52 protein-coding genes (2 of these 52 only partly in view) are annotated in these 56455 nt (G+C 71.9%); 19 read left to right on the plus strand and 33 right to left on the minus strand.

Translation table 11 applies throughout. The features are described from left to right. Window positions 1-327: the final stretch of an SGNH/GDSL hydrolase family protein gene (locus BLW76_RS37685; protein WP_091316594.1), read on the plus strand. The gene continues 519 nt to the left of window position 1, outside the view; 327 of the gene's 846 nt are visible here — the last part of the coding sequence; its start codon lies beyond the left edge, outside the window; the stop codon is at window positions 325-327. Here the strand turns inward: BLW76_RS37685 and BLW76_RS37690 are convergent. The 5 genes from BLW76_RS37690 to BLW76_RS37710 are packed head-to-tail and all read right to left on the minus strand — an operon-like array spanning window position 317 to window position 6173. Next, window positions 317-838 carry a pyridoxamine 5'-phosphate oxidase family protein gene (locus BLW76_RS37690; RefSeq protein ID WP_091316596.1) on the minus strand — a complete coding sequence of 174 codons (522 nt, stop codon included), beginning with the start codon at window positions 836-838 and terminating at the stop codon, window positions 317-319. The two genes, BLW76_RS37685 and BLW76_RS37690, sit on opposite strands and share 11 nt — an antisense overlap. A gap of 2 nt (window positions 839-840) precedes the next feature. Next, complete coding sequence (locus BLW76_RS37695; protein WP_091316598.1) at window positions 841-1824, minus strand: LLM class F420-dependent oxidoreductase; 984 nt, start codon at window positions 1822-1824, stop codon at window positions 841-843. Further along, window positions 1821-3008, minus strand: coding sequence for an acetyl-CoA acetyltransferase (locus tag BLW76_RS37700; RefSeq protein WP_091316599.1), 1188 nt, complete (start codon window positions 3006-3008; stop codon window positions 1821-1823). The genes BLW76_RS37695 and BLW76_RS37700 overlap by 4 nt, the downstream gene beginning before the upstream one ends. Window positions 3009-3012: 4 nt before the next feature. Then, window positions 3013-4704, minus strand: coding sequence for a class I adenylate-forming enzyme family protein (locus BLW76_RS37705; RefSeq protein ID WP_091316601.1), 1692 nt, complete (start codon window positions 4702-4704; stop codon window positions 3013-3015). Beyond that, complete coding sequence (locus BLW76_RS37710) at window positions 4701-6173, minus strand: carotenoid oxygenase family protein (protein WP_091316603.1); 1473 nt, start codon at window positions 6171-6173, stop codon at window positions 4701-4703. Before BLW76_RS37710 ends, BLW76_RS37705 begins: the two co-directional genes overlap by 4 nt. A 125-nt stretch (window positions 6174-6298) precedes the next feature. On the opposite strand from BLW76_RS37710, the gene BLW76_RS37715 reads away from it, so the two are divergent. Together BLW76_RS37715 and BLW76_RS37720 are read left to right on the plus strand one after the other, a co-directional pair. Continuing rightward, window positions 6299-7255: a winged helix-turn-helix transcriptional regulator gene (locus BLW76_RS37715; RefSeq protein WP_091316604.1), complete on the plus strand. Its 957-nt coding sequence runs from the start codon at window positions 6299-6301 to the stop codon at window positions 7253-7255. Window positions 7256-7326: 71 nt separating this feature from the next. Continuing rightward, window positions 7327-7512, plus strand: a complete 186-nt coding sequence (locus BLW76_RS37720; protein ID WP_004559232.1) for a DUF5302 domain-containing protein — start codon at window positions 7327-7329, stop codon at window positions 7510-7512. A 42-nt stretch (window positions 7513-7554) separates the two neighbouring features. Here the strand turns inward: BLW76_RS37720 and BLW76_RS37725 are convergent, their stop codons facing one another. Continuing rightward, the gene (locus BLW76_RS37725) at window positions 7555-8487 is read right to left on the minus strand and encodes an MBL fold metallo-hydrolase (RefSeq protein WP_091316606.1); all 933 of its coding nucleotides are present in this window, start codon (window positions 8485-8487) and stop codon (window positions 7555-7557) included. A gap of 84 nt (window positions 8488-8571) precedes the next feature. Here BLW76_RS37725 and BLW76_RS37730 point away from each other — a divergent pair, with 84 nt between their 5' ends. After that, complete coding sequence (locus tag BLW76_RS37730) at window positions 8572-9516, plus strand: LysR substrate-binding domain-containing protein (protein ID WP_091316608.1); 945 nt, start codon at window positions 8572-8574, stop codon at window positions 9514-9516. Here BLW76_RS37730 and BLW76_RS37735 read toward each other — a convergent pair. The 5 genes from BLW76_RS37735 to BLW76_RS37755 all read right to left on the minus strand — a co-directional run bounded on the left by BLW76_RS37735 (window position 9501) and on the right by BLW76_RS37755 (window position 14368). Beyond that, window positions 9501-10301 (minus strand): serine hydrolase, encoded by an 801-nt coding sequence (locus BLW76_RS37735; protein WP_091316610.1) that lies wholly within the window; start codon window positions 10299-10301, stop codon window positions 9501-9503. The two genes, BLW76_RS37730 and BLW76_RS37735, sit on opposite strands and share 16 nt — an antisense overlap. Further along, on the minus strand, window positions 10298-11371 hold the full coding sequence (locus BLW76_RS37740) for a Glu/Leu/Phe/Val dehydrogenase dimerization domain-containing protein (RefSeq protein ID WP_091316611.1): 1074 nt from the start codon (window positions 11369-11371) through the stop codon (window positions 10298-10300). Before BLW76_RS37740 ends, BLW76_RS37735 begins: the two co-directional genes overlap by 4 nt. 203 nt (window positions 11372-11574) lie before the next feature. Next, on the minus strand, window positions 11575-12765 hold the full coding sequence (locus BLW76_RS37745) for a kynureninase (protein WP_091316613.1): 1191 nt from the start codon (window positions 12763-12765) through the stop codon (window positions 11575-11577). Continuing rightward, window positions 12762-13556, minus strand: a complete 795-nt coding sequence (locus BLW76_RS37750) for a tryptophan 2,3-dioxygenase (RefSeq protein WP_091316615.1) — start codon at window positions 13554-13556, stop codon at window positions 12762-12764. Before BLW76_RS37750 ends, BLW76_RS37745 begins: the two co-directional genes overlap by 4 nt. Further along, complete coding sequence (locus BLW76_RS37755; RefSeq protein ID WP_091316616.1) at window positions 13553-14368, minus strand: PaaX family transcriptional regulator; 816 nt, start codon at window positions 14366-14368, stop codon at window positions 13553-13555. Before BLW76_RS37755 ends, BLW76_RS37750 begins: the two co-directional genes overlap by 4 nt. 48 nt (window positions 14369-14416) lie before the next feature. Here BLW76_RS37755 and BLW76_RS37760 point away from each other — a divergent pair, with 48 nt between their 5' ends. From BLW76_RS37760 to BLW76_RS37775, 4 genes are read left to right on the plus strand one after another with little or no spacing between them, the layout of a single operon-like run. Further along, a complete protein-coding gene (locus BLW76_RS37760; RefSeq protein ID WP_091316618.1) occupies window positions 14417-15169 on the plus strand; it encodes a creatininase family protein in 753 nt (250 codons plus the stop codon). Continuing rightward, window positions 15162-16676, plus strand: a complete 1515-nt coding sequence (locus BLW76_RS37765) for a benzoate-CoA ligase family protein (RefSeq protein ID WP_091316620.1) — start codon at window positions 15162-15164, stop codon at window positions 16674-16676. The genes BLW76_RS37760 and BLW76_RS37765 overlap by 8 nt, the downstream gene beginning before the upstream one ends. Then, window positions 16673-17365: an SDR family NAD(P)-dependent oxidoreductase gene (locus BLW76_RS37770; protein WP_091316622.1), complete on the plus strand. Its 693-nt coding sequence runs from the start codon at window positions 16673-16675 to the stop codon at window positions 17363-17365. The genes BLW76_RS37765 and BLW76_RS37770 overlap by 4 nt, the downstream gene beginning before the upstream one ends. After that, a complete protein-coding gene (locus tag BLW76_RS37775; protein ID WP_091316624.1) occupies window positions 17362-18189 on the plus strand; it encodes an enoyl-CoA hydratase family protein in 828 nt (275 codons plus the stop codon). Before BLW76_RS37770 ends, BLW76_RS37775 begins: the two co-directional genes overlap by 4 nt. Window positions 18190-18193: 4 nt before the next feature. On the opposite strand, the gene BLW76_RS37780 is transcribed toward BLW76_RS37775, so the two are convergent. Genes BLW76_RS37780 through BLW76_RS37795 form a run of 4 tightly spaced genes read right to left on the minus strand, consistent with a single transcriptional unit; the run spans window position 18194 to window position 21580 of the window. Further along, window positions 18194-19108 (minus strand): SMP-30/gluconolactonase/LRE family protein, encoded by a 915-nt coding sequence (locus BLW76_RS37780; protein ID WP_091316625.1) that lies wholly within the window; start codon window positions 19106-19108, stop codon window positions 18194-18196. Between the two features lie 8 nt (window positions 19109-19116). Continuing rightward, complete coding sequence (locus BLW76_RS37785; protein ID WP_091316627.1) at window positions 19117-19773, minus strand: histidine phosphatase family protein; 657 nt, start codon at window positions 19771-19773, stop codon at window positions 19117-19119. Further along, a complete protein-coding gene (locus tag BLW76_RS37790) occupies window positions 19773-20831 on the minus strand; it encodes a phosphotransferase family protein (RefSeq protein ID WP_091316629.1) in 1059 nt (352 codons plus the stop codon). The genes BLW76_RS37785 and BLW76_RS37790 overlap by 1 nt, the downstream gene beginning before the upstream one ends. Then, entirely contained in the window at window positions 20828-21580 is a 753-nt protein-coding gene (locus tag BLW76_RS37795) for an SDR family oxidoreductase (protein ID WP_091316631.1), read from the minus strand. The genes BLW76_RS37790 and BLW76_RS37795 overlap by 4 nt, the downstream gene beginning before the upstream one ends. Window positions 21581-21974: 394 nt before the next feature. On the opposite strand from BLW76_RS37795, the gene BLW76_RS37800 reads away from it, so the two are divergent. Then, the gene (locus tag BLW76_RS37800) at window positions 21975-22889 is read left to right on the plus strand and encodes a hypothetical protein (protein ID WP_091316632.1); all 915 of its coding nucleotides are present in this window, start codon (window positions 21975-21977) and stop codon (window positions 22887-22889) included. A 15-nt stretch (window positions 22890-22904) separates the two neighbouring features. Here BLW76_RS37800 and BLW76_RS37805 read toward each other — a convergent pair whose 3' ends face one another. After that, complete coding sequence (locus BLW76_RS37805; RefSeq protein ID WP_091316634.1) at window positions 22905-24539, minus strand: acyl-CoA synthetase; 1635 nt, start codon at window positions 24537-24539, stop codon at window positions 22905-22907. A 205-nt stretch (window positions 24540-24744) separates the two neighbouring features. Here BLW76_RS37805 and BLW76_RS37810 point away from each other — a divergent pair, with 205 nt between their 5' ends. Next, entirely contained in the window at window positions 24745-26433 is a 1689-nt protein-coding gene (locus BLW76_RS37810) for a bifunctional 3'-5' exonuclease/DNA polymerase (RefSeq protein ID WP_091316635.1), read from the plus strand. Window positions 26434-26477: 44 nt separating this feature from the next. Here BLW76_RS37810 and BLW76_RS37815 read toward each other — a convergent pair whose 3' ends face one another. The 4 genes from BLW76_RS37815 to BLW76_RS37830 all read right to left on the minus strand — a co-directional run bounded on the left by BLW76_RS37815 (window position 26478) and on the right by BLW76_RS37830 (window position 33818). After that, a complete protein-coding gene (locus tag BLW76_RS37815; protein ID WP_091316636.1) occupies window positions 26478-28181 on the minus strand; it encodes a sialidase family protein in 1704 nt (567 codons plus the stop codon). Between the two features lie 97 nt (window positions 28182-28278). Further along, window positions 28279-32163 carry an ATP-dependent RNA helicase HrpA gene (gene hrpA, locus BLW76_RS37820; RefSeq protein ID WP_091316638.1) on the minus strand — a complete coding sequence of 1295 codons (3885 nt, stop codon included), beginning with the start codon at window positions 32161-32163 and terminating at the stop codon, window positions 28279-28281. A 238-nt stretch (window positions 32164-32401) separates the two neighbouring features. Further along, window positions 32402-32542 carry a hypothetical protein gene (locus tag BLW76_RS49000; protein WP_167384870.1) on the minus strand — a complete coding sequence of 47 codons (141 nt, stop codon included), beginning with the start codon at window positions 32540-32542 and terminating at the stop codon, window positions 32402-32404. Window positions 32543-32654: 112 nt separating this feature from the next. Beyond that, window positions 32655-33818, minus strand: a complete 1164-nt coding sequence (locus BLW76_RS37830; protein WP_091316640.1) for a lactate 2-monooxygenase — start codon at window positions 33816-33818, stop codon at window positions 32655-32657. A gap of 111 nt (window positions 33819-33929) precedes the next feature. On the opposite strand from BLW76_RS37830, the gene BLW76_RS37835 reads away from it, so the two are divergent. Then, window positions 33930-35108 (plus strand): saccharopine dehydrogenase family protein, encoded by a 1179-nt coding sequence (locus tag BLW76_RS37835; protein WP_091316642.1) that lies wholly within the window; start codon window positions 33930-33932, stop codon window positions 35106-35108. A gap of 15 nt (window positions 35109-35123) precedes the next feature. Here the strand turns inward: BLW76_RS37835 and BLW76_RS37840 are convergent, their stop codons facing one another. Together BLW76_RS37840 and BLW76_RS37845 are read right to left on the minus strand one after the other, a co-directional pair. Beyond that, window positions 35124-35954: an SDR family oxidoreductase gene (locus BLW76_RS37840; RefSeq protein WP_091316643.1), complete on the minus strand. Its 831-nt coding sequence runs from the start codon at window positions 35952-35954 to the stop codon at window positions 35124-35126. After that, window positions 35935-37413 (minus strand): flavin-containing monooxygenase, encoded by a 1479-nt coding sequence (locus BLW76_RS37845; RefSeq protein WP_091316645.1) that lies wholly within the window; start codon window positions 37411-37413, stop codon window positions 35935-35937. Before BLW76_RS37845 ends, BLW76_RS37840 begins: the two co-directional genes overlap by 20 nt. A 67-nt stretch (window positions 37414-37480) precedes the next feature. Here BLW76_RS37845 and BLW76_RS37850 point away from each other — a divergent pair, with 67 nt between their 5' ends. Continuing rightward, a complete protein-coding gene (locus BLW76_RS37850; RefSeq protein ID WP_091316647.1) occupies window positions 37481-38071 on the plus strand; it encodes a TetR/AcrR family transcriptional regulator in 591 nt (196 codons plus the stop codon). 153 nt (window positions 38072-38224) lie between these two features. Continuing rightward, window positions 38225-39064, plus strand: coding sequence for a chitosanase (locus BLW76_RS37855; protein ID WP_091316648.1), 840 nt, complete (start codon window positions 38225-38227; stop codon window positions 39062-39064). A gap of 40 nt (window positions 39065-39104) precedes the next feature. Here BLW76_RS37855 and BLW76_RS37860 read toward each other — a convergent pair whose 3' ends face one another. Genes BLW76_RS37860 through BLW76_RS37875 form a run of 4 tightly spaced genes read right to left on the minus strand, consistent with a single transcriptional unit; the run spans window position 39105 to window position 42151 of the window. Then, window positions 39105-39986 carry a hypothetical protein gene (locus BLW76_RS37860; RefSeq protein WP_143060759.1) on the minus strand — a complete coding sequence of 294 codons (882 nt, stop codon included), beginning with the start codon at window positions 39984-39986 and terminating at the stop codon, window positions 39105-39107. A 15-nt stretch (window positions 39987-40001) separates the two neighbouring features. Beyond that, entirely contained in the window at window positions 40002-40988 is a 987-nt protein-coding gene (locus BLW76_RS37865; RefSeq protein ID WP_091316653.1) for a PHP domain-containing protein, read from the minus strand. Window positions 40989-40997: 9 nt separating this feature from the next. Continuing rightward, window positions 40998-41501, minus strand: a complete 504-nt coding sequence (locus BLW76_RS37870) for a metallophosphoesterase family protein (protein WP_091316655.1) — start codon at window positions 41499-41501, stop codon at window positions 40998-41000. After that, entirely contained in the window at window positions 41498-42151 is a 654-nt protein-coding gene (locus BLW76_RS37875; RefSeq protein ID WP_091316656.1) for a GntR family transcriptional regulator, read from the minus strand. The genes BLW76_RS37870 and BLW76_RS37875 overlap by 4 nt, the downstream gene beginning before the upstream one ends. A gap of 76 nt (window positions 42152-42227) precedes the next feature. Here BLW76_RS37875 and araD point away from each other — a divergent pair, with 76 nt between their 5' ends. From araD to BLW76_RS37890, 3 genes are all read left to right on the plus strand, one after another. Beyond that, the gene (gene araD / locus BLW76_RS37880; protein ID WP_091316657.1) at window positions 42228-43940 is read left to right on the plus strand and encodes an L-arabinonate dehydratase; all 1713 of its coding nucleotides are present in this window, start codon (window positions 42228-42230) and stop codon (window positions 43938-43940) included. A gap of 128 nt (window positions 43941-44068) precedes the next feature. Continuing rightward, a complete protein-coding gene (locus BLW76_RS37885) occupies window positions 44069-45853 on the plus strand; it encodes a VanW family protein (protein WP_091316659.1) in 1785 nt (594 codons plus the stop codon). A gap of 51 nt (window positions 45854-45904) precedes the next feature. Beyond that, on the plus strand, window positions 45905-47104 hold the full coding sequence (locus tag BLW76_RS37890; protein WP_091316661.1) for an MFS transporter: 1200 nt from the start codon (window positions 45905-45907) through the stop codon (window positions 47102-47104). A gap of 461 nt (window positions 47105-47565) precedes the next feature. On the opposite strand, the gene BLW76_RS37895 is transcribed toward BLW76_RS37890, so the two are convergent. Beyond that, window positions 47566-47874, minus strand: coding sequence for a hypothetical protein (locus tag BLW76_RS37895; protein WP_091316662.1), 309 nt, complete (start codon window positions 47872-47874; stop codon window positions 47566-47568). A gap of 210 nt (window positions 47875-48084) precedes the next feature. Between BLW76_RS37895 and BLW76_RS37900 the strand changes: the two genes are divergently transcribed. Next, on the plus strand, window positions 48085-49359 hold the full coding sequence (locus BLW76_RS37900; RefSeq protein ID WP_091316664.1) for a diguanylate cyclase: 1275 nt from the start codon (window positions 48085-48087) through the stop codon (window positions 49357-49359). Window positions 49360-49363: 4 nt separating this feature from the next. Here the strand turns inward: BLW76_RS37900 and BLW76_RS37905 are convergent, their stop codons facing one another. Further along, on the minus strand, window positions 49364-50716 hold the full coding sequence (locus BLW76_RS37905; RefSeq protein WP_091316666.1) for a TrpB-like pyridoxal phosphate-dependent enzyme: 1353 nt from the start codon (window positions 50714-50716) through the stop codon (window positions 49364-49366). A gap of 66 nt (window positions 50717-50782) precedes the next feature. Between BLW76_RS37905 and BLW76_RS37910 the strand changes: the two genes are divergently transcribed. Further along, on the plus strand, window positions 50783-51457 hold the full coding sequence (locus BLW76_RS37910; RefSeq protein WP_091316668.1) for a dienelactone hydrolase family protein: 675 nt from the start codon (window positions 50783-50785) through the stop codon (window positions 51455-51457). On the opposite strand, the gene BLW76_RS37915 is transcribed toward BLW76_RS37910, so the two are convergent. The 4 genes from BLW76_RS37915 to BLW76_RS37930 form a co-directional block, all read right to left on the minus strand. After that, complete coding sequence (locus BLW76_RS37915; protein WP_244170497.1) at window positions 51458-52033, minus strand: sigma factor; 576 nt, start codon at window positions 52031-52033, stop codon at window positions 51458-51460. 43 nt (window positions 52034-52076) lie between these two features. After that, on the minus strand, window positions 52077-52832 hold the full coding sequence (locus BLW76_RS37920) for a PCRF domain-containing protein (RefSeq protein ID WP_167384871.1): 756 nt from the start codon (window positions 52830-52832) through the stop codon (window positions 52077-52079). 7 nt (window positions 52833-52839) lie between these two features. Continuing rightward, window positions 52840-53766 (minus strand): class I SAM-dependent methyltransferase, encoded by a 927-nt coding sequence (locus tag BLW76_RS37925; RefSeq protein ID WP_244170498.1) that lies wholly within the window; start codon window positions 53764-53766, stop codon window positions 52840-52842. A 385-nt stretch (window positions 53767-54151) separates the two neighbouring features. Continuing rightward, window positions 54152-54463, minus strand: coding sequence for a hypothetical protein (locus BLW76_RS37930; RefSeq protein ID WP_091316672.1), 312 nt, complete (start codon window positions 54461-54463; stop codon window positions 54152-54154). Window positions 54464-54694: 231 nt separating this feature from the next. On the opposite strand from BLW76_RS37930, the gene BLW76_RS37935 reads away from it, so the two are divergent. After that, the gene (locus BLW76_RS37935) at window positions 54695-56032 is read left to right on the plus strand and encodes a ferredoxin reductase family protein (RefSeq protein ID WP_244170499.1); all 1338 of its coding nucleotides are present in this window, start codon (window positions 54695-54697) and stop codon (window positions 56030-56032) included. Window positions 56033-56076: 44 nt separating this feature from the next. Here BLW76_RS37935 and BLW76_RS37940 read toward each other — a convergent pair whose 3' ends face one another. After that, window positions 56077-56455, minus strand: the end of a protein-coding gene (locus BLW76_RS37940) for a glycoside hydrolase family 3 N-terminal domain-containing protein (protein WP_091316675.1). Its footprint extends 2069 nt past the window's final position; the window shows 379 of its 2448 coding nt (coding positions 2070-2448); its start codon lies beyond the right edge, outside the window — the gene reads right to left on this strand; its stop codon occupies window positions 56077-56079.

Here is a 56455-nt window from a genome sequence, read left to right on the forward strand (position 1 = left end):
CCGAACGCGGACGTCTACGTGGCCGGTTATGGCACGTACCTGCCGCGCAACGGCTGCTGGCCGATCGCGCCACTGACCCCGCGCGACGCGAACTACATCCAGGGCAGCATCGACCGGACCAACGCCGCGCTCGCCCGGCAGGCCGCCGCGCACGACGCGCACTACGTCGACGTCCGGACCGCTTCGATCGGGCACGACGTCTGCAAGCTGCCCGGCGTGAAGTGGTTCGAGAGCGTGATCCCGACGGCGATCGCGGCACCGCTGCACCCCAACGCCGACGGCATGGTCGCGATCGGCGGGCTGGTCGCCTCGGCGATCAGCGGCTGAAGTCCCAGCGGGTGGCGCCGTGCGGCTCCGCGGTGGCGACGCCGATGGCCCGGTCCAGCGTGAGCCGGTACAGGTGCCACGGCGCCGGCCCGGCGCTCGCCGCCATGAACGGGGCGTCGAACCCGCCGTCCAGGATCGTCGCGGGCCAGCCGCCCTCGCGGTAGACGGCCGCCACCCGCGCCAGCGTCGCCGGGTCGTCGATCTGCCGGGCCTCGCCTTCCATCGTGAGGTCGAGGCCGCGCAGCCGCACCGACACCGTGCACGCCGGGTTCGCCGCCAGGTTGCGGGCCCGGCGCGTGCCGGGTCCGCTCACGAAGTACAGGGCGTCGCCGACCCAGATGGCCCCGACGCCGGCGGCGTGCGGCCGCCCGTCGGGGCGGACGGTCCCGACGAAGAACGTCAGGTCCTCCGTGGGGGTCTGGGTGGCGAGGAGGTCGCGCGCCCTGCTCCACGGCAGCGCCGCCGCGGTCCCGGTTCCGTCGAGGTTCTTGGTTTCGTGAGCTTCAGTCATGCTTACGCGTCGAACGGGACGGCCGCGGATCGACACGCGGCGAGAGTTTTCGCGCCCCCGGGATCGTCGTCGCTGGTCGCGGGCACGATCGCCAGCTCATCGACGCCCGCGGCCGCGTACGAGCCGATCTTCGCCGCGATCTCGGCGCGGGACCCGACCAGCCCCACCGCGGCGATCGCCTCGGCGGGCACCGCGGCCAGGAGCTCACGCGGGTGCGGCCGGGTGAGCGCGAAGTCGATCAGGTCGCCGAAGCCTTCCGCGCGGAACATGTCCGCGTAGCCCGGCGCCGCGAGGTAGCCGACCACTCCCCGGCGGAGCTGCGCCAGCTCGGCCGGGCCCGGGTCGGCCGCCGCGACCACCCACGCGGCCACCGGCGGCGGGGTGGTGCCCCTGGCCGCAGCGGCTTCCCGCAGGCCGCGCACCAGCGTCGCCGCGGCCGCGGGACTGACCAGGTTGACCACCATCCGGTCGGCGTGCCGAGCCGCGACGGCGAGCGCGCGCGGCTCGAACGCGGCGATCGTCACGGGCGACTTCGGCGCGGGGAGCCGCAGCCGGTACCCCTGCGAGCCGACGACGGAGCCGTCCACAGTGGACTTCTCGCCGCTCAGCAGCTGCCGCACCGCCACCGCCGACTCGGCCAGCGCGGTCGCCGCCCGCTCGCGCGACCGGCCGTGCCAGCCGCGCACGACGACGTCGCTGGACGTCCCCAAGGCCACCCCGGTCGCCCGGCCCGTCAACGCGGCCACGGAGGCGACGCCCATGGCGATCGTGGCCGGGTCCCGCACGGTCACCGCCAGCGGGCCGAAGGTGAGGGAAAGACGCGAAGCCGCCGCGCCGATCGCGGTGCCGAGGGCGAAGGCGTCCCACGTCGCCATCTCGCCGATCCACAGTTCGGGGTAGCCCTCGGCCTCGGCCGCGCGGGCCGTCTCCAGCGCTTCCTCCGGCGGCCGGTCCTGCCAGAGCCCCAGCGACACCGACAGCCTCATGCGGTGACCACCATCGTGACCACCGTGGTGAACGAGCCGCCGACGTTCAGCGTCAACGCCGTCCGCGCGCCCCCGACCTGCGTCTCGCCCGCCGTGCCCGAGACCTGCCGGGCCGCGTCGCGCAGCATGCGGACGCCGGTCGCGCCGACCGGGTGGCCGAGGCCGATCAGGCCGCCACCCGGGTTGACCCCGGCCGCGTCGAGACCGCCGTCGTCGATGAACCGGCCGCCGCCGCCCGGCGGGGCCACGCCGAGGTGCTCCAGGGCGACCAGGCCGGTGATGGTGAAGCAGTCGTGCAGTTCGACGACGTCGAGCGCGTCCGGCCCGGGCACGCCCGCCCGCCGGTAGGCGTCGGTGACGGCGCCGCGCAGGTGCGGGAACAGGTACTCGCCGTCGGGGGCGATCTTCGGCGCGAGGCCGATGTGCGCGGTGCGGTGCCCGAAGCCCGCGATGCGCGGGAACCCGCCGCCGAGCCGTTCGGCGAACGCGGGCGAGGCCAGCACGACCGCCGCGGCGCCGTCGGTGATCCGGCCGCAGTCCTGCTTGCGCAGGCTCCCCTCGATCACCGGGTTCAGCTCGTCGTCCGGCCCGAAGGCACCGGCCGGGAACCGCCAGTCGCGGGCCTGGGCCAGGGGGTTCAGCGCCGCGCGGTCGAAGGCGTGCGACGCGAACCGCCCGAGGGGGCCGGGATCGAGTCCATACCGTGCGTCGTACGCGGAGGCGACGTCCGCGAACAGCGCGGGCCACGGGAACTTCGCGGCGACGGCTTCGTGCCCGGCCCAGGCGGCGGACCCGAGGTGCTCGGCCGCGCGCTGCCCGTCGACGTTGCGCATCAGCTCGACACCGACGACCAGCGCCACGTCGTAGCGGCCCGCTTCGAGGTCCGCGCACGCGGCGAGGACGGCGGTGCTGCCCGACGCGCACGCGGCTTCGTGCCGGGTCGACGGCACGCCGTCCAGCTCCGGGACGGCCGCCACCAGCAGCCCGCCGAGCTGGGCCTGGCCGGTGAACAGCTCCGCCGCGAGGTTCCCGACGTGCGCGACTTCGACGTCTTCGGCCGAAACACCGGCGTCGGTGAGCGCGGCGGGCACGACCTCGGCGAACAGCTCGAGCAGCCCGCGCCCTTCCTTGGTGAAGTTGCGCGCGAAGTCGGTCTGCGCCCCGCCCAGCACAAACACCGTCATGACGTCACTCCAGGCTCTCCCGCAGCTGCCGCTTGAGGATCTTCCCGACCGGGTTGCGGGGCAGGGCGTCGGCGTATTCGAGCCGCTCCGGCAGCTTGAACGCGGCCACCTGCTTCTCGCGCAGGTACGCGACCAGCTCGTCGAGCGACGGCTTGCGCGAGCCCGGCACGACGACCGCGCACACCCGCTCCCCCATGACGTCGTCGGGCACGCCGACCACGCCGACGTCGGCGACGTCCGGGTGCCCGGCCAGCAGGCCTTCGACCTCGGCGGGCGAGATGTTCATGCCGCCGCGGATCACGAGGTCCTTCATCCGGTCGACGTACCGCAGGAACTCCCCGCGCTCGCCGTCGATCTCGAAGACGTCGCCGGTGCGGAAGTGCCCGTCGGCGTCGAACGACGACGTGTCGAGCGGCTCGCCCAGCTCCGTGAGGTACCCGGCGAACACCGTCGGCCCGGCGATGTGCAGCTCGCCGGGGCGCCCGGGTTCGGTCACGTGCTCGCCGGTGACCGGATCGTGCAGCCGCACCGACGTCCAGTCGGCCACCGGGGTCGACCAGCTGACGTCCGCGGCGTAGTTGGGGAAGTAGGTCGCGCGCTGGTCCGGGTCCGGGATGTCCGCCGGACCCGACAGCAGCGCGGTGCCTTCGTTGGAGCCGAAGAAGTTGATGATGTCGATGCCGTACCGCTGCGCCCAGGTGCGCACCAGCCACGGCGAGAGCGGCGCCGAGCCGGAGCCGATCTTGCGCAGCGCCGAGATGTCCACTCCGGACAGGATCTTTTCGTTGTGCAGCAGCATGATCAGCAACGCGGGCGGCGCGAGCGTGTAGGTCACCCGCTCGGCCGCGAGCTGGCCCAGGAACACCGGCAGGTCGAACGGGTGGTGCGGGACGAACACGGCGCCGGTCAGCAGCCACGGCAGGAACATGCCGCCGATGCCGGCCATGTTCGTCATCGGGAACGGCGAGAGCAGGACGTCGTCGCGGGTCATCCCGGCCGCTTGGACGCAGCCGCGCGCGGTCGCGAGCCAGTCGCCGTGGCAGCGCGGCACCGCTTTCGGCTCGGCTTCGGTGCCGGACGTCCAGCAGATCGTGACGCAGTCGTTGACGTCGGCTTCGGTCAGCGCGGAGTCCACAGTAGATCGCTCCGCTTCGGACAGTGGTGCTTCGGGCCAGGCCAGGGCATCGGCCGGTTCGTCGTCCCCCTTGGCGACGACGAACCGGACCGACGGCGCCGCAGCGCCTACTAGCCCAAGGGCCGCCCCGGCGAGCTCGTGCTCGCCGTATCTGGATGCGGTCACCACCCCGACGGCACCGGTGCGCCGGCACATCGGGCCGAGTTCGTGTTCCCGGTAGGACACCGGGAACGGGGTGACGATCGCGCCGATCCGCACGATCGCGAGGAACGCCTGCACCAGGGCCGAGCAGTTCGGCAGCTGCACGGCCACGACGTCACCTGCCCGCACCCCTCTGGCGAGCAGGAACGCGGCCAGGACGTCGACGCGTTCGTCGAGCCGGTTCCAGGTCCACCGCACCGGGTCGCGTCCGACCAGTGCGGTGGTGTTCGGTGGATCGACCAGCGCGAGACCCTCCGGGTCGGCACTGACCCGCTCCTTCACGAGCTGGTCGATCGTCTCCGCACTCCACCATCCCCACGTCCGGAAGTCCCGGGCGCGACCCTCTCGATGGCATCTCATGAACGGAGGTTTTCCAGCTGGTCCGCCCGGACCCAGGTCGCGTGAAAACCGAGCGGGACACGCTGGGGAAGCAGGACCCTGGCCACGGGTCCGGCAGCGAGATCGGCGGCGTCGAAGATGTCCAGTTCGGAGCGCCCCTCGCGCTCGTCCTGCACGAACGTCACCAGATAACCGTCCGCCGAATCGGCGGCTGCTCCTTCGCGGGGTGCGAACGGAGCCTCACTGCCCCACCGGCCGGGACCGAACCGGTATTCGGTCTTCGTGCCGGCAAGATTGTCGTGGCGCACCAGCCCGTCGAACTTCAGCGTCGAGGAGGGCGAGATGTGCACCGCGTAGGAGTACCGGTTCCGCCGGCCGACGCCGCGGGCGTCGACGGTCGGGAACTCGGTGTTGTCGTCGTCGAGCGGCGTCTCGTGGCACGCGCCGGTCCGCAGGTCGAAGCGGTAACGGTGCAGCTGGGCGTCGAGCCGCAGGTAGGAGAGCATCTTCGCGAGCGGCGTGTGCGCGTCGGCGCGCGGCTGCGGGCGCTGCACGCGGCAGACGTCGAGGACGACCTCGTCGCCCTGCTCCCAGGCGTTGACGACGTGGTAGATGTAGCACGGGCTCGCTTCGAACCACCGGATCTGGCTACCGTCTCCGTAGCGTGGCAGGATGCCGAAGCGGCTCGGCAGCGAGCGGTCGAAGTGCAGCTTGTGGCGGCCCTGCTTCGCCGCCGCCAGGTCCTGGACCAGCGGCAGGTCCATCAGCACCGCGTAGTGCTCGGTGATGGCCATGTCGTGCGGCAGGCGCGGGCCGGGCAGCTCGATGTCGGTGGTGCGCACGACGGTGCCGTCCGCGCTGATCACGCCGTAGCGCAGGTACGGCGGGCGCGCGCCGTAGTCGAACCAGAACAGCTCGCCGGTGGTCTCGTCGACCTTGGGGTGGGCCATCATGTCGCCGGCCAGCGTGCCGAGGAAGTCTTCGGCGCCGAGGGTCTCCAGCGACAGCGGGTCGACCGCGTACGGCGAGCCGCACAGGTACCAGGTGGCGAGGATCCGGCCGCGGTGGAACACGACGTCGGTGTTGGCGTTGTCCTTGAGGCCCAGGCCGTGGCTGTTGCCGAAGGGGTTGTCCTTCGGGTTCTCCATGACGCCGGTCCAGAGCGCCTTGCCGGCGGCGGACTCGGCTTCGAAGGCCTTCGTGCGGACCCAGCGGTTGCGGTAGCGGGCCTTGCCGTTCTCCAGGTGGACCGCGTGGATCATGCCGTCGCCGTCGAACCAGTGGTAGCGGCCTTCCGGGGCGAACCGCGGGTTCGGGCCGTTGCGCAGGTAGACGCCGTTGAGGTCTTTCGGGATCTCGCCGATGACCTGCAGGTCTTCGGCGTCGATCTCGGTGCCGACCGGGGCGTAGACGCCGAGCAGGTAGGGGTTCGCCTCGGCCGCGTCCGCCGTCCGGGCCACCATCAGCGGCTGTTCGGAGGTGCTGGTCATCGGGCTGCTCCCTGGCTGCCGGGGCTGATGGAGACGAGACTATGATTTGTGTACCCAGGTGTCAATAGGCTTCTTTTGGTGTAGTCAGGTGTACGCTGAGGCCGTCAGGTAACGAGGGGGAACGGGTGACCGAAGCGCCTGCACACCGCATCCGGCCGGCGGGAGATCCGCTCCGCCGGGCGCTCGAGCTGGTCGGCGACCAGTGGACGCTGCTCATCCTGCAGAGCCTGTTCCTGCGCTTCCGGCGCTACGAAGAGCTGCGCCTGCGGCTGGGGATTTCGCCGACGGCGTTGTCGGGACGGCTGCGGGACATGGTGGACGCGGGCATGCTCACCCGCGTGCCGTACCGGGACGCGCGCCGCACGCGGCACGAGTACCGGCTGACCGAGCGCGGCCTCGAGCTGTGGCCGCTGCTGATCTCGATCTGGGCGTGGGAGCGCGAGTGGGTCGAGGGCCGTCGCGCGGTGCTCCCGACGCTGATCCACCTCGACTGCGAGCTGGCTACATCAGCGCCGCTCGGGTGCGCCGCCTGCGGCCGCCGGGTCGACGCGCGCGACGTCCGCGCGGAACGGCTGGACAGCACCGGCGTCGCGGCGGCGACGGCGTCCAAGCGCTTCCGCCGCAAGGACGCCGACTCGCTGGCCGGCGACCCGCTGATGTTCTTCCCGGACACGATGGAGCTGCTCGGCGACCGGTGGTCGACCGGCCTGCTCGTCTCGGCGCTGCTCGGCTGCCGCCACTTCTCGGAGTTCGAGCGCGAGCTGGGGATCGGCCCGAGCGTGCTGTCGGCGCGGCTGAGCAAGCTGGTCGAGGTCGGCGTCCTGCGCACCGGCACGGCGAAGACCCGCACGGACGCCCGCGACTACCGCATGACGGCGAAGGGCCTGGCGTTCTTCCCGGCGCTGGCGTTCATCGCGGAGTGGTCGCGCGGCTTCGAGGTGGCCGGCCAGGAGCCGGACATCACGCTGCACCACGTCGAGTGCGGGCAGCGCCTGCGCCCGATGCTGCTGTGCGACCACTGCGGCCGGCCGTTGACCCGGACGTCGGTGCAGTTCGGCGGCGTGCCGTCCCCCCAACGCTGAAATCGACTCGCCAAGCGGCTGCGCGACTGCCAGGCTGGAGCGGTCACACGTCGTCGTTTTCGGAGGTAGGCATGAGTGAACCGAACCCGTCGCCCAGCGGCGAGGAGGACGACGTCAAGCGCAAGTTCCGCGAAGCACTCGAGCGCAAGCAGGCGCACGCGCGCTCGGGCGCGTCGCACGAGAACGGCGGCGGAAAGAACCAGCACGCCCACGGCCCGGCGGCGAACAAGCGGACCTTCCGCCGCAAGAGCGGCTGAGCACGAGGGCCCCCACCGCGCGCGGTGGGGGCCCTCGCCGGTTCAGGGCGTGAACTCGCCGAGGTGGTCGAGCACCACGAACTCGCTGCCCGGGCTCGCCGCCGCCACCGCCTTCCGCAGGGTTTCCAGGCCTCCGGCGTCCTTCACCTGGCCCAACGGCAGGTCGAAGTCGTCCCAGTGCGTCGCCGCCACGTAGCGCGGGTTGCCCACCGTGCGCAGCAGCCGGGGGACGTACTCGCGGACCTTCGCCCCGCCCGGCGGCAGCAGCACCACGTCCGGGCGCAGCCCCGCCAGCTCGGACTCGACGTAGTTCGAGCCCCCGAAGTCCAGCACGCTCGCCCCGCCACCGGACACCGCGTAGGCCAGCGTGCCGCCCTCCAGCAGGTCCGCGATCACCCGCGGCCGGTCGCGGCGGGACAGCGGCCTCGTTCCCGGGTAGGCCACCTGGGCCCGGTCGCCGGTCGCCGAATGCAGCGAGCGCAGCACGCGGATCGCGTAGCCGTCGAACGCCAGGTCCTCGCCGCCGGTGGCGATCGCCAGCTGGTCCTCCGGGGCACCCAGTGCCGCCATGAGACTCAAATGCGTCTCGGTCCCGAGCACCGTGGCTCCGGTGCGCCGGGCCAGGTACGGGACGTCGGTCAGGTGGTCGTAGTGGCCGTGGGTCACCAGGATGTGGTCCGCGCGGAGGAACCCGCGGTCGAGGTAGCCGTCGATCAGCGCGCGGTTCACCGAGAGCGGCGTGCGCGGGTCGGCGCCCTCCGGGGTGTAGGTCCCCGTCTTGAACCGGGTCAGCCACGGGTCGATGAGAACCGTCTTCGCCCCGATGCGGATTTCCCAGCTGTTGTTGCCCCACCAGCGGAGTGTCATGCCCGAAGTCCTCGGCGCGGCCTGTGCCGTGGCCGGCACGCCCGCCAGGATCGCCGCGGCCGCCGCGCCCGCGCCGAACAGCCCGCGCCTGCTGAATCCGTTGTCCATAACGGACACCCGACCACGACTCGCCCGCCGTTGTCCAAGATCGTCACGACGGCGTTTTGATAGCCGAACGGCTATCGTCGCTGCGTGGACCACCTTCGTTCGCTGCGGTACTTCCTCGTCGTCGCTGACGAACTGCACTTCGGCCGGGCCGCCGACCGGCTCGGGATCGCGCAGCCGCCGTTGAGCCAGCGCGTCAAGCGGCTCGAAGCCGAGCTGGGCGCGAAGCTGTTCGAGCGCGGCCGCCGCGTCACGCTCACCGAAGCGGGCGAAGTGCTGCGTGCCGAGGCGCGCGACGTCCTGTCCCGGTGGGACCGCATGACGGCGCTCGTCGCGAAGGCCGAGCGCGGCGAGCTGGACAGCCTGCGCGCGGGCGTGCCGCCGGACCTGCCCGGCCGGGTGCTGGCCGCAATCCTGACGAAGTTCGCCGACGAGTGCCCGTCCGTGCGGCTGGACCTGCAGGAGCTCACCACGGCCGAGCAGGCCCGGCTGCTCGCCGACCGGTCCCTGGACGCGGGGCTCCTGCAGCTGCCGGTGGACGCGGTCGGGCTCGAGCTCGGCCCGGTCGTCGACACTCCGCTGGGCGTGCTGCTCCCCCGCGATTCCCCGCTCGCCCGCCGCACGGGGCTGGCGCTGGCCGACCTGGCCGGCGAAGGTCTGGTCCACGCCCCGCGCGCGGCCGCGCCCGGAAGTTACGACGCGCTGGTGCGCACGTGCTGGGACCACGGCTTCCGCCCGGCCGCGATCCGGCACGCGCGGAATCCCGAGTTCGTGCTCGGCCTGGTCCTGGCGGGACACGGCGTGGCGTTCGAACCCCGCGCCCGCAAGGAACCGCGAGTGGTGTGGCGGCCGCTCGACGGCGAGGTGCTCCGGGCCCGGATGGCGTTCGCCTGGCCCTCGACGAGCCCGCACCCCCAGGCGGCAAAGCTGGCCGAGCTCGCAGCGACGGTCCTCGGCGACGACGGGGTTTCGCGGCTGGTGCCGCCGCCGGAGGGCCCGCGACCGTGGGACGAGTTCTACGAACGGAGCTGATCGACCGCCGCCCGGGCGGCCTGGCCGATCGCGCGGTCGATGTCCGGCCTGCGCAACGTCTCCGCGCCGCCGACCGTGAACACCGCCACCGCGTACTCCGCCCCATCCGGGTACCGCGCCACGCCGATCTCGTTGCGGATTCCCGGCATCGTGCCCGTCTTGCCCGCCACCGCCACCTCCGGCGGGAAGCCCGCCGTCAACCGGTGCCAGCTCACCTGGGCCGTCATCCACTCGCGGACCGGTGCGCCCGCCTCGTCCGCCCAGAGCGCCGCCAGCAGGGCCGTCATCTCGCGGGGCGTGGTCGCCGATGTCCGCAATGGATCCAGCGCCCGCAACGGGACCCCGGCGGCCGTGTCCTCGATGATCGTGCGCAGCACGTCCCGTGGCGCGCCGATGACCGACGTCCGCGTCAGGCCCAGCTCCGCCAGCAGCGACCGGACGTTGTCCACGCCGACGCGGTCGAACAGCAGGTCCGCCGCCGTGTTGTCGGACACCGACAGTGCCAGCAGGGCCGCGTCGCGCAGGCTGTAGGAGACGTCGTCCGCGAAGCCCGCCGAACCGGTGCCGCCCAGGCGGTCCGCCGCCGACGCGTGCACCCGGTCCGTCGGGTCCAGCAAGCCGGCCGCCACCTGGCGCGCGAACTCGAACGCCAACGGCACCTTCACCACGGACGCCAGCACCACCGGCGCATCCGCGTCGCACCCCAGGGATTCGGCCGAACCGAGACGGCGGGCGTGCAGGAAACCCCGCACGCCCACCGCTTCGAAGAACGCAGCGAGACTCACCCGGTCATGATGGACCGCAGCCGCCCGACCTCCGTCATCCGGCGCTCGGCGAGGCGGTCGGCCGCCGTCGCCGGGGGCACGCCGTCGGTGTCGGCCAGCGCGAACACCGCCTTCGTCGTGTCGTAGATCGCCGTCGTCTTGCGCTTGGCGCGCTCGAAGTCGAAGCCGTGGCGCTCGTCGTCGACCTGGATCACGCCGCCCGCGTTGACCAGGTAGTCCGGCGCGTACAGGACGCCGCGGTCGGCGAGCTGCTTGTCGATGCCCGCGTGGGCGAGCTGGTTGTTCGCCGCGCCGCAGACGATCTTCGCGCCGAGCACCGGCACCGTCTCGTCGTTCAGGACGCCGCCCAGCGCGCACGGCGCGAAGACGTCGAGCTCGGTGCGCAGCAGGGTGTCCACATCGGACGCGACCTGGACGGAGGGGTAGACCTCGAGGGTGCGCGAGACAGCCGGCGCGTAGACGTCGGTGATCGTCACCTGCGCCCCCGCCGCCACGAGGTGGCCGACGAGGATGTGGCCGACCTTGCCGACCCCCGCCACGCCGACGCGCTTGCCGGCCAGGTCCGGGCTGCCCCAGAGGTGCTCGGCCGAGGCGCGCATGCCCTGGTACACGCCGAACGCGGTGAGCACGGACGAGTCGCCGGCACCGCCGTCCTCCGGCGAGCGGCCGGTGACGTACCGGCACTCGCGGGCCACGACGTCCATGTCCTGCACGTACGTGCCCACGTCGCACGCCGTGATGTAGCGGCCGCCCAGGGACTGCACGAAGCGCCCGTACGCGCGCAGCAGCGCTTCGGACTTGATCGTCTTGGGGTCGCCGATGATGACGGCCTTGCCGCCGCCGAGGTCGAGCCCGGCGAGGGCGTTCTTGTACGCCATGCCCTTGGACAGCGCGAGGACGTCGTCAAGCGCTTCGGATTCGGTGGCGTAGGGGTGGAAGCGCGTCCCGCCCAGAGCGGGGCCGAGCGCGGTGGAGTAGATGCCGATGATGGCCTTGAGGCCACTGGCCTGGTCGTGGCAGTACACGACCTGTTCGTGCCCGGTGCCCCGGGCGAACACTCCTTCGGTCACGGTGGTGACTCCTTTGTCATCCGCGCCCGGTTTCGTGGCCGGGACGCGCTTCACGGGTTGGCGGGTGCCCGGTGCGGAGGTCGTCCGCTCGGGTGCCCGGGACCAACCTAGATCCCCGATGATCGCGAGACCAGTGGAGGTCCCGCCATACGGACCGGTAATTCCAAGAAGGGCACTTTCACGTGAAAGTGCCCTTCTCTCTCTCAGCGGAGCACCTTGCCGAGGGTGCCCATCGCCGTCTCCAGCTGCGTATCGGAGAGGTACGGCGCCGGCCCGAAGCGCAGGTACTGCCCCCGGCTGTCGGTGCGGACGCCGTGTGCGGCCAGCGCCGCCTGCAGCCCGGGCGCGTCGGCGCAGCGCAGCGAGAGGAACCCGCCGAGCATCCCGAGCGGCGTCTCGCGGTCGCGGGTGACGACGTCTTCGGGCAACGCGAGCTCGTCGAACACCGACGCCAGCAGCCCCACCTGGTGCTGGGACACCTCGCGCAGGAACTCCGGCGTGAGCCCGTGCTCGGCGAAGAACCGCTGGACCCGGACGCCGCGGTAGTGGCTGGCCGGGTCATAGGTGGCGCCGGCGAACCGGTCGCCGCCGATGGCGTAGGGCACCTGGCCGGGGTGGCGCTCGTCGGCCAGCGCGCCGAACTCGGCGTACCAGCCGGTGATCACCGGGCGCAGCTCCTGGGCGTGCGCGGGCAGCCGCAGGAAGCAGTTGCCCTCGCCGAGCTGCAGGTACTTGTAGCCGCCGCCGAGCACCCAGGCGTTGGTGAGCCCGAGGTCGTGCAGCGCGAACGGGACGACGCCGAGCGCGTGGTAGGCGTCGACGACGAGCTCGATCGACCGGCCGCGGCAGACGTCGGCGAGGTGCGCCAGCCCCGGCACCAGCCTGGAGGTCTCGAACAGCACCGCGGACACGAGCACGGCGGCGGTGTTGCCGTCGACCTCGCCGGCGACGCGCTCGGCGAGCGTCGTCACCGGTTCCAGGGGCACCCGCACCACCTCGACGCCCTCTTCTTCGAGGCGGGCGAGCTGACGGCGGAGGGTGTGGAACTCGCCGTCGGTGGTGACCAGGCGGGGCCGCCGCGGCAGCTCCATCGCCGACAGGAAGCGCAGCACCAGGTCGTGCGTGCTGGCGCCGAGCGCGTACTCGCCGTGCGGGTCGCCGAGCAGCAGGCGGAAGCCCGCGCGCAGCTGGTCGGCCTTGGCGAAGGCGCGCTCCCACTTCCCGTCGACGTCACGGGCGGCGTCCGCGAAGGACTCCAGGAGTCCCTCCTCGGCGACGTCCGGCCAGGCCTGGTGCGAGTGCCCGGAAAGCAGGAGGCGGTCGGCCACCGCGAACCGGGTGTAGTGCGCGGCGAGGCTGTTGGCGTCCGCGCGCAGGTCGTCCAAAGTGGTCACAGTCGGCTCCGTACGGCCCAGAGATCCGGGAACATCGGCTGGAAAAGCGTGGTACGCAGGTAGGTCGCGCCGGATGATCCTCCCGTCCCGGTCTTGTCGCCGATGGTGCGTTCGACCATCTTCACGTGCCGGTAGCGCCACTCCTGCATCCCTTCGTCGAGATCCACCAGACATTCGGCGACGACCGAGGGTCCCCCGTCGTCGCTGTACACGTCCAGCAATATCGCCTGCAGGGCCGGGGACGGCTCCACCGGTCGAGTGACGTCTCGGTCACACTCCACGGCATAGCCAGAAACCTTGAGGTACGCGAGAAAAGAGTCGAACAAGGACGGTCGCGCCATCGCTTCGGCAATGCGTTTCCGCTGCTCGCCGTCCTCGGGGTAGTGCGCGAACACGCGCTCGTCGCGCCGCCCCAGCACCGCCTCCAGCTCGCGGAACTGGGCCGACTGGAAGCCGCTCGAAGCGTCCAAACGGGCGCGGAAACTGGTGAACTGGCTGGGCGTCATGGTTTCCAGCACGTCGATCTGCGCGACCGCGACCTTGAGGATGGTGAGGATCCGGCGCAGCGTGCGGATGGAGTGCGCGGTGTTGCCCTTTTCCAGGTTGGCCTGGAGGAAGGCGGCTTCGTGCAGGATCTGCTTGAACCACAGCTCGTACACCTGGTGGATCACGATGAACAGGAGCTCGTCGTGCTCGTCGGACCGCAGGCGCTGGGCGTTCAGCACTTCGTCGAGCCCGAGGTACGAGGTGTAGCTCAGGGCTTCCTGGGTCGCGGGGCTGGGTTCGGTCATCCTCGGGTCACCTCGTCGAAGTGGCGTTGCGCGGGGCGCGCGAGCGCGGTGTACAGATCGTGGAACAGCTCGACCGCCGCCGCCCGGCGGTCCGGGGCGGGCACCAGGTCGGCGGGCAGTTCCGGGTCGAGCGACGGGAACATCCGGAAGGTGTGCACCAGCCGGGTGCGCACCTCGAACGCCTCGGCGTCCGGCGGCTCCCGGCCGGCGTACCCGCCGAACTGGCCGACGAACGCGGCGTACCGCGCGGCCAGGTCGTCGAGGTCCCACGCCCGGCCGGCGAACCGGCGGACGTCGAGCGCGGCCGACGGGCGGCCGAGCAGCAGCCCGGCGTGCTCGGTGACGTCGAGTTCGCCGAGCAGGGCGACGACCTCGGCCTCACGGTCGTGCGGGGCGATCCAGGTGCCGTCCTGGTAGGGCCCGAACCCGAGGAACCGCAGCCGCCGGACCAGGCGTTCCCTGGCCTGGCGGCGGCTCTCGGGGATGCTCTGCCACAGCACGGTCCACTCGCCCGCGGCGCGCTCGCGGCGGCCGAGCGAGAAGATCCGCCGGTCGCCGTCGGCGAGCAGCGCGATGGTGCGCCGGGTCAGCGAGTAGTGCACGGTGCGGCCTTCGCGGTGGCGCTGCAGCAGGCCGCGGCGCACCAGGCGGGTGAGCGCGATCCGGGCCGCGCCGTCGGAGAAGCCCAGCTCGGCGAGCACCGCGACCAGGCCGCCCGACCACACCCGGCGGGTCTCGCGCGGGTGCACGTAGCTGCCCAGCAACGTCACGACCAGCTCCTGGGGGCCGGCTTCGAAGGCGTCGGTGGGCATGGGCGCAACTCTATACACCTCAGGTCGCTGCGGTGTAGCTTGATTTGCGTGACGTACTTCGCGGACCTCACCTCGCGGCAGGTCGCTGCGCTCGCTTCGGCCGAGCGCGTCCCGGTGCTGCTGCTCCCGCTGGGGGCGATCGAGCCGCACGGTCCGCACGCGCCGCTGGGCACGGACCCGCTCATTTCGCGCGGGATGTGCGAGCGCGCGGCCTCTCGCCTGGCCGCCGACGACGACGTCCACGTCCTGGTGCTGCCCGAGGTCCCCTACGGCGTGACGCGGTTCGCGGCCGGGTTCGCCGGCGGCATCCACATCGGCGAGGAGACGCTGCACTCGCTGCTCGTCGACATCGGCGCGGCCCTGATCGGCCAGCGGCTCCGGCGCATCCTGCTGGTCAACAACCACTTCGAACCCGCGCACCTGGTCACGCTGCGGCGCGCGGTGGAGACGTTGAACTTCGCCTACGACGGTCGCGTCGCCCTGCTCGACCTGGTCCGGCGGCGGCACGCGCAGCGGCTGACGAGTGAGTTCCGGTCCGGCGAGTGCCACGCCGGGCGCTACGAGACGTCGCTGGTGCTCGCCGACCGGCCCGAGCTGGTCGACCAGGCCCTGATGCGGACGCTGCCGCACGTGCCCGTGAGTTTGGCCGCCGCGCCTTCCGACGGGGGATTCCTCGCGATGGGCATGTCCGACGCGTACTGCGGGGCGCCCGCCGAGGCGACCGCGGCCGAAGGTGAACAGACGTTCTCGACGTTGACCGACCTGCTGGTGGAAGCGATCCGGGAGCTGGCCCGTGAGTGAGCCGTTCAACCTCGCCACGTACTTCCTCGACCGGCACGTGGCCGCGGGACGGGGTGACCGGACCGCCCTGTACGTCGGCGACCGTGCGATCAGCTACGCGTCGCTGGCGGCGCTGGCGAACCGTGTCGGGAACGTGCTGCTCGACGCCGGTGTCCGTCGTGGGCAGCGGGTGCTGCTGGCGCTGAGCGACGGCGAGGAGTTCGTCGCGGCCTGGTACGGCGCCCAGAAGATCGGCGCGGTCACCGCCGAGGTCTACCCGTTCCTGCAGCCCAAGGACTACGCGTACTACCTCGGCTACACCGAGGCCGTGGCGGTGGTCGCGGACGCTGTCACGTTGCCCGCACTGCGCGAAGCGGGCGCCACCGGGTTGTTCGTCACCGGCGTGCCCTCCGACGAGCTGCGCCCCGGCGAGCGTCCATTCCGGACACTCGTCGACGCGGCACCGGATGTTTTGTCGGCGGCACCGACCACTGTGGACGACGTCGGGATCTGGAAGTTCACCACCGGCAGCACGGGCGCGCCCAAGGCGTGCGTGCACCCGCTGCGCAGTCCTCTCGAAAGCTTCCGGCGGTACGCCGTCCAGGTGCTCGGCCTGCGGGAGGACGACAAAGTCCTGGCCGTGCCGAAGCTGTTCTTCGGCTACGCGCGCGACCTGGTCGCGCTGTTCCCGTTCGGCGTCGGAGCCGCGGGGATCGCGTTTCCCGAGCGCAGCACCGCGGATCTGATGTTCGAGCTGATCGCGAAGCACCGGCCGAGCGTGCTGGTCAACGTGCCGACGATGATGAGCGCGATGGTCGCCCACCCGGCCGCGGCCGAGCAGGACCTGAGCTGCCTGCGGATGACGACGTCGGCGGGCGAGGCGCTGCCCTCGGAGCTGCACCGGAAGTGGGACGCGACCTTCGGGGTGCCGGTGGTCGACGGGATCGGCTCGTCCGAGGCGTACCACATCTACCTGTCGAACCGGCCGGGCGCGGCCCGCGTCGGCACGCTCGGCACGCCGGTCCCCGGCTACACGGCCGAGGTCGTCGACGAGCTCGGGGAACCGTTGCCGGACGGGGAAATCGGGCCGCTGCGCGTGACCGGGCCGACGATCGCGCGGGAGTACTTCGGCGATCCGGAGAAGTCGGCACGGACGTTCGACGGCGACACGCTGACGTCGGGCGACCTGTTCAGCCGCTCCCCCGACGGCTCCTTCCGCCACCACGGCCGCGCGGACGCGCTGCTCAAGGTCGGCGGGGTCTTCGTCGCGCCCGGCGAGATCGAGGACTGCCTGCTCGGCCACGCCGCCGTGGTGGACTGCGCGGTGGTCGGCCACGAGGTCGACGGCCTGGTCGTGCCGCGCGCGTACGTCGTGGTGCGGAGTCCCGTGTCGGCGGAAGAGCTTCAGCGACACGCGAAAGCCCACCTGGCCAAGCACAAGTACCCCCGCGAGGTGGTTTTCGTGACGGAACTCCCCCGCATGGCCAACGGAAAGCTCGACCGGCGCGCCCTGGCGGCCCGCCCGTGAGCCGCCTTGTCGTGGTCACCGGCGGCACGCGCGGCATCGGCGCGGCGATCACGGACCGCTTCCGCGCCGCGGGCGACACCGTGCTGGCGCCGGGCCGGGCGGACTGCGACGTCACCTCCGAGGAGGCCGTGGCCGCGTATTTCGCCGCGGTGGGCCCGGTCGACGTGCTGGTCAACAACGCCGGGATCTCGTCGAGCGCCCCGGTGACCCGGACTTCGCTGGCCGACTGGCGCGCGCAGTTCGAGGTGAACGCGACAGGGGCGTTCCTCTGCACGCGCGCGGTCCTGGACGGCATGCGCGCGCGCGACAGCGGACGGATCGTCACGGTCGCGTCGACGGCCTCGCACGTCGGCTACCGCTACACGGCGGGGTACACGGCGTCGAAGCACGCGGCGGTGGGGTTCATGCGCGCGGTGGCGGCGGAGCTGGCCGGCACCGGCGTCACGGCAAACGCGGTGTGCCCGGCGTTCGTCCGCACGGACATGACGGCGACCTCGGTGGAGCGGATCGTCTCGCGGTCGGGGCGGTCCACTTCGGAGGCGGAAGCGGCACTGGCGGCGGCGTCCCCGCTCGGCCGGCTGCTGGAGCCGTCCGAAGTGGCGTTCGCGGTGTCCTTCCTGGCGGCCCCGGAAGCGGCCGCGATCAACGGCCAGACCCTCGTACTCGACGGCGGAGGAATCCAGTCATGAGCCCGTTCCGTGCCACTGCCCCGCTGACGCGCGACTGGGAGCACTTCGGCTTCGCGGTGGCCGACGGGGTGGCGACGGTGACGTTCACGCGCCCTTCGAAGCTCAACGCGCTGACCTTCGACGTCTACGCGGACCTGCGGGACCTGGTGATCGAGCTCCCCCAGCACGCGGACGTCCGGGTCCTGGTGATCACCGGCGAAGGCCGGGGGTTCTGTTCGGGCGGCGACGTCGAGGAGATCATCGGCGAGCTGCAGAAGTTCGAGACGGCGGAGCTGCTGGAGTTCACCCGCATGACGGGCGCGGTGGTGAAGGCCCTGCGCGAGTGCCCGATCCCGGTGATCGCGGCGGTCAACGGAGTCGCGGCGGGAGCGGGCTCGGTGATCGCGCTGGCGAGCGACTTCCGGTTGCTGGCGGAGTCGGCGAAGTTCGCGTTCCTGTTCACGAAGGTGGGCTTGGCGGGCGCGGACATGGGATCGGCTTATCTCTTGCCGCGGCTGGTCGGCTTGGGTCGCGCGACGGAGTTGTTGATGCTTGGGGACAAGGTGTCGGCTGCGCGGGCCTCGGAGATCGGGCTGGCTTCGCAGGTGGTGCCCGACGCAGATCTCCCGGAGGTGGCATCGGCACTGGCCCGGCGCCTGGCCGACGGCCCGGCACTGGCCTACGCGACGACGAAGGTGCTGCTGACCCGAGAGCTGGACATGGACCTGGGCAGCGCGATCGAGCTGGAGGCGATCACGCAGGCGTTGCTGATGACGGCGAAGGACCACAAGGAGTTTTACGCGGCGTGGACCGCGGGGCGGGAGCCGCGCTGGACGGGGCGCTGAGGGCTCAGCGCACGGGCGTCACGGCGATCGCCGACTCCTCCAGCGACCCGAAGTACAGCTTCCCCTGCCACTCGCGGACGCCCACCAGCATGTGGAAGCCGTCGATCTCGCCACGCAGCTCCCGCACCACCCGGCCGTCTGGTGCGACGCCCAGGACGCCCACCTCGCGGCCCGGGCTCGGCTGCAGCGATGTCGGCAGCCGCCGGACAGCCGCCCGGAGGAACGGCGGCAGCCGGCGCACCACGTCCAGCGCCGCCACCTTCGGTGACGCCTGCGTGATCCAGATCAGGCCGTCCGTGCCCGTCGAAATGTTGTCCGGGAAGCCCCACAAGCCGTCGACGAACACATCGGACCGGCCGTCGGGCAGCCACACCCGTGACACCCGGCAGGCGCCCGTCTCCGCCACCGCCACGAACGACTCGTCCGGGGCCAGTGCGACGCCGTTCGCGAACTGGAGGCCGTCCAGCAGCAGGTCGATCGTGCCGTCCGGGGTCCGGCGCAGCAGGCGGCCGCCCGCTGTCTGCTCGATCAGGTCGTCGCGCCAGTTGTCGATGCCGAAGCGGCGGGAGGAATCCGTGAAGTAGACCGTCCCGTCGGACGCCACCGCCGCGTTGTTGCAGAACACGAAGTCCAGGCCCAATGCGGAAGTGGCCAGCACCGAAGGAGAACCGCCGGTCAGCGGGACCACCAGCAGTCCGGCGCGGGCGTCGCAGATCAGCAGCTCGTCGTCGCCGTACAGCTCCAGCCCGAGGGGGCGGCCACCCGTGTCCGCGATGACGTCGACGCGCTGCCCGTCGGGTGACAGGCGCAGGATCCGGCCGTCGTCGACACCCGTGTAGACGCGGCCCTCCGCGTCCACGACGACGTCCTCCGGGCCGTGGCCGTTCACCGGGTACAGCGTGACCTCGCCGAACTGCATCAGGGCTCCTATCGGTAGGTGAGCAGCGACGCCGCGTCCGCCTCGAAGTGCGGGTGCTCGTTGAACGACAGCAGCGTGACGCCGCCGCGGCCGGACACCAGCTTGGTGATCCCGCCGTTGACCGTTACGCGGTTGAGCTTGAGCAGCCCGGCCTCGGGCGTCCCCATGAGCAGGCCGCAGATTGTCGCGATCACGCCGCCCGAGGTGAACACCACCGCGTGCTCGCCCTTGCCCAGGGACGCGACCAAGTCCGAAAGAGCGTCGCGGCACCGCGCGAGGAACGCGGGCCACGTCTCGGCGCACGGCCCACCGGCACCGGCCGACGTCCACGCCGTCAGGGCCGCGTCCAGGACGCCCTGGTAGGCCCGCGAATCCTCCTGCGGCGCGCCGCCGGCGTGGTGGAGCGCGATGTCGACGTGGTCGTACTCGTTCCAGCGCGGGTCTTCGACCACCGGGACGTCGCTGCCGAGCACCTTCAGCGCCGTGGCCGCGGTGTCGCGCTGCCGGGCCAGCGAACCCGACCGGACCTGGCTGAACACCACCCCGCGCCGCAGCAGTTCCGCACCGACCACAGTGGACTGTTCGAAGCCGCGCGGGGACAGCGCGTCGTAGTCGGCCGCGCCGAACGACGCCTGGCCGTGCCGGACGAGGTAGATCGCGCCCACTACACACACCCCTTCGCGATGATCTCCCGGCAGCGCCAGTCGAGGTAGCCGACGAACTGCCAGAAGTCCTTGAACGCCGGGTTGCGGGTGCCGCCGTCGCGGTAGCGCCGGTACAGCTGCTGCAGCACCGCCGCCAGCCGGAACAGGCCGTAGACCTCGTAGAACCGCCAGTCGCCGACCGCGAGCCCGGTCCGCTCGGCGTACCGCGCGACGAACTCCTCGCGGGTGAACATGCCGGGCAGGTGGGTCGGCTGGCGGCGGCTGGTGTGCATGACGTCGTCGTCGCCGGCCTGGACCCAGTAGGCGAGCATGCTGCCCAGCTCCATCAGCGGGTCGCCGAGCGTGGCCATCTCCCAGTCGAGGACGCCGGTGATGTTCAGCGTCGACGGGCCGTCCAGCACCAGGTTGTCGAGCCGGTAGTCGTTGTGGATCAGGCAGATCCCGACCTCGGCCGGCTGGTTCGCGGCCAGCCACGCGCGCACCTCGGCGAAGTCGCCGACGTTGTCCGTCCGCGCCGCGACGTACCGCTCCGACCAGCCGCGGATCTGCCGCTCGACGTAGCCCGCGCCCTTGCCGAGGTCGGCGAGCCCGGCCTTTTCGACGTCGACGGCGTGCAGGTCGACCAGCCGGTCGACGACCTTGCCGGACAGCTCGCGCGCCTGGTCCGGGCTCAGCGTCATGCCCGGCGGGAGGTCGCCGCGCAGGATCAGGCCGTCGAGCTTCTCCATGACGTAGAAGTCGCCGCCGAGCACGGCCGGGTCGTCGCCGAAGGCCACCATCCGCGGCACGTACGGGAACACCGGCTTCAGCGCGTGCTGCACGCGGTACTCGCGCCGCATGTCGTGCGCCGACGCCGCCTTGTGCCCGGCGGGCGGGCGGCGCAGGATCAGCTCGCGGTCCGGGTAGGTCAGCAGGTACGTCAGGTTGGACGCGCCGCCGGGGAACTGCCGGACGTGCGGCGGTGCGGCCCCGAGGCCCTCGACCTTCGCGCTCAGCCAGGCGTGCACCGCGCCCGCGTCGAAGGCGTCCTCCGCGCGGACCTCGACCGGGGCGTTCACGCGAACTTACCCAGCAGCCCGGCCGGCACCACGCGCATGACGACGCTCAGCGGCACCCACGGCCACGCCGGGACGTAGGCACGGGCGCGCTCGGCCTCGATCGCCTTGGCCAGCGCGCGGGCGCCGGTTTCGGCCTTGGCCAGGAACGGGTTCCGGCCGATCCGGTCGTTCATCTCCGACTCGATGTAGCCGGGCAGGACGTCGGTGACGGCGATGCCCTGGCGCTTGAGCTCGATCCGGGTGCCCTCGACGAACGCCGAGATCCCGGCCTTCGAAGCGGCGTACGCGGTGAGCTTGCCCGGAAACGGGCGCAGCGCGCTGAACGAGGAGATGACGGCGAGGTGGCCGGCGCCCTGCTCGCGGAAGATCCCGGCGGCGGCCTCGATCTGCGCCGCGGCCGCGACGAAGTTGACCTCGAGGGTCTGCCGGTTGGCGTCGAACCGGCCGGTGCCGACCCGCTGCCCCTTCCCGAGCCCGGCGTTCACGATCACCCGGTCGAGGGACCCGAGCTCGGCGCGGAACTCCTCGAAGACGGTGAAGACGCGGTCGTGGTCGGTGACGTCGAGGGTGCGCGTGACGACCGTGATCCCCGGATGCGCCGCGGTCAGCTCGGCGGCCAGTTTCTCGAGCCGTTCGGTGCGCCGCGCGCACAGTGCGAGGTTGCGCCCCTTCGCCGCGAACTGGCGGGCCATGCCCTCGCCCAACCCGCTGCTGGCGCCGGTGATCAGGATGTTCTTGCGGACGGCCATGGGTGGAGCTTACTCGCTGGTAACAAGACCGGTGGCCCGGCGCTGGGGGCGTCGCCGGGCCACCGGTCATCGCGCGGCCACACCGGCCGGTCGCACAACTCGGCCGGGTGAACCGGAGCCGGAACCGCTCGCGCGGCCGGTCGCACCTGCGCCCGGGTGGGCCGTGAGGGGGAGGCGGTGCCACCGGCGCAGGCAAGTCATACAAGCGCGTCGGCCCAGGCCGGGGCAATGGTTCACAGTTGCCAGTACTAGCCCGTTCGCCCGAGCGGCCGTCCCGGCGGCACGGCCGAAGAGGGGCGCGGGAAGCGCCGGGAAAACTGCTACGGTGCTCCGTGTCGGGGATCGTCGGGGGACGGCATGGGGCGGGTCGGGGTTTCAGCGATGGCGAGCAGCGGTGGGTGACGACCAGGAGAGCGGGCGCACCGAATTCGCGATCCAGTTGCGCGCGGCGATCGCCACGAGCGGGCTGTCGCTCGACCGGATCCAGGCGCGGCTGCGGGCCCGCGGCGTCGTCGTCAGCGTGACCGCGCTCAGCTATTGGCAGTCGGGCAAGCGGCAACCGGAGCGGCAGAGCTCGCTTTCGGCCGTCCGCACGCTCGAAGAGATCCTCGACGTCCCCGCCGGCGCCCTGCTCGGGTTGCTGCCGCCGCCGCGGCCCCGCGGCGGTGCCGGGAGGCGCCAAGCCGGCGGCGAGCCGATGTCGTTCCCGCGCGAGGTGCTGCAGCCGCTGCTGGAGAAGGTCGGGGCACCGCACGCGCTCGACCGCAGGCAGCCGCTCAAGATGGTCGGGCTGCACGACCTGTGCGAGATCGCCGCGGACGGCGGCCAGCGGGCCGTGACGGCGCGGGCGGTGTTCCAGGCCGCGGCGGACGGCCAGGACCGCTGGCTGCTGGTGTACACCCAGGACGACCCGGCGGCGGGCGTGCCGGAGCTGCACACGGTGCGCAACTGCCGGGTGGGCCGCGCCGAGATCGACGAGTCGCACGGCCTGCTCGTCGCCGAACTGCTCTTCGACCAGCCGATCAACCGCGGCGAGACGCACCTGATCGAGTACACGCTGACCAACAGCGGGCCACCGTTCCCGGAGTGCCGCAACACCCACTACCGCGAGTTCCGCCGGCCGGTGCGCGAGTACCTGCTGGAGGTCAGGTTCGCCAGGGGCACGGCCCCGGAGCACTGCTGGCAGTACTCGCGCAACGGGGCGACCGGCACGCTGGCCCGCCGTCCCCTCAAGCTCGACGGCGAGGACGGCGTCCACGCGGTGACGTTCGACTTCGGGCCGGGCGTGTTCGGCATCGACTGGGACTGACCCGGGCAGCCCGGGTCACGACAGCCTGGTGCGCAGCACCTTCCCGGTCGCGTTGCGCGGCAGCTCGGCCAGGAACTCGACGTCCCGCGGCACCTTGTAGCGCGCCAGGTTCGCCTTGACGTACTCGCGGAGCTCGTCGGCGTCGAGGTCGGCCCCGTCGGCTTTCACCACGAACGCCTTGAGCCGCTGCCCGAACTCCGGGTCCTCGACGCCGATCACCGCCGCCTCGATCACGTCCTCGCGCTCGACGAGGAGGTTCTCCACCTCGATCGGGAACACGTTCTCGCCGCCGGAAACGATCATCTCGTCGTCGCGGCCGTCGATGAACAGCAGGCCGTCCTCGTCGAAGTGGCCGACGTCACCGCTGGAGAGCAGGCCGTCGATGATCTCCTTGTGGCGGCCGTCGGTGTAGCCACCGAAGCTGAGGCCGCTGCCGACGAACACCCGGCCGGTGACGTGCGGCTCGGTGATCTGGCGGCCCTTTTCGTCGTAGAGGGCCACCTTGCAGCCGACCGGCGCGCGGCCGACCGTGCCCGGCGCCTTCGCCCAGTCCTCCGGCGTCGCGACCGTGGCCACCGCGACCTCGGTCGAGCCGTAGAGGTTGTGCACGACCGGGCCGAACGCCTCGTTGGCCCGGTTGCCCAGGTCCGGCGAGAGCGCCGAGCCGGCGACGAAGATGATCCGCAACGCGGAGGTGTCGTACTTGTCCCGGACGTCCTTGGGCAGGTCGACGATGCGCTGCAGCATGGTCGGCACCAGCACGAGCGCGGTGCACTTGTGCTCGGCGACGCCGCGCAGCGCCTCTTCGGGGTTGAACTTGCGCCGCATCACGACCTTCGAGCCGAGCGCGAAGGACAGGATGAACTGCGAGAGGCCGGTGCCGTGGAACAGCGGCGCGCCCATGTAGGTGGCCTCGCCCGACCGCAGCGGGATCCGGTCGAGGAACTGCGCCGAGGCCAGCGCGGAGGTGTGCGGCCGCGGCGCGCCCTTCGGCGTGCCGGTGGTGCCGCTGGTCAGCAGCACGAACCCGCCCGGCTTGGCCGGCGCGGGCCACGGCCGGTCGTCGGTGCTGGCGATGATCTCGGCGAGCACCGGGACGGTCCGGTCGGTCAGGTCCGCGCCCGGGTCGACCCAGGCGAGGTAGCGGTCGACGCCCGCGGGGATCGCGTCGAGCAGGCCGGTGAACTCCTGGTCGTAGACGATCGCCGTGACGCCTTCGCGCTCGGCGACGTCGGTCAGCTGCGGCTTGGCGAACCCGGTGTTCATCAGCAGCAACCGGACGCCGAGCTTGCCCGACGCGGCCATCGTGATGACCAGGCCGCGGTGGTCGCGGCAGAGCGCGGCGACGACCTGGCCGGGTTTGATGCCGCGCTCGGACCAGGCCCTGGCCAGCGCGTTCGACTGGTCGTCGAGCTGCTTGTAGGTGAGCGGGCCGAGCTCGTCGACGATGCCGACGGCGGCCGGGTCGCGGCGGGCGGAGATGTGGTTGGCGCCGGCGAACGGGCCGAACTTCCGCAACGCGACCAGCGAGCGCACGCCTTCGTCGACCCTGGGGAAGGGGACGAGGCCCGCCCGCCGCATCACGTCGACGCTGCGCACCGTCTCGGTCACCTTGTCCGCCATCGTCGTGGCGAGCGCGACCAGGCTCATCCGGGCACCTCCGTTGCTGCGGGAAGAGAGCTGACGCCGTACCGGCGGTATGAGAGCTACCGGAGAGTAAACCAAGGGTAGGCCGAACGCACCAGCCCGCGAGCGGTCAGAAACTGGCAATCACATCCGGGGCTTCGCCCCAGGGCGGGGGCTCCGCCACCCGCGGCCCCCGAAAAATGTCGGTGGTGGTCGGCATGATGTCCGAGTGCAGGTGATCGCGGGACGAGAGGAGGACGGCAGCTTCACCGTGCACACGCCTTCGGACACGGTGTCCGGCCTGGACGAGGCGGCTTTCGCGAGGCTGGCGCGGGAGCTGGAGTCGTCGCTGGCACCGCGGTGGGTGTTCCCGTCGGCGGAGCGGACGTACCCGGTGCTGATGGCGGCTGGGCTGCGGGTGCGCCGGTGCTACGACCTCGAGCTGGCCGAGGGGCTGCTGCTGGCGTACGAGGGCGTGGCAGAGCAGTCGCGGAGCCTGCGCGCGGCCTGGGCCAGGGCGAACGGCGAGGAGCCGCCGCCCGAGCAGTCCGCCGTCGAGCTGGCGCAGCCGACGCTGTTCGAGACGCGGGTGCCGACGCTGCCCGAGGGCGTGACGGTCGTCACGGCGGTGCGGCGCGTCCTCGCGGAGCAGGAGCGGCGGGTGGCGGCCACCGGGCACCCGGACCGGATGCGGCTGCTGCTGGCCGCGGAGTCGGCGAGCGCGCTGGCCGCGGCGGAGATGTCGGCCGACGGCCTGCCGTGGCGTGCCGACGTGCACGAGGCGCTGCTGGCCGCGCGGCTGGGGCCGCGGGTGCCGGCCGGGCAACGGCCGAAGGCCCTGGTCGAGCTGGGCGCGAAGATCAGCGAGGCGTTCGGCGGGCGGCCGGTCAACCCGGACTCGCCGCCGAGCGTGGTCCGGGCGCTGGCCCGCGAGGGGATCGAGGTGCCGGCGGCGCGGAAGTACCTGCTGCGCGGGATCGACCACCCGGCGGTCGGGCCGTTGCTGGAGTACAAGGAGCTGTCCCGGCTGTTCGCGGCGAACGGCTGGGCGTGGCTCGAAGAGTGGGTGCACGACGGGCGCTTCCGGCCGCACTACGTCGTCGGCGGCGTGGTGACCGGGCGGTGGGCGAGCCGCGGCGGCGGGGCGTTGCAGATCCCGAAGGTGCTGCGGACGTGCGTCCGGGCGGACCCGGGCTGGAAGCTCGTGGTGGCGGACGCGGCGCAGCTGGAGCCCCGGGTGCTCGCGGCCCTGTCGGGCGACCGGCGGCTGGCCGATGTCGCGGCGGCGACGGACCTGTACGCCCGGCTGGCCGAGGCCCTGTTTTCGGGCGCCCGCTGGGTGCCGGCGGCGGACGACGACCGCGACGACCGGGCGCGCGCGAAGATCGCGATGCTGTCGGCGATGTACGGCGGCACGTCCGGCGAGGCGGGACCGCTGCTGGCGTTGCTGCGCCAGCGGTTCCCGGACGCGGTGTCCTATGTGGAGCGGGCAGCACAGGCGGGCGAGCGCGGCGAGCGGGTCCGGTCCCGGCTGGGCCGCACCTCACCGGCGCCGTCGGCGGCGTGGCGTGCGCTGACGGGCGGGCTGGCGTCGGACGAAGCCGGAGAGCTGAAGGCCCGGCGGGCCTCCCGCGGCTGGGGCCGGTTCACGCGCAACTTCGTCGTCCAGGCAAGCGCGGCCGACATGACGGCGGTGATGCTGGCGACCCTCCGCACCCGCTTGCCGTCACCCGCCCATCTGGTCTTCTTCCAGCACGACGAGGTCATCGTCCACACCCCGGCCGAGCTGGCCGGCGAGGTCGCGACCGCGATCACGGACTCGGTCACGGAGGCGGCGCGAATGCTGTTCGGCCCGGCCTGCCCGGTCCGCTTCCCGATGCACACGGCCGCGGTCGACACCTACGCCGACGCCAAGTAACCGGTTCCGGCCGCCCCCGGGCTTGGGAGCGGCCGGTCCAGCCACTACGGGAACATCGGCAGAGTCTGCGTCCCGACGTCCTGGTTCGGCAATGTCTTCCGCGGGTTGCCGCGGAAGTCCGTCCACACCGGGTGCAGCCGGAAGTCCGCGCCGACCGCCGCGGCCGTGTAGTCGCCGATGAACACGCCCTGGAGCTCCTTGCCCGTCTCCGCTCCCGTCGACACGAACTGGACCTGCGGGTTCGCCGTCTGCGTCGTGATCCTCCGCAGTGGCGACAACCCGTCGCCCCAGCCCATCGCGTACGCGTAGTCCAGGCCGATGCCGCTCGGGTCGTACGCGCGCGTGTACGTCGTCACCGCCACCCGGCCGGCGATCGCCGCCACCGCCGGGAACACCTCGTCGGCCGCCGTTCCCACCTGCACCGGCTTCGACCAGCCGTGGCGGCCGTCCGAGCCGCTCAGGAAGGCGTCTCCGTTCGTCTTCACCGACTCGCCGTCGCGGTAGACGCCGTTGCGGTCGTCGGCCCAGGTCACCCACAAGTGGTCCGTCACGCGGTCGTACGTCAACTGCGGGAAGCTGTTGACGCGGAAGTTCTCGCCGGTCAGGGCATTGTTGGCGACGTCCTCGTCGACCGGGAAGTCGAAGTCGAGCCCCACTTCGGTGTGCCGGAACGTCCGGCCGCCGTCGCGGGACGTCGCCACCGCCACCGCGTCGTGGTCGGCCGGCTGGTCGCACGCCGCCGTTGCGCACACCGACGTCTCGTACGCCACCTGGAGCGTTCCGTCGCGGGTCACCACCGGGTTCGAGCCGCTGCCGAACGGCGTGATCCCGCCCGGAAACCCGTTCAGCGACGGCGAAATCCGGCGCATCGGCGACCACGTCCGGCCGAAGTCGCGAGACTTCGACAGCACGATCGGCGATTCGACGAACGCGCCGGACGCGTCGTAGGTGAACTGCGTCCACGTCACGTAAACGTCGCCGGACACCGGGTCGGCGGCGATCCACTCCTTGTCGTTGAAGATCCTCGCCGGCGTCGGCGTGCCCGCCGGGGTGACGCCGTCGAGGTGCAGGACCGCCGGGTCGCCGAAACTGCGGCCGCCGTCGTGGGACACCGACACCGCGATGCCGCTGGCCGACTGCTGGTCGTCCGGCACCGCCGCGCGGCTGAACACGAGCGTCGCGTAGTACACCGTGTTGTGCGGCCCGAACGCGATCGCCGGGTCACCGGCCGCATCCATGGAGGACAGTGGCGCGGCCGCTCCGGTCGGGTAGTCCAGGTGCGGCAACTGGACGTTCGCCCAGGTCCGGCCGCCGTCGAACGACGTGTAGGCGAAGCCGCCGGAGTCGTTGCGGGCCTCGCGCGTGTTGTACAGCCGGTAGTCGTTCGCCCCGGCGACGATGTTGCGCGGGTTCTCCGGGTTGACCGCGACGGTGGTCTCGTTCTGGGCCGTGCTGCAGCCGGTCTGGCTGCCCGTCGGCACGATGGTGTCGCCGTCGATGACGTCGGTGTTCGGCGCGAGCGGCCGGTAGGGGTTCGGCTTGCCGAGGTAGGTCTGGCAGAGCGCGGACAGCGCTGGATCGTCGCTGTCCTCGTCCTCCCCCTCGGCGAACTGCTCCTTGAGCAGCGGGTTCGGGACGTTGTGCCGCGCCTCGGCCGCGTGCGCGGCGGGCGCGAAGAGGAACGGCAACAGCAGCGCGGTGCAGACGGCGAAGATTCTTCGCCTGGCGGACGAAACACCCAAGGACATCGGAAAGTCCTTTCCCAGGAAGGTCTCCAGCCGCCCCAGGCTTGACCCGCGCGCGGACGCGGTCAACCGACGGAAGTTCGAAGCCGGACATTCCCCCTCAGGCCAGAGCGTCGTCCAGTGCCTTCGTGATCCGCTTCAGCGACACCGGGTGCGCCGTCCCCAGCGTCTGGGCGAAGAACGACACCCGCAGTTCCTCGATCATCCACCGCACCTCGCGCAGCGCCGGGGACGACGTTCCCGGCGGCAGCGATGCCAGCGCGTCGGCGTACTCGCGGGTTATCCACGCGATGTCCGCCGTCCGCTGGAGGTCGCGGGTCGGCTCCACGGGCAGCTTCTCCAAGCGCCGGGAAATCCCCTGCAGGTACCGGACCACGTGCCGCAGCCGGGCCGCCCCCGTCTCCGTCACGAAACCCGGGTAGACGAGTGAAGACAGCTGAGTGCGGATGTCTGCCAGGGAGTCCGCCGGGCCGCGGGCCGAGGACAGCTGCACCTCGACGTCGTTCGCCGCGCGGAGGATCTTCTCCACGTCCGTCAGCACCGCCAGCACTTCCGGGTGCAGGCCCGCCCGGACCTTCTCCAGCAGCACCTTGAAGCCGGTCTCGTCGAACACCGGGCCGCCGCCGGCGGTCATCAGGGCGTCCACCGCGCAGTCGACGCAGTCCTCGAGCAGGGCCGCGACGCTGCCGTGCGGGTTGCGGTTGAGCACCAGCTTCGACGAGTTGGACAGCGACCGCGTGATGAACTTCATCGGCGAGTTCAGGTTCAGCCGCAGCATCCGCCGCGTGCCCGCCCACATCGCGTGGTGCTGCTGCTCCGGCGTGTCCAGCAGCCGCACGGCCACCGACTCGCCTTCGTCCACCAGTGCCGGGTACGCCTTGACGTCGTGACCGCGCTGCGTCGACTCGAACACCTTCGGCAGCGAACCGAACGCCGGTTTCGTCAGGCCGGCTTTCTCGAGGGTGTTGGCCGCCTTGGAGATCGTCGCGCGGACCTTCGGGGCCAGCCGCCGCTGCAGCTCGGCGACGTCCTTGCCTTCGGCGACGCGCTTGCCGCGCTCGTCGACCACCCGGAACGTCATTTTGAGGTGCTCCGGCACCGAAGCCAGGTCCCAGTCGGCGTACGGCACCGTGATCCCGCGCAGCGCCCGCAGCTCGCGGCCGAGCACCTCCAGCAGCGGACCGTCCGAAGGGGACACTCGCGAAAGGACTTCCCGCGCGGTGTCCGGGGCCGGGACGAAGTTGCGCCGCAGGGCCTTCGGCAGCGACTTGATCAGCTGCGTCACCAGCTCCGCCCGCAGGCCCGGCACCTGCCAGTCGAACCCGTCCGGCGTCACCTGGTTGAGCACCGGCAGCGGGACGTGCACGGTGACACCGTCGGCGTCCGCGCCCGGCTCGAACTGGTAGGTGAGCTTGAAGACCTGCGTGCCCTGCGTCCACGAGTCGGGGTAGTCACCCTCGCGGACGCCGCCCGCGGTCTCGTTGATGAGCATGGACTTCTCGAACGACAGCAGGTCCGGCTGCTCGTGACGCGCCTTCTTCCACCAGCTGTCGAAGTGGCGCACCGAGACGACGTCGGCCGGGACGCGGGCGTCGTAGAACTCGTAGAGCGTCTGGTCGTCGACCAGGATGTCGCGCCGCCGCGCGCGGTTTTCGAGGTCCTCGACCTCCTCCAGCAGCGCGCGGTTCTCGGCGAAGAAGTGGTGGCGCGTCTGCCAGTCACCCTCGACCAGCGCGTGCCGGATGAACAGTGCCCGCGACATCTCCGGGTCGATCCGGCCGTAGTTGACGCGGCGGTCGGCGATCAGCGGGACGCCGTACAGCGTCACCTTCTCGGTCGCGATCACCGCGCCCTGCTTGCGTTCCCAGTGCGGCTCGGAATACGACCGCTTCACGACGTGCTGGGCCAGCGGCTCGACCCATTCGGGTTCGATGCGGGCGTTGACCCGCGCCCACAGCCGCGACGTCTCGACCAGCTCGGCCGACATCACCCAGCGCGGCTGCTTCTTGAACAGCGCCGAACCCGGGAACACGCCGAAGCGGGCGCCGCGCGCGCCCAGGTAATCGCCCTTGGCCGGATCCTTGAGGCCGATGTGCGAGAGCAGGCCGGCGATCAGCGACGTGTGCACGCGCTGCGGGTCGGCCGGGGACGCGTTCGTGTTGAGGTGGATGCCGAGCGGCTTGGCCAGCTGGCGCAGCTGGCTGAAGATGTCCTGCCACTCGCGCAGCCGCAGGTAGTTGAGGTACTCGGTGCGGCACATGCGCCGGAACTGGTTGCCGGACAACGCCTTCTGCTGCTCGGCGACGTACTCCCAGAGGTTCAGGTAGGCCAGGAAGTCCGACGTCGGGTCGGCGAACCGCGCGTGCTGGGCGTCGGCCGCCTGCTGCTTCTCCGCCGGCCGCTCGCGCGGGTCCTGAATGGACAGTGCGGCGGCGATGATCATGACCTCGCGGACGCACCCGTTCTTCGCCGCTTCCAGGACCATCCGGCCCATCCGCGGGTCGACCGGCAGCTGCGCGAGCTTGCGGCCGACGTCGGTGAGGTCGCGGTCGGACCCGGTCGACGAGAACGCGCCGAGTTCCTGCAGCAGGCCGATGCCGTCGCTGACCTGGCGGCGGTCCGGCGGCTCGACGAACGGGAACGCGGCGATGTCGCCGAGGCCCAGCGACGTCATCTGCAGGATGACCGAGGCCAGGTTGGTCCGCAGGATTTCGGGATCGGTGAACTCGGGCCGGCTTTCGAAGTCCTCTTCGGAATAGAGCCGGATGCAGATGCCGTCCGACGTGCGACCGCAGCGGCCCTTGCGCTGGTTCGCCGACGCCTGCGACACCGGTTCGATCGGCAGCCGCTGCACCTTGGTCCGGTGGCTGTAGCGGGAGATCCGCGCGGTGCCGGGGTCGACGACGTACTTGATGCCCGGCACGGTCAGCGACGTCTCGGCGACGTTCGTCGCGAGCACGACCCGGCGTCCGGTGTGGGACTGGAAGATGCGCTGCTGCTCGGCCGACGACAGCCGCGCGTACAGCGGCAGCACCTCGGTGTTGCGGAGGTTCGCGCGGTCGAGGACGTCCGCGGTGTCGCGGATCTCGCGCTCGCCGGACAGGAACACCAGGATGTCGCCGGGTCCTTCGGCGCACAGCTCCTCGACGGCGTCGAGGATGCCCTGGGTCTGGTCGCGTTCCTCGGCGTCCTCGGGGGCGTCGGGGTCGACCAGCGGCCGGTAGCGCACCTCGACCGGGTACGTCCGCCCCGAAACCTCGACGATCGGCGCGTCGTCGAAGTGCTTCGAGAAGCGCTCCGGGTCGATGGTGGCCGAGGTGATGATGACCTTGAGGTCGGGGCGGCGCGGCAGCAGCTGCTTGAGGTAGCCGAGGATGAAGTCGATGTTGAGGCTGCGCTCGTGGGCCTCGTCGATGATCAGCGTGTCGTACTGGCGCAGCGAGCGGTCGGTCTGGATCTCGGCCAGCAGGATGCCGTCGGTCATCAGCTTGACCAGGGTGTCCTGGCCGGACTGGTCGGTGAACCGGACCTTGTAGCCAACGGCGTCGCCGAGCTCGGTCTTCAGTTCGCTCGCGATCCGGTCGGCGACCGTGCGCGCGGCCAGCCGGCGGGGCTGGGTGTGCCCGATCTGGCCGCGGATGCCGCGGCCGAGTTCCAGGCAGATCTTGGGCAGCTGAGTGGTCTTGCCGGAGCCGGTCTCCCCCGCGACGATGACGACCTGGTGCTTGCCGATGGCGGCGGCGATCTCGTCCTTGAGCTTGCTGACCGGCAGCTCTTCGGGATACTCGATCTTGGGCACGCTCCGGCGCCGCGACTCGACGCGCAGCTCCGCCTTGTCGATGTCGGCGGCGATCTGCGCGAGCACGGAGTCGCGGTTGCGGGCCTTGCGGGCGCCTTCGAGCCGGCGGCGCAGCCGCTGCTCGTCGCGCGGCATCAGCTCGGGCAGGCGCGCTCGCAGCGCGGTGAAGGGGGATGGCTCGGACATTCTTGGGCCAAGGATAGCCGTGGGTGACGAACCGGGCCTCCGAATATCCCGGCTACGTGACCGGCCACACCTCCGGCCCGGCCCCGAGCGCCCCAATGTGGCGTTCGGTGCGTCCAGCGCACCCAATGTGGCGTTCGGTGCATCCAGCGCACCCAATGTGGCGTTCGGTGCATCCAGCGCACCCAATGTGGCGTTCGGTGCGTTGGACGCAACCAACGCCACATTGGGGCGCTTGGGCTCAGCCGGGCTGGCCGGGCTGCTGCGGCTGCTGCGCCGGCGCCTGCTGCTGCGGCGCGTTCTTGGCCTTGTTCAGCGCCACCGAGCCACCGATCAGCGCGAGACCGACCAGGCCGAGGCCGATGTCGAAGAACGGCTGCATGTCGCTGGCCCAGGACTGATGGAAACCACCGGTCCGTCCCCGAGCGGCCGTGGCGAAGCAGAACCGTAGCGGCCGCGGCCCAGGCTGTCTCCGGAATTCCCGATTCGTTACCTCATGTCCGCTGCAGCGAGTCCGGGCCCAGGTCGGCGAGCGTCCGATGACCGGACAACCCCATGGTCAGGTCGAAGTCCGCCAGCAGGCTGCGCAGGACGTGCCGGACGCCGTCCTCCCCCGCGTGGGCGAGGCCGTACACCCACGGGCGGCCCACCAGGACCGCCCGCGCGCCCAGTGCCAGGGCTTTGAGCACGTCGGCGCCGGTGCGGATGCCCGAGTCGAACAGCACCTCCATGCGGTCGCCGACCGCCGCGACGATGGCCGGGAGGGCCTCCAGGGCGCCGATCGCGCCGTCGACCTGGCGGCCGCCGTGGTTCGACACGACGATGCCGTCCATGCCCGCCTCGGCCGCGCGGCGGGCGTCGCCGACGTGCTGGATGCCCTTGAGGACGATCGGGCCGTCCCAGTGCTCGCGCAGGAACGGCAGCTGGTCCCACGTCTTGTCGGTGCCGGTGAGCATGCCGATCCAGCGCAGGATCGCCATGTTCGGCTCCTCCTCCGGCGTCTTCTCCAGCAGGCCGCGGAACACCGGGTCGGTGAACGGGACGGCGCAGCCCTCGCCCTTGAGGAACGGCAGGTACGCCTGGTCCAGATCGGACGGTCGCCAGGCCAGCGTCCACGTGTCGAGCGTGACGACCAGTGCCGTGTAGCCCGCGTTCTTCGCCCGGTTCAGCAGGCTCGCGCAGACCTCGGCGTCGCCGGGCCAGTACAGCTGGAACCAGCGCGGACCGTCGCCGCCTGCCGCGGCGGCGTCCTCGATGCCGGTCGACGACGCCGTGGAGAGGATGAACGGCAGGCCGACCGAGGCGGCGGCGCGGGCCGTCGCGGACTCGGCGTCCGGGTGGACGATCGACTGGACGCCGACCGGCGCGACGGCCACCGGGGCCGGCAGCCGGGTGCCGAGCACGGTCGTGGCCAGGTCGCGTTCGGTGGCGCCGGTCAGCATGCGCGGCACGATGCGCCAGCGGTCGAACGCCTCGCGGTTGGCGCGGGCGGTCGCGCCGGAGCCGGCCGCGCCCGCGACGTAGGAGAACGGCCCGGGCGCCATGACCTCGCGGGCCGACGCTTCGAGCCGGGTCGCGTCGGTCGAGCACGGCGGCAGCTGACCTCCGAGCCCCTGCAGGTAGATCTCGTTCTGGTAGCTGCCGAAGCGTTCGGTCACGGTTGCCTCCTCGCGTTCGAGGGGGCACTGTACCCGCCGGTAGTTCACCCGGCGCCGGGATGTGACCGGCGGGTAACCTGAGCGCGCCGACGTCCCTTCGAAGGAGCAGACATGCGCGCGTACGACGTGGTCCTGTTCGGCGCCACCGGGTTCACCGGCGGCCTGACCGCCGAATACCTGGCCCGTCACGCGCCGGCGGACCTGCGCTGGGCCCTGGCCGGGCGCAGCCGCGGCAAGCTCGAGGCCGTCCGGGCGCTGCTCACCGAGATCGACGACCGGTTCGGCTCGCTCGACCTGCTCGTCGCCGACTCCGGCGACCGGGACTCGCTGCGAGCCGTCGCCGAAGCCACCAAGGTGGTGATCACGACCGTCGGGCCGTACCTGACGCACGGCGAGCCGCTGGTGGCGGCGTGCGCCGAGGCGGGCACCGACTACGTCGACCTGACCGGCGAACCCGAGTTCGTCGACCGGATGTACCTCGCGCACGACCGGCGGGCCCGCGAGACGGGCGCGCGGCTGGTGCACGCGTGCGGGTTCGACTCGATCCCGCACGACCTCGGTGCCTGGTTCACCGTGCAGCAGCTGCCCGAGGGCGTGCCGCTGCGGGTCGACGGCTACGTCCGGGCCGGCGGGATGCCCTCGGGCGGCACGTTCCTCAGCGCCCTGACCATCATGTCCCGGCTGCCGGCCGGCGCCCGCGTGGCTCGCGAGCGGGCCGCCGCCGAGCCGCGCCCGGCCGGCCGGTTCGCGCGCGCCCCGCTCGGGCGCCCGCACCGCGTCGCCGACCCGGGCTGGTGGGCGGTGCCGCTGCCGACGATCGACGCCGAGGTGGTCCGGCGCTCGGCGGCGGCGTCCGAGCGGTACGGGCCGGACTTCACCTACCGGCACTTCGCCGCGGTGAAGCACCTGCCGATCCTGGCCGGCGGGGTGGCGGGCGCGGGCGCCCTGTTCGCCGCGGCCCAGATCCCGCCGGCCCGCCGGGCCCTGTCCCGGCGGCTGGCCCCGGGCACCGGCCCGAGCGCCGAGCGGCGGGCACGGTCGTGGTTCTCGGTGCGGTTCGTCGGCGAGGGCGGCGGCTCGCGGGTGGTGACGGAGGTGTCCGGCGGCGACCCGGGCTACGACGAGACGGCGAAGATGCTCGCGGAGTCCGCGCTCTGCCTGGCGACCGACGACCTCCCGGAGACAGCGGGCCAGGTGACGACGGCGACCGCGATGGGCGGCGCGCTGGTCGATCGGCTCACCAAGGCAGGGATCCGCTTCACCACCGTCGTGAGTGGTAAGGCGCGTTAGAACGCGCCTTACCACTCACGAGCCCCCGCGCGCGGCCGGTGCCGGTAACTGCGTCGCCACGCGGTTGACGTAGGCCGCGCGGGCCTCGGGGTCCAGTTCCGTCAGGGCCCGGTCGTCGCCGATCAGGCCGCGTGCCCAGGCCATCAGCGGCTCCGGGGTCACCGCGGCCAGCAGGTCCCAGCCGGCGAGCCAGCGCGGGACCGCCGTCTCCGCGCGGCGGGTCCGCAGGGTGCCCGCGATCGCACGGGCGACGTCTTCGGGGTCCACAGTGGGCAGTGCCCCGCCCAGCCGGACCCCGGACGCCAGCTCCGTGCGGACCGCGCTCGGCAGCACCGCGCTGACGCTGACCCCGGTCGCCGCGTACTCGCGGCGGACCGCCGCCGTCAGCCCGACCGCGGCGAACTTGCTCGCGTTGTACACCGCCATGCCCGGCAGCGGGATCTTCCCAGCCATCGAGGCGACGTTGACGACGTGCCCGCGGCCGCGCGCGATCATCCCCGGCAGGACCGACCGCAGCCCGTGGACCAGCCCCTGCACGTTGACGTTCAGGGTCGTGCGGCCGACGTCGTCCGGCTCCTCGAGGAAGTCGCCGAGCGGCATCACGCCCGCGTTGTTGACCAGGACGTCGATCCGCCCGAACCGCTCGGTCACCGCGGCCGTGAACGCGTCGAAGGACTCGCGGTTCGTGACGTCCAGCGGGAGCACCCCCGGGGCCGTGTCGAGGTCGCCGACGCACACCGTGGCGCCCCGCGCCGTGAACTCGGCGGCCGTCGCGCGGCCGATTCCCCGGGCGCCGCCGGTGATCGCGACCACCGCGTCCCGCACCTCAATCGCCGGATACCGCATGGACCCTCCCGATCTCGTAGTCCGTCTCGGCGAACGTCCCCACCTGCGACCGCAGGCGCCCGGTGGAGAAGGGCCAGCTGAAGCTGTTGCGCCCGTTGACATCCGTGTAGTAGCTCGAACAGCCGCCCGCCTGGTACACCGTGCCCGGCAGCGCCGCCTGGACCTCGGCGTTGAACTTCGCCTGCACCTCCGGGCGCACTGACAGCGACGGCCACCCCGCGCCCAGCGTGCGCGTCACCGCCGCCACCGTGTGGCGCAGCTGGGCCTCCAGGATCATGAACGCCGACGAGTGCCCGGTGCCCAGGCTCGGGCCCAGCAGCAGGTACAGGTTCGGGAACCCGGCCACCGTCGTCCCCGCGTACGCCTGCGGGCTGCCCTGCCAGTGGTCGTCCAGGCTGCGGCCGTCACCGTCGAAGACGCGGGACGACACCGGCATGTCGAGGATGTGGAAGCCGGTGCCGAAGATGATCGCGTCGACCTCCGCCGACGAGCCGTCCGCGCCGATCACCCGGGGACCGTCCACCGCACGCACCGCGGTCGGGTGGACGTCCACATGGGACTGCGTCAGCGCGCGGTAGTACGTGTTGGACATCAGCAACCGCTTGCAGCCCAGCGTGTAGTCCGGCGTCAGCGCCCGGCGCAGTGCCGGATCCCGGACCGTGAGCCGCAGGTGCGCGAGCCCGATCCGCTGCACCTGCCGCAGCAGCCACGGGTGCCGGAAGCCGAAGCCGAGCGTCTCCATCGCGCCGTACTCCGCGCTGCGCAACGCCCGCTGCAGGGCCGGGAACCGCCGCAGCAGGAACCGCTCGACGCCGGGGACGGGGTGGTCCGGCTTCGGCAGCACCCACTGCGCGGTGCGCTGGAACAGGTGCAGCCGCCCGACCTCGGGCACGATCTCCGGGACGAACTGGACCGCCGACGCGCCGGTGCCGATCACCGCGACGCGCTTGCCCGCCAGGTCGTAGCCGTGGTTCCAGCGCGCGGAGTGGAAGACCTCGCCCGGGAAGCCGTCGAGCCCCGGCAGGTCCGGGACCAGCGGCTCGTGCCAGGGGCCGGTGCCGGCGACCAGGATCCGCGCGCTGTGGGGCCCCTGGGACGTCTCCAGTTCCCAGATCGACTCGCGGGCGTTCCACTGCGCGCGCGTCACCTCGACGCCGTAGCGGATCTTGCCGGTGACGCCGAAGCGCTCGGCCGTGTCCTGCAGGTAGGCGCGGATCTCGGCCTGGCCGGCGAACGCGCGCGTCCACTCCGGATTGGGCGCGAACGAGTAGGAGTACAGCGCGGACGGGACGTCGCAGGCGCAGCCGGGATAGGTGTTGTCGCGCCAGGTCCCGCCGAGCGAGCCGGCCTTCTCCAGCACGGCGAGGTCGCCGACGCCGGCCTGGGCGAGCCGGATGGCGGCCCCCAGCCCCGACGCCCCGGCACCGATGACGAGGACCGCGAAGTGGCGTTGTTCCATTTTCGGAGACTAACAGTATTCGGAAACCATCGGTACCCCAATTCCGAGGTTCGCTAGAGTTGGGCGCATGGCCCGACTCACCCGCGCGGAAAGCCAGGCGCGCACCCGCGAGCAGCTGATCGAGACCGCCAAGCAGCTCTTCCTGCGCGACGGCTACTCGGTGACGTCGCTGGAGAAGGTCGCCGACGAGGCCGGGTACTCGAAGGGCGCGGTGTACTCGAACTTCCGCAGCAAGGACGAGCTGTGCCTCACCGTGCTCGACCGGATCCACGACGAGCAGGTCGCCCTGATCGCCGAAGCACTGGTCGGCGCGGACGGGGTGGAAGGGCTGCTGGCGGCGTTCCAGACGTGGGCCGAGCGCAGCATCGGCGACGAGGCCTGGACCTCCCTGGAGGTCGAGTTCGCGACGAACGCGCGCCGCGACCCGCACGTGCGCGCCGAGCTGGCGGCGCGGGACAAGGCCATCCGCGACACCATCGCCGGCCTGCTCACCGGGTACGCCGAGCGGTTCGGGATCACGCTCCCGATGTCGGCCGACGACGCCGCGACGGCGCTGCTCAGCCTCGGCATCGGGCTCGGCGTCCAGCGCGCGATCGACCCGACGATCCCGGTGAACGTGCTGCCGGACGTCATCCGCATCTTCGCCGGGGTGCACTGACCGTCCTTTATGGACCCTTGGGAAGTGGTCTGGACCGTTCACGAACATGAACGGATTCCGCCTCTTGTGGAGCTCGCTGACTCTTCGCTACCGTGTCGCTACGCCGCAGCTCCACCCCCAATACCCGTAGCCCGCGGAAAGGGTCCCCTCCCCATGAGCAAGAAGTTGCGGCCGGTCCTCATCGGCACGCTCGGCGCCGCCTCCGTCGCGGCCCTCGTGATCACCACGCCCGCGTTCTCCTCGGCCGCCCCGGCGCCGGTCGCCGGTGCTTCGGTGCTCGCCGTCGGCGACCTGGCTGCGCCGGCGAAGAAGGAAATCGCGATGAAGCTGGTCTCCAGCGCGGAAAACTCGTCGCTGGACTGGAAGGCGCAGTACAAGTACATCGAGGACATCGGCGACGGCCGTGGCTACACCGCGGGCATCATCGGGTTCTGTTCGGGCACCGGCGACATGCTGGAACTCGTCGAGGCGTACACGAACTCGGTGCCGAACAACCCGCTCGCCAAGTACCTCCCGGCGCTGCGCAAGGTGAACGGCACGGACTCCCACGCGGGCCTGGGCTCGGCGTTCGAGAGCGCGTGGAAGCAGGCCGCGGCGACCACGGCGTTCCAGACCGCGCAGAACAACGAGCGCGACCGCGTGTACTTCAACCCGTCGGTGAACCAGGGCAAGTCGGACGGCTTGAGCACACTGGGCCAGTTCATCTACTACGACGCGATCGTGATGCACGGCCCCGGCACCAGCTCCGACAGCTTCGGCGGCATCCGCCGGACGGCCATGCAGAAGGCGAAAACCCCGGCCCAGGGCGGCAACGAGACGACGTACCTGAAGGCGTTCCTCGACGCCCGCAAGGTGATCATGAAGCAGGAGGACGCGCACTCGGACACGTCCCGGGTGGACACCGCGCAGCTGAAGTTCCTCAACGAAGGGAACTTCGACCTGCACACGCCGCTGAAGTGGAAGGTCTACGGCGACTCGTACACGATCAACTGACGTTCCGGCACCCAGGGCGGCCTTGCGGTCGCCCTGGGGGTCAGAGCACCTTGGCGACGAAGGTGACGATCGCGGCGGCCAGGGGAAGCAGGGCCAGGAGGAACGGGCTGCCCTGCCAGCTGCGGAAGCGCACCCACGGGGTGGCGGAGAGCGGCTTGTCCGGCAGGTGACCGAAGGGCAGCCGGGGCAGGGTCGCGGGCCGCCAGAACCGGGTGCCTGCCACTTGGCAGAGGGTCGCTTCGAGGACTTGGACCGCGTGTTCCCGCCGGATCGGGTCGTCGAAGTCGACCAGCAGCCAGGCGAGCCGTCTTTCCACCGCGCTCGCTGTGGGGCGCTCGGTTTTCGGGCGGCCGCAGCGCTGCAGGTACCCGAGCTCGATCGTGATGAAGCGGGCGTGGCCGGAGATCCGGCTCCGGAACAGCTTCCGGCACCGGAGGTACTCCTTGACGTCGGCGAACGAACCGCGCCGCGCCCTGGACTCCCACCGCCGCATCCGGTCGATCTCGGACAGGCACCGGAAGAGGTGGAAGCACACCATGATCGGCGCCCAGCCGGCGACGACCCTGGCGTAAGCCACCCAGGCGACCGCGAGAAACGGTCCGATCACCGCGAAGTAGACGAGCGTGATGGACAAGAGTGTGCCCCACACCCCTTGGTCGTGTGGCATCAGCACCACAGTGGCGGCGGTGGCAACGGCCGTGACGACCAGAATCGCGATACCGGCCAGCGACGTGAGTCCGTTGCGGAGCGAACTCCGCAACACGGCTTCCCGGTACACGTTCTCCGGCAGGGACCCCCGCTGGAAGTCACCGAAGGTGTCCCGGCAGGCGTGCCGGTAGACGCCGCGGGCGAAACGTCTGCCGAACGGGAGGCGGCGAGCCGTCACGCGGAGGGCGTCGCGTGCGAGCGGAAGACAGGACATCCGCGGAAAGGTAGCTCACCGCGTCAGAAGATCGTCCGCGGTTCGCGTGTTGATGATGCGCTCCGGCCCGATCCCCGCCTCGATCGCCCGTTCGCACCCGTAGCCCAGCCAGTCCAGCTGCCCCGGTGCGTGCGCGTCGCTGTCGATCGCGAACTCGCAGCCGATCTCCGCCGCCAGGCGCAGCAACCGCATCGGCGGGTCGAGGCGCTCCGGGCGCGAGTTGATCTCCACCGCGACCCCGTTCTCGCGGCAGGCCGTGAAGACCTTCTCCGCGTCGAACTCCGACTCCGGGCGCCCCTTGCCCACCACCAGCCGGCCCGTGCAGTGGCCGAGGACCCGGACGTGCGGGTTCCGGACCGCCGCCAGCATCCGGCGTGTCATGTCCCGGGCGGGCATCCGCAGCTTCGAATGGACGCTCGCCACCACGAAGTCCAGCTCCCCCAGCAGCTCCTCTTCCTGGTCGAGGGACCCGTCGTCGAGGATGTCGACCTCGATGCCCTGCAGCAGCCGGAACGGCGCCATCAGCTCGTTGGCCTTCGCGACGATCTGCATCTGCGTCCGCAGCCGGTCCGGGGACAGCCCGTTCGCGACCGTCAGGCGCGGCGAATGGTCGGTCAGCACCATCCACTCGTGGCCGACGTCCCGGCCGGCCACCGCCATCTCGCCGATCGAGCTGCCGCCGTCCGACCAGTCGGAATGGGTGTGGCAGTCCCCGCGCAGGGCCGAGCGCAGCGGCTCGCCGTCCGGCAGCTCCTTGGCGACGATCTTGCCGCGGTACGCCGGGTCACGGCCGGCCAGCGCGTCCTCGATCACGCCCGCGGTGGCCTTGCCGATACCGGGCAGCGACGTCAGCGTGCCGTTCTCCGCCATCCGCTTCAGCTGCTCGCCGTCGGTCTTGTCGACCGTCGTCGCCGCGTTGCGGAACGCCCGGACGCGGTACGTCGGCTCGCCCGCGCGCTCGAGCTGGAACGCGATCTCCCGCAACGCCCATGCCGGATCCATGGGACCTGTCTACCCCCTCCGGGGCAGTCGGTGCAGCTCGACGTCCACCAAGGCACCCTCGCGCACGAAGGCGGTTTGGTACGTGCAGTACGGCTGACGGCGGCGGTCGGTCGGCGAACCCGGGTTGAGCAGGCGCATCCCGGACGGCGTCACCGTGTCCCACGGGATGTGGCTGTGCCCGAAGACCAGCACGTCGGTGTCCGGGAACTGCGCGTCGCACCGCTGCTCACGGCCCTGTTTCGCGCCCGTCTCGTGGATGACGGCCAGGCGCACGCCACCGAGGTCCGCCCGCGCGATCTCCGGCAGCCGGGCTCGCAGGTCCGGGCCGTCGTTGTTGCCGTACACGCCGATGAGCCGCTTGCTGCGCGCCGCCAGCTCGTCGAGCAGGGCGACGTCGACCCAGTCACCCGCGTGCACGACGACGTCCGCGGCCGCCACCTCGGCCCACACCGGCGGCGGCAGCTCGCGGGCGCGGGCCGGCAGGTGCGTGTCCGAGATGAGCAGCAGCCTCATCCGATGGCCTTCAGCACCCGTTCGAGGAAGCCGCCGATGTGGTCGCGCAGCAGCGTGGCCGCACCCTCGGCGTCCCCTTTCTTCGCCGCCGCGAGGACCGCCTTGTGCTCGGCCTGCTCCTTCTTCCAGCTGGGGTTGGCCTCCCAGCCGACGATGCTGATCAGCGCCGCGCGGTCCTTGAGGTCGTCGAGGATGCTGACCATCAGCGGGTTGCCGCAGCCACGGTAGAGCGCGCGGTGGAACCGGCGGTTCAGCAGGCTCAGCGCGGCCTGGTCCTTGTCCGCGATCGCCGTCGACGCCTCCTTCAGGGCCTCCGCCGCGTCTTCCAGCAGCTCGGGGTCGCGCCGCTCGACCGTGCGCCGGACGGCCTCGGGTTCGAGCACCATCCGCACGTCGTAGACGGACTTCGCGAGCTCGGCGTCGACCGTGATCACCGACGCGCCCTTGTACGGGCTGAACGTGACCAGGCCCGAGTTCGACAGCACCTTGAGCGCCTCGCGCACCGGCGTCTTCGACACGCCCAGCCGCGCGGCCAGCTCCGCCTCGACCAGCGGCTGGCCGGGCACCAGCTCCCGGGTCAGGATGCCGCGGCGGATCTCCTCCAGGACCACCTCGGTCCGGGAGGCTGGCAGGCTGAACGTCCCGGTCATGGTGCGCTCCCTCGATCTGTGAACCCCCAATTCAACCAGGCCCGCCGATCGTATATCAGATGCCATACTGGATCGCATGAAGCGACCCGAGGAACTCCGCAGCCACCGGTGGTTCGGCGGCGACGAACTGCGCACCTTCAGCCACCGCGCCCGCGGCCGCCAGCTCGGCTACAACCCGGAAGAGCACCTCGGCAAACCCGTCATCGGCGTCCTCAACACCTGGTCGGACATCAACCCCTGCCACATGCACCTGCGCGAACGCGCCGAGCAGGTCAAACGCGGCGTCTGGCAGGCCGGCGGCTTCCCGCTCGAGTTCCCGGTCGCGACGCTGTCGGAGACCTACCAGAAGCCGACGCCGATGCTCTACCGCAACCTCCTGGCCATGGAGACCGAGGAGATCCTCCGGTCCTACCCGCTCGACGGCGCCGTCCTCATGGGCGGCTGCGACAAGACCACACCGGCGCTGCTGATGGGGGCGGCCAGCGCAGGGCTGCCCGCGATCTTCGTCCCGGCCGGGCCGATGCTGCGCGGGCACTGGCGCACCGAGGTCCTCGGCAGCGGCACCGACATGTGGAAGTACTGGGACGACAAGCGCGCCGGCCTGATCGGCGACGCCGAAATGTCCGAACTGGAACACGGGCTCGCCCGGTCGCCGGGGCACTGCATGACCATGGGGACGGCCTCGACCATGACGTCGGCCGCCGAGGTGCTCGGCGTGACGCTGCCGGGCGCCGCGTCGATCCCCGCCGTCGACTCGGCGCACCACCGGATGGCCGCCGCCAGCGGCGCGCGGATCGTCGACATGGTCTGGGAGGACCTCACCATCACGCAGGTGCTGGACAAGCGCGCCTACGCCGACGCGATCACCACCGTGCTCGCGCTCGGCGGCTCGACCAACGCCGTGATCCACCTGATCGCGATGGCCGGCCGCAGCGGGATCGGCGTCTCGCTGGCGGACTTCGACGCGATCGCGCGGCGCGTGCCGGTGCTGGCGAACATCCGGCCCGGCGGCGCCTGGCTGATGGAGGACTTCTACTACGCCGGCGGCCTGCCCGGGCTGCTCTCGCGGCTGACCGACCTGCTGCACCCCGAGCGGCCCACCGTCACCGGCCGCACCCTCGGCGAGAACCTCGCGTCCGCGCGCGTGCACGACGACGACGTCATCCGCACGCGGGACAACCCGGTCGCCGCCGAGGGCGGGGTCGCGGTGCTGCACGGCAACCTGGCGCCGTCGGGGGCGGTCATCAAGCACATCGCGGCCGAGCGGCACCTGCTGACGCACACCGGCCCGGCCGTGGTGTTCGAGAACTACGCCGACCTCAAGAAGCGGATCGACGACCCGGCGATCACCGCGGACTCGGTGCTGGTGCTGCGCGGCTCCGGCCCGCTCGGCGGCCCCGGCATGCCGGAGTACGGGATGCTGCCGATCCCCGCGCACCTGCTCGAACAGGGCGTCCGGGACATGGTCCGCATCTCCGACGCGCGGATGAGCGGGACGAGCTACGGCGCCTGCGTCCTGCACGTGGCGCCCGAGTCGCACGTCGGCGGCCCGCTGGCCCTGGTCCGCGACGGCGACCTGATCACCTTGGACGTTCCGGCCCGGACACTGCGGCTCGAGGTGTCCGATGAGGAACTGGCCCGGCGGCGTGCGGAGTGGACGGCCCCGGCCCCGCGCTTCGAGCGTGGATACGGCGCGCTCTACAGCGACCACATCACGCAGGCCGACGAGGGCTGTGACTTCGACTTTCTCGCCCGGCCGGGGCGAAATCCGGAACCCGACGCGCGGTGAGGTTGCCCCGTTCACTGATCCGTGACCGGTTGATCCCCCGTTAGGGCGAGTCGTTCGGCTTGTCCGGGTGCCCCGTACGCTGTTCCTGTCACCGACGCAACCCGGTGCCGCGTTGAAGGGGTGGAGAGTTGCCGTACGAACCGCACTGGCCCGACTCGCACGGCGAGCAGACCGACGTCCTGCCGGCCGTCCGGCCCGAGCCGCAACCGGACCCGGGCACGGCGAAGCGCTCCTTCCGCAAGGCCGGCTTCATCGCGGGCGGGGTGTTCGGCCTGCTCGTCGCGGTGTACGGCATCGACCTGCTGATCAGCCAGGGCAGCGTGCCGCGGGGTGTGACCGTGGCCGGCGTCGACGTCGGCGGGATGGGCCGCGAGGCCGCCGAGCAGGAGCTGCGCGGGAAGATCGAGCCGCGGCTGACGCGCCCGCTCGCCGTCACCGCCGGCGAGTACCAGGGCACGCTGTCGCCGACGCTCGCCGGGCTGAAGCTCGACTGGCCGCAGACCCTCGACCAGGCCGGCGAGCAGCCGCTGAACCCCTTCACGCGGCTGTCCTCGCTGTTCTCCAGCCGCGAGGTCGGCGTCGTCAGCCACTCCGACCAGGCCAAGCTCACCGCCGCGCTGGAGACGCTGCGCGGGCAGGTCGACCGCGAACCGGTCGAGGGCACCGTGAAGTTCGAGGGTGCCGAGCCGGTCGCCGTGCCGCCGAAGACCGGGCAGAAGCTCGACGTGGCGGCCGCGACCGCCGCCGTCGTCGAGAAGTGGGCGAGCGGGGAGACCCTGGCGCTGCCGGTCGCCAGCACGCCGGTCCGCACCACGCCCGAAGGCGTCCAGGCGGCGCTCGACGGGTTCGCGCGCCCCGCCGTCTCCGGCCCGCTGGTGGTCAAGGGCGAGGGCAAGAACGCGACCGTGAAGCCGGAAGCGATCGCCGCGGCCATCACGTTCGAGCCCGCCGACGGCGGCGGGCTGACGCCGAAGATCGACAACGCGAAGATCGCCGAAGCCGCCGGGCCGCAGCTGAAGTCCACCGAGAAGGAGGGCAAGGACGCCACCGTCGTCTTCGAGGGCGGCAAGCCCACGGTCGACCCCTCCACCGACGGCCGGACCGTCGACTGGGACCCCAGCCTCAAGCCGCTGCCCGACGTGCTGAAGAAGACCGACGGCCGCGAGGTCCCGGCGATCTACAAGGACAGCCCGGCGAAGGTCACCACCGAGCAGGCGAACCAGCTGGGCATCAAGGAGGTCGTCGGCGAGTTCACGACCCAGAAGTTCGCGGCCGACTCCGGGGTGAACATCCGGACCGTCGCCCAGAAGGTCAACGGCGCCATCGTCAAGCCCGGGGAAACCTTCAGCCTCAACGGGTTCACCGGTCCGCGCGGCACCGCCCAGGGTTACGTCGAGGCCGGCGTCATCAAGGAGGGCGCGCCCGGCCGCGAGGTCGGCGGCGGCATCTCGCAGTTCGCCACCACGCTGTACAACGCGGCGTACTTCGCGGGCCTGAAGGACGCGGGGCACAAGGAGCACAGCTACTACATCAGCCGCTACCCCGCCGCGCGCGAGGCGACGGTGTTCCAGAACCCCAACGGCTCCAGCGTCATCGACCTCAAGTTCACCAACGACGCGCCGACCGGGATCGCGATCCAGACGATCTGGACGCCGTCGTCGATCACCGTGAAGCTGTGGGGCACCAAGCGCTACACGGTCGAGTCGATCGAAGGCGCGCAGACCAACCAGAACGACCCGCCGACCAAGCCGGGCCCGGCGGAGAACTGCCACGCCTCCAACGGCGCGCAGGGGTTCACCACCAGCAACACCCGCGTGCTCAAGGACGTCAACACCGGCCGCGAGGTGAGCCGGTCGACCCGGACCGTCCACTACAACCCGCAGCCGAAAATCGTCTGCGGCGGAGGTCAGTGACCTCCTAACGGACGTTCACGCTGGGCGTCCGCGGCGGTACCCTGGGTGCCCATGACGGCACGGGCGGCAGGGTTCCGGGACGTCCTCGCCGTGACCGAGTTCCGGGCGCTGTTCGCGGCCCAGCTGGTCTCGGTCACCGGTGACCAGCTGGCCAGGGTGGCGCTGTCGATCCTGGTCTACGACCGCACGAACTCGCCGGGCTGGGCCGCGCTGACCTACGCGCTGACGTTCCTGCCGGACCTCGTCGGCGGGCCCCTGCTGTCCGGGCTGGCCGACCGTCACCCGCCGCGGACGGTGATGGTCCTGGCGGACGTCCTGCGGGCGGGCGCGGTGGCCGCGATGGCGGTGCCCGGCCTGCCGCTGCCGGCGGTGGCGGCGCTGCTCGTGGGCGTCCAGCTGTTCAACCCGGTGTGGAACTCGGCGCGCGCGGCGCTGCTGCCGCAGGTGCTGCCGGGCGAGCGGTTCGTGCCGGGGATGAGCCTGCTGATGATGCTGGTGCAGGCGGGCCAGGTGGCGGGCTTCGCCCTCGGCGGCCTCCTCGTGGCGGCCGTCGGTACGAGCGGCGCCCTCCTGGCGGACGCGGCGAGCTTCGCGGTTTCGGCCCTGTTCCTGACGGCCGGCGTGCGGCCCCGGCCCCCACAGGCCGCCCCGGACGTCCGGTGGTGGGCCCACATCAGGGCGGGCTGGACGGTGGTGGCGGGCGACCGCCGCCGGCTCGCGCTGGTGGCACTGGGCTGCGTGTCGGGGATCTACATAGCGGGCGAAGCGATCGCGGCCCCGTACGCGGCGGAGCTCGGCGGCGGCGCGGCGGTGGTCGGGCTGCTGCTCGGGGCGTACGCACTGGGGAACGTGTTGGGCATGGCGGCGCTGTCTCGTGTCCCGCCGGCTTTTCGGGCTCGATTGCTGGGCCCGCTGGCGGTGCTGGCGTGCGCGGCGTTGCTGGGGTGCGCGCTGCGACCGGACCTGGTGGCCACGTTGGTGGTGTTCACGCTGTCCGGGGTGGCCAGTTCGTACAACTTGATCGCGAACACGACGTTCGTGCAGCTCACGCCGGACGCCCAGCGGGCACAGGCGTTCGGGTTCGCGTTGACGGCGCTGCGGGTGTCGCAGGGGCTGGGCGTGGTGCTGGCCGGGGTGGCGGCCGAGCGGGTGGCCCCGCACGGTGTCGTTGCCGGAGCGGGCGCGATCGGCGTGGTGGCGGCGCTGGGGGCGGGTGGTTTGTGGCGGCGGGCGCAGCTGGGGGCCGGGTGAGCGGTGCCGGTCCCCGGGTGGGACGCGAGTGAGGGGCGCGATTTCACGCGGCCGACCTGCGGCGGGCGCGGGCGGCACTTCCGCTGAGCGGCGCAACTCGCGCAGCCGACCTGCCGCGGGCGCGACCCGCCACTCTCGCCGAGCGCGCAACCCGCCCAGCCAACCTGCGGCGGGCGCGACCCGGCACCCCGCCGAGCGGCGCAACCCGCGCACCCAACCTGCCACAGGTGCGACCCGGCACCCCCGCCGAGCTGCGCGATTTCACCGTGGCAGGTGCGGCACCGGCCCGGCGGCGCCGCGGCCGGCGCAATCGGCCCGGCTTCGGCTGGGGGCGCCGCCCCGTGACTGAGCAGCCCCCGATTTCCACGCTACCGCCGGGCACCGACAGTTTCGGCCCGCTCCCGGCCCAAACCGGCCCGGATCCCCGGTGACCGGCACGAAAGCCGGTCACCGGGCTCTGGTCAGGACCGCGTCCAGTCGGTCGGGGCCTGGCGCGGCGTCCAGTCCGTCGGCAGCTCCCGCGGGGTCCAGTCCGTCGGCACCTGCCGCGGGGTCCAGTCCGTCGGCAGCTGCGCTGGCGCGACGCCGGGCCGCGTCCAGTCGGTCGGCAGCTCGCGGGCCGTCCAGTCGGTCGGCAGCTGCCGCGGGGTCCAGTCGGTCGGGATCGCGCGGGTCCAGTCGGTGGGGAGCCGGCGGGTCCAGTCGGTCGGGCGCTGGCCACGGCGGCCGCGGGACGGGACGATGTTGCTGCCGGTCAGGAAGTGCGACATGGTTCTCTCCTGTTTTGTGAGTGATCTGGCACGGTGCGTAACCGGACCGTAGCCTGACCGGCCTAGTGACACACCGCGTTCATTCGATTACAGTGACGAATTCTGCGAAGAGTTTCATCCTGAGCAGAAGGGCGTTTCGTGGGATTGTCCGGGTCCCCAGGGCGAAAGCCCAGCTCAGAACGTCCACGATCAGGTATCCGAACGTGGGCGATGTGGAAGCTGGCCACTCCGGTGTTCGGCTACGTCCTCGTCGTCGACGCGCTGGCGCTGCTCGTGGTCGTCTCGACGACCGCGCTCGTGCCGGTCACCACCCAGTCGCTGCTCTGGTGTGGCCTGATCCTCGCCGGCGAGATCGTGCACCTCGAAGCGGCGCAACGCATCGAGCGCATCCGCGAGCTCGCCGCCGACGGCCGTCCCCACATGCACCTGCAGTCGATCTGGATCTTCGCCGGGCTGCTCCTGCTGCCTCCGCCGCTGGCCACCCTGGTCATCGTCGTCAGCTACGTCCATTCGTGGGTCCGCGTCTACAAGCGACGCGGCGTGATTCACCGGAAAGTGTTCTCCGGCGCCACCGTGATCCTCGCCTGCGCCGCCTCGGGGGCCGTGCTGTGGGCGGGCACCGGGCAGCTGGCCCCGTACGTGCCCCACCTGGACGGCTTCGGCGGGATGCTCGCGCTGCTGGTGTCCGGGATCGTCTACTTCGGACTGAACTACGTCCTGGTGATCGTCGCGATCCTGATGAGCAACCCGGGAAAGCCGCCGCGGCAGGCGTTCGGCAACCCGTCCGACGTGCTGATCGTGCTGGCCGCCGTCGGCGTCGGCTGCGGGATCGCGCTGGTGATGACGGTCCGGCCGTGGCTGCTGCCCGTGCTCATGGTGACGCCGGTGGCGCTCCACATCGGCCTGCTGCTCCCCCAGTTCCAGGCGGCCGCGCGCACGGACTCCAAGACGGCGCTGCTCGCGCCGGAGTTCTGGGTGCAGCTGGCCCGCAACGAGCTGGCCCGCGCGGCGGAACTGTCCTCGACGGCCGGCGTGCTGATGATCGACATCGACCACTTCAAGGCCATCGACGACGGCAACGGCCACCTGGCGGGCGACGAGGTCCTGCGCGCGGTCGCGGCGGCGATCCAGGGCTCGGTCCGCGGCGGCGACTACGTCGGCCGCTTCGGCGGCGACGAGTTCGTCGTCCTCCTGCCGGGCACCACCAGCGCGGAGATCGCGTCCGTCGCGGACCGCATCCGCACGGCGATCGCCCGGATCGAGGTGCCGGTCCCGGTGATCCGCCCGGGCAAGCCCGAGGTGATCAGCGGCCTCACGGCGTCGATCGGTGCGGCGGTGTACCCGGAAACCGCCACGGAGTACACGATCCTGCTACAGGCCGCGGACGACGCGGTGTTCGAGGCCAAGGCGGGCGGCCGCGACCGCGTGGTCCTGGCGACCGCCCGCACCGAGCTGACCCGCCCGGAGATCCCGGACGTCCTCTGACGGCCTACGGCAGCGTCGCCAGCGACTCCTCGAGCGTCGCCTCGGACAGTTCGTCGTCCACCATGGACCCGGCCAGGTAGGCGCCGTAGGCGGGCAGGTCGAGGTGGGCGTGGCCGCACAGCGCCGTGAGGATCACCTTCTCCTCACCGGTTTCCTTGCACCGCAACGCTTCCTGGATGCACGCCGCGAGCGCGTGGGTCGGCTCGGGAGCCGGGATGATGCCCTCGGACCGCGCGAACCGCACGCCCGCCGCGAAGCACTCCTGCTGCCCGATGGCGAGCGCCTCGATCAGGCCGAGCTCGTAGATGTGCGAGATGAGCGGCGACATCCCGTGGTACCTCAGCCCGCCCGCGTGGATCGGGTCCGGGATGAACTCGTGGCCGAGCGTGTGCATCTTGAGCAGCGGCGTGAGCCCGGCCGTGTCGCCGAAGTCGTAGGCGTACCTGCCGCGCGTCAGCGACGGGCAGGCGGCCGGCTCGACCGCGCGGATCACCGGGTTCATCCGGCCGGCCAGCTTCTCGCGCAGGAACGGGAAGGCGAGCCCGCCGAAGTTGGAGCCGCCGCCGGTGCAGCCGACCAGCACGTCCGGGGTGTCGCCGGCCAGCTCGAACTGCTTCAGCGCCTCCTCGCCGATGACGGTCTGGTGCAGCAGCACGTGGTTGAGCACGCTGCCCAGCGCGTACCGCGCGTCCGGGTCCTGCGCCGCCTGTTCGACGGCTTCGCTGATCGCGATGCCGAGGCTGCCGGTGGAGTCCGGGTGCTGCTTGAGGATCGCGCGACCGGACTCGGTCAGCTCGGACGGGCTCGGGTGGACGGTCGCGCCGAACGTCTCCATCATCAGCTTGCGGTAGGGCTTCTGGTCGTAGGAGGCGCGCACCTGCCAGACCTCGCACTCCAGCCCGTACTGGGCACAGGCGAACGCGAGCGCGCTCCCCCACTGGCCGGCGCCGGTCTCGGTGGTCAGCCGCGTGACGCCTTCGGCCGCGTTGTAGAACGCCTGCGGCACAGCGGTGTTCGGCTTGTGGGAGCCGACCGGGCTGACGCCTTCGTACTTGTAGTAGATCCGCGCCGGGGTGCCCAGCGCCTTCTCCAGCCGTCGCGCGCGGAACAACGGCGACGGGCGCCAGAGCCGGTAGACCTCCCGCACCTCCTCCGGGATGTCGACATAGCGATCAGTCGTCACTTCCTGGGCGATGAGCGCCTGCGGGAACAGCGGCGCGAGGTCGTCCGGGCCGACGGGCTCGCGCGTGCCGGGGTGCAGCGGTGGCGGCGGGGGCTCGGGCAGGTCGGGGATCACGTTGTACCACTGGGTGGGGAGATCGGCTTCGTCCAGGACGTACTTGGTCTGCTCAGCCATCGAACCTCCTTGGTCGGCACCTCAACTTAGGACGCTCCCGGCCGCGGAACCAGTACGGTGACCCGGATGGAGAACGTGCTGGAAAACCTTCCGCTGTGGCTTCCCCCGTCCGGACGCGGTCCGGGCCTGGTGCTGATCCAGGAGATCTTCGGCCTCGACGACTACCTCCGCTCGGTCGCGGCGGAACTCGCCGCTTCCGGGTACGTGGTGGCGGTCCCGGAACTGTTCTGGCGGACCGCGCCCGGCTGGTCGTCGACGCACGACGAAGCGGGCGTGGCGGCGTCGATGGCGGTCATGTCGTCCTTCGACCCGGCGCTGGGGCTTTCCGACGTCCTGGCCACGGTGGCCCACCTGCGCTCCCTCCCCTCGGTGACGGGTGGCGTGGGCGTCCTCGGCTTCTGCCTGGGCGGCTCGCTGGCCTTCGCGGCGGCCGCCGAGGGCGACCCGGACGTCGCGGTGTCGTTCTACGGCTCCACGGTGGCCGCGCAGATCGAGGGCCTGGACCGGATCGAGTGCCCGATCCAGTTCCACTTCGGCGGGCAGGACCCGTACATCCCGCGCTCCGACGTGGCCGTGGTGGAGGCGGCCGTGGCCGCCCACCCGGGTGCGGAGATCCACGTGCAGGAGGACGCCGGGCACGCGTTCCACAACAACGTGGCGCCGATGTTCCACCACCCCGAGGCGGCGGCCCGCGCCTGGGAGCTGACCACCGGGTTCCTGCGGCGCACGCTGCCGGCGTAGTCAGCCCAGGCCGGCCGCCTTGCGCAGCAGGACGGACCGTTCGCGTTCGTTGGCGCACAGCCGGGCCGCCAGCTCCAGCTCGGCGCGCGCTCCCGGCGACGGCCGAGGCGGGCCAGCAGTTCCCCGCGCACGGTGGGGAGCAGGTGCGAGCCGGTCGGCGGCGGCCAGCTCGTCCACGATGGCCAGTGCCGGTTCCGGCCCCGAGGCCATGGCCACGGCGACGGCCCGGTTGAGCACGTCGTCGTCGATCCGGTCGGGATCGACGTCCTCGGGGTGCCGGCCCAGCTCCGGGTCCGTGGCGAGCACGGCGTGGCGGTCCCGGAGCGCGGCCCGGCGGCGGATGGCGTCGATCGCCCGCCGCCGGGCGGTGGTCATCAGCCAGGCGGCCGGATCGGCCGGCGCGGCGGCAGGCCACGCCACGAGCGCCTCGGCGACCGCCTCCTGCGGCGTCCTCGGCCAGCCCGAAATCCCCGGTGAACCGGGTCGGCGCGGCCACGATCCGCCCGCCTTCATGGCCGCGTTCGACTCGTCGGTGCCCCGCATGATCAGCAGGTCCTGGTCGAACGAGCCGGCCACGGATCGACACGGCCGCGGAGGAATTTTCGGCGGGCCGGACCCGTCATTCAGGTCGCGGTCCTGGCGCCTCGGCGGCCAGCAGGGCGCGGACCTGCCTGATCGCGGCCGCCTTGGCCTCGACCGAGCAGGTGCCCGTCCCCCGGACCTGGATGCCCGACGGCAGGTGGGTCACCCAGACGTGCGGCGGCTGCTCCGGCTGTCGCGTGCAGTAGAGATCGAGGCGCAGGTCCTCGGGCGGCGGATCGTCCGGTTCCTCCGGGCCCTCCGGCACCACGGTCACCCGGGCCGACGCCTCGTCCGGCAGGACGCCCCGCCCGGTCTCGCGCTTGAGTGCTCCCCACGGTCCCTCGGCGCCCTCGTGGGCCACGACGGCGAACGCGGCCACCCGCCCGGGCCGGCCGCCCAGGTGCTGCACGCTCCAGTTGCGTTCCTCCGCGAGATCGCGATACCGGCGCACGAGCAACGCCACCTCTGGCGCGTCGCCCTCGACGAAGACGACCACGTCGAAGGGGTCCCGGGGATCCCGCACGGCCAGCCGGGCGGCAAGATCGTCCCGCAGCTCGGCGGCCTCCGCGGACAACCGGTGCGCCTCGGCCTCCCACGCCAGCTCGACAGCCGCCGCCAGATCTTCTTCGACCGCCCGCAGCCGGACGGCGGCCGCGTGCAGCGGCCCGAGCTCCGCCAGGCAGCGGCGCAACCGGCGGGCCCGGAGGTGGTCGCGCAGGACGGCGGGGTCGGCCAGGGCCGATTCGAGGGCGGCGTACTCGGACAGCACGTCTTCGGACACCGGCCTCGTCATGAGCCCATCATGCGGCATCCCGGCGGGCCACCACCCGGTACGCGTTGGACCACCCGCGTTTCCGGCCGAACGGTGCGCTGACCCGGTCCACGATCGAGGCCAGCACGAACAACGGCACGCACGCGACGAACGTGGCCTTGCGCAGGATCCGCCGCCACCGCGCCGGCGGGGCGTCCCGCCACGCAAGATCCTCGCCGGCGATGGTCAGGGCGTTGACCGCCATCAGGGAAGCGGCCAGCACGTCGATCGCGTCGTGCGGCTCGGCGCGCTGCTCGGCGACCACAGTGAAGCCGAGGCCGGCCAGCTCCGCACGGAGGTTGCCGAGCGGCATCAGGTTCAGGTGCTGGGGTTGCAGCCAGGGCAGCCACCACCGGCCGAGCAGCTGCGCCCAGCGGCATTCCGGATCGGGCAGCTCGATCGCCAGCAGCCCGCCGGGCCGCAGCGCCGTCCGCGCCGCCGCCAGCTCCCGCCGGGGTTCCGCGGTGTGTTCGAGGTAGTGGTACATGCTGACGACGTCGTAGCGCCCGGCGAGGTCTTCGGCCAGGTCCACGAACAGGCCCCGGTAGCCGGTCCGGATCCGGCCCTGCGCACGCGCCAGCTCGACCCCGTCGCCGAGATCGAGACCGTCGAACTCGACCCCGGGCAGCACGGCGGCGGCTTCCGCGCAGAAGTGCCCGTGCCCCGTGCCGACGTCGAGCCACGCACCCGCCGCACCGTTGTCCCGGGCCAGCTCGGCCCGGGAGCGGTAACCCGCCCGGTTGCCGGCGAACATCGCGGTCATGTTCTTTTCGCCGAGCCCGTCGTAGCAGTCCCGGTAGTAGAACTCGAGCCCGGCCGGGTTCAGCCGCGGGTTCTGGAAGACGTGCCCGCAGTCCCGGCATTCGTCGAGCCCGAACCGGCCCGGCTTGTGCTGCAGCAGATCGGTGGTCCGCACCCGCCCGCGAACGGCAGCGGAGTCACACCACGGACACCGGGCCCGCCGAGGCTCGAAGAACCGATCGACCCCACCGGCCAGGTCAGCCAGATAGCCCGGCCGACGCGAGGCGACCGGATCGGCTGGCGCTTCGTCCTCGATCATGGAGGCGGAGCCTAACGCGCGCACCACCCGTGCGTGCACCGTCGAACGGACGAAGTTGCGTGCCTGCCACCGCTCGAAGGCTCTGGCCGGCCGGTTCGGACTGTCGCCCCACCGACCGCCGGGGAGACCGAAGCGATGTTCGGCCGCGTCGAAGACGAGTGGTCGCGTCGCCCGGTGGTGCCGCAGCGCCGCCGTAACGGCAGAACGGCAGAACGGCAGAACGGCGATGACAGCCGACAGGTCAGTGCTCCGTCATCGCGACGAACCGAGCTACTTCGATGATCAGCAGCAGGTAGCCGAGCACGAGCGCGGTGGTCGAGCGTCCGCGGCACCTCGCGCCCGCGTGGGCCCTCCGCAACCCGAGATGACCGAAGCTGATCGAGAGCAGGGGCAGGATTACCGGGGCCAGGACCGAGAACGTTTGGTAGTACAGGGCTTCGCCGACGTCTCCGTCGAGGCCCGGTCGGCCGTAGGCCCCGAGGAAAGCGATCCAGCCGAGCACGCCGAGCACCAGCGCTGCGGTGGCCACCTTCGTCGACGGCAGTTCGTTCATGACGTGACGGTAATCAGCCGGTCGCGGGACCGGTCCCGTGTCCGGCCCGCAGCTACTTCGCGTTGTTCAAAGGACCGTGGCATGAGCTGTGGACCCCGTCCGGCTGGCGGCCGACCAGCAACCTGCTGAGGGCGGGACGCCGCCGGGACGGCGTACTCTCCATGGACCCACCAGCGGCCGGCCAGGCCGCCGGGGCTGGAGTGATGACGCATGGACACGAGAGGGCTGAGGGTGGACGCGACTGCATCCCGGGCGCCGCAACACCCCGTACCGCCCGCCGTCGCGGCTCGGTGGGCGCTGGGGACGTTCGTCCTCGGCAACCTGGTGATCGTCGAGATCCTGTTCTTCACCGCCGGGACCGGCAAGAACAGCGTGCTCACCGTGGCGAAGTTCGTCGGCCTGCATGCCGCCGTGGTGCTGCTGTTCCAGCTGCTGCTCGTGGCCCGGCTGCCGTGGCTCGACCGGCGGATCGGGATGGACCGGCTGACCGTGTGGCACCGGTGGGTCGGCTTCACCCTGCTGTGGACCATCCTCACCCACGCCGTGCTGGTGGTGCTCGGCTACGCGCTCCTCGACGACGCGTCGATGGTCAAGACGTTCTTCGCGCTGGCCGGCGTGCCGGCCTCCCTGCTCGGGATCGGCGCCGCGGCGATCGTCGTCGTGGTGGCCGCCGTCTCCGTGCGGCCGGTGCGCCGGCGACTGCGGTACGAGACCTGGCACGGCGTGCACCTGCTGCTGTACCTGGCCTTGGGGCTGGCGTTCGTCCACCAGCTGCTGGAGACCACGACCTTCAGCTCGTCCTGGTTCGCGAAGGCGTACTGGTGGCTCCTGTGGCTGTTCGCGTTCGGCGCCCTGGTCACCGGCCGGATCTTGGTTCCCCTGTGGCGCAACGCCTATCACCGGTTCCGGGTCACGGCCGTCACGCCGGAGGCGGACGACGTCGTTTCGGTGTCCGTCACCGGCCGCCACCTCGACCGGTTCCCGGCTCGGGCCGGCCAGTTCTGCATCTGGCGGTTTCCCGGGCACAACCGCTGGTGGCAGGCGAATCCGTTCTCGCTGTCGGCGGCACCCGACGGCCACACCCTGCGCCTGACGGCCAAGGCGGTCGGCACGACCAGCGCCGGCCTCCGGGACGTCCCGGTCGGGAGCCGCGTGTTCGTCGAGGGGCCGTACGGCGCGTTCACCTCGGTGCACCGGACGCGGCCCGGCGCGCTGCTGATCGCCGGCGGGGTGGGGATCACGCCGATCCGGGCCCTGCTGGAAGAGGAACCGGCGGGCGACGTCGTCGTGCTCCACCGGGTGCGCAGCGAAGCCGGCGCCGTACTGGCCGACGAGGTGCGGGCCCTGGTCGCGGACCGCGGTGGGCGGCTGCACCTGCTCACCGGGCGCACGAGTGATGGCGCCACGCCGTTCGCGCCGGACAGCCTCCGCGCGCTGGTCCCCGACATCGCCGAGCGGGACGTGTACGTCTGCGGCCCGCCGGCGATGACCTCGGCGGTGCTCGGCGCCCTGCGCGAGCTGGACGTCCCCGCCCGGCGCGTGCACTCCGAGCGGTTCGGCCTGGCCTGACGGGCTTGCGGGGGCAACGCCGGCGCGTCGCCCCCGCACCCGTGCTACCGGATCACGAACGGCGCCGACACGTCCACCGCGTACGGCGTCGTGCTGTTCTTGTTGAGCTGCAGCACGTAGTTGCCCGGCACCACGACCGGCGGGCCGGACGCGTTGATGTCGCCCGCGCTCGCGGCCAGCGCCGACGCCGGGAAGGACACGCGCACGACCTGGGACCGGCCCGGGTCCAGCGTCACCCGCGCGAAGCCGACCAGCCGTTGCGGCGGGACGACCACCGGGCTCACCGGCTGGGCCACGTACACCGGCACGATGTCGGTGCCCGCGCGGGTTCCGGTGTTGGTGACGGTGAACGTCGCGGTGGCCGTGCCGTCGCGCGCGACCTTCGGCGTCACCGCGAGGTTCGTGTGGGTGAACGTCGTGTAC

Origin of the sequence: Amycolatopsis tolypomycina (genome assembly GCF_900105945.1) — a bacterium.
GTDB classification, from domain to species: Bacteria; Actinomycetota; Actinomycetes; order Mycobacteriales; family Pseudonocardiaceae; genus Amycolatopsis; species Amycolatopsis tolypomycina.

Coding starts and splice junctions, on each gene's coding strand:
- BLW76_RS37690 (WP_091316596.1), bottom strand. CDS start 838: ATGACTGAAGCTCACGAAACCAAGAACCTCGACGGAACCGGGACCGCG.
- BLW76_RS37695 (WP_091316598.1), bottom strand. CDS start 1,824: ATGAGGCTGTCGGTGTCGCTGGGGCTCTGGCAGGACCGGCCGCCGGAG.
- BLW76_RS37700 (WP_091316599.1), bottom strand. CDS start 3,008: ATGACGGTGTTTGTGCTGGGCGGGGCGCAGACCGACTTCGCGCGCAAC.
- BLW76_RS37705 (WP_091316601.1), bottom strand. CDS start 4,704: ATGAGATGCCATCGAGAGGGTCGCGCCCGGGACTTCCGGACGTGGGGA.
- BLW76_RS37710 (WP_091316603.1), bottom strand. CDS start 6,173: ATGACCAGCACCTCCGAACAGCCGCTGATGGTGGCCCGGACGGCGGAC.
- BLW76_RS37720 (WP_004559232.1), top strand. CDS start 7,327: ATGAGTGAACCGAACCCGTCGCCCAGCGGCGAGGAGGACGACGTCAAG.
- BLW76_RS37725 (WP_091316606.1), bottom strand. CDS start 8,487: ATGGACAACGGATTCAGCAGGCGCGGGCTGTTCGGCGCGGGCGCGGCG.
- BLW76_RS37750 (WP_091316615.1), bottom strand. CDS start 13,556: ATGACCGAACCCAGCCCCGCGACCCAGGAAGCCCTGAGCTACACCTCG.
- BLW76_RS37755 (WP_091316616.1), bottom strand. CDS start 14,368: ATGCCCACCGACGCCTTCGAAGCCGGCCCCCAGGAGCTGGTCGTGACG.
- BLW76_RS37775 (WP_091316624.1), top strand. CDS start 17,362: ATGAGCCCGTTCCGTGCCACTGCCCCGCTGACGCGCGACTGGGAGCAC.
- BLW76_RS37780 (WP_091316625.1), bottom strand. CDS start 19,108: ATGCAGTTCGGCGAGGTCACGCTGTACCCGGTGAACGGCCACGGCCCG.
- BLW76_RS37795 (WP_091316631.1), bottom strand. CDS start 21,580: ATGGCCGTCCGCAAGAACATCCTGATCACCGGCGCCAGCAGCGGGTTG.
- BLW76_RS37805 (WP_091316634.1), bottom strand. CDS start 24,539: ATGAGCCTGGTCGCGCTCGCCACGACGATGGCGGACAAGGTGACCGAG.
- BLW76_RS37815 (WP_091316636.1), bottom strand. CDS start 28,181: ATGTCCTTGGGTGTTTCGTCCGCCAGGCGAAGAATCTTCGCCGTCTGC.
- hrpA (WP_091316638.1), bottom strand. CDS start 32,163: ATGTCCGAGCCATCCCCCTTCACCGCGCTGCGAGCGCGCCTGCCCGAG.
- BLW76_RS49000 (WP_167384870.1), bottom strand. CDS start 32,542: ATGCAGCCGTTCTTCGACATCGGCCTCGGCCTGGTCGGTCTCGCGCTG.
- BLW76_RS37835 (WP_091316642.1), top strand. CDS start 33,930: ATGCGCGCGTACGACGTGGTCCTGTTCGGCGCCACCGGGTTCACCGGC.
- BLW76_RS37840 (WP_091316643.1), bottom strand. CDS start 35,954: ATGCGGTATCCGGCGATTGAGGTGCGGGACGCGGTGGTCGCGATCACC.
- BLW76_RS37845 (WP_091316645.1), bottom strand. CDS start 37,413: ATGGAACAACGCCACTTCGCGGTCCTCGTCATCGGTGCCGGGGCGTCG.
- BLW76_RS37850 (WP_091316647.1), top strand. CDS start 37,481: ATGGCCCGACTCACCCGCGCGGAAAGCCAGGCGCGCACCCGCGAGCAG.
- BLW76_RS37855 (WP_091316648.1), top strand. CDS start 38,225: ATGAGCAAGAAGTTGCGGCCGGTCCTCATCGGCACGCTCGGCGCCGCC.
- BLW76_RS37860 (WP_143060759.1), bottom strand. CDS start 39,986: ATGTCCTGTCTTCCGCTCGCACGCGACGCCCTCCGCGTGACGGCTCGC.
- BLW76_RS37865 (WP_091316653.1), bottom strand. CDS start 40,988: ATGGATCCGGCATGGGCGTTGCGGGAGATCGCGTTCCAGCTCGAGCGC.
- BLW76_RS37870 (WP_091316655.1), bottom strand. CDS start 41,501: ATGAGGCTGCTGCTCATCTCGGACACGCACCTGCCGGCCCGCGCCCGC.
- BLW76_RS37875 (WP_091316656.1), bottom strand. CDS start 42,151: ATGACCGGGACGTTCAGCCTGCCAGCCTCCCGGACCGAGGTGGTCCTG.
- araD (WP_091316657.1), top strand. CDS start 42,228: ATGAAGCGACCCGAGGAACTCCGCAGCCACCGGTGGTTCGGCGGCGAC.
- BLW76_RS37890 (WP_091316661.1), top strand. CDS start 45,905: ATGACGGCACGGGCGGCAGGGTTCCGGGACGTCCTCGCCGTGACCGAG.
- BLW76_RS37895 (WP_091316662.1), bottom strand. CDS start 47,874: ATGTCGCACTTCCTGACCGGCAGCAACATCGTCCCGTCCCGCGGCCGC.
- BLW76_RS37900 (WP_091316664.1), top strand. CDS start 48,085: ATGTGGAAGCTGGCCACTCCGGTGTTCGGCTACGTCCTCGTCGTCGAC.
- BLW76_RS37905 (WP_091316666.1), bottom strand. CDS start 50,716: ATGGCTGAGCAGACCAAGTACGTCCTGGACGAAGCCGATCTCCCCACC.
- BLW76_RS37910 (WP_091316668.1), top strand. CDS start 50,783: ATGGAGAACGTGCTGGAAAACCTTCCGCTGTGGCTTCCCCCGTCCGGA.
- BLW76_RS37920 (WP_167384871.1), bottom strand. CDS start 52,832: ATGACGAGGCCGGTGTCCGAAGACGTGCTGTCCGAGTACGCCGCCCTC.
- BLW76_RS37930 (WP_091316672.1), bottom strand. CDS start 54,463: ATGAACGAACTGCCGTCGACGAAGGTGGCCACCGCAGCGCTGGTGCTC.